The sequence below is a fragment of the Cryptosporangium arvum DSM 44712 genome, assembly GCF_000585375.1.
In the GTDB taxonomy this organism is placed as follows: domain Bacteria; phylum Actinomycetota; class Actinomycetes; order Mycobacteriales; family Cryptosporangiaceae; genus Cryptosporangium; species Cryptosporangium arvum.
In genome coordinates, this window is record NZ_KK073874.1 from 2,959,862 (window position 1) to 3,014,442 (window position 54,581).

Here is a 54,581-nt window from a genome sequence, read left to right on the forward strand (position 1 = left end):
GCCGATCGAGCCCGCCCCGCATTCACGCGAAGCTAGTGGCACAGCAGGGGGAACACACACACCAACACAGGAGGCTGGACGACATGAGCGGCTGCTACGACTACTCGTACAACGACTACAACGACTACAACGACTACAACGAGTGCAAGCCGCGCCGTCGTCGCCACCACAAGAAGCGCTACAACGACTGCTGGGACTACAACCCCTGCAGCTGACGCACCCCGCACCGCCGCCGGCCCGGAGCGCACCACGCGCCCCGGGCCGCTCTGGGTCGCGAGCGGGGAGCAACCCGCGAACTCGACGCGAGGAAATCAGTCGGCACGCGACGCACCGGCGGATGCGCCGGTGCGTCGCGCCCCGTGGTTCAGTCCAGCAGTTCGGTCACCGTGCCGGCCGCGACCGTGCGGTTGCCCTCACGGACGGCGAAGCCCAGGCCGACCTCGAGCGCGACCGGCTTGCTCAGGTCGACCACGACCGCGTCGAGCGTGTCGCCCGGCATCACGAGCTCCACGTCGCCCAGCTCCAACCCGCCCGACACGTCGGTCGTGTGGAAGTAGAACTGGGGCCGGTAGTTGGCCTCGAACGGGGTGTGCCGGCCTCCTTCAGCGGAGGTCAGCGCGTACATCGTCGCCCGGAAACGCTGGTGCGGCGTGACGCTGCCGGGCGCCGCGACCACCTGGCCGCGCTGCACCTGCTCGCGCTTGATGCCACGCAGCAGGACCGCGGCGTTGTCGCCGGCCTGAGCCGAGTCGAGAGACTTGCCGAACATCTCCAGACCGGTGGCGACGCTCGCCACCGTCGGTCCGAGGCCGACGACCTCGACCGGCTCGCCGACGCGCAGCGTGCCGCGCTCGACCTTGCCGGTGACGACGGTGCCCCGGCCGCTGATCGACAACACGTTCTCGATCGGCATCAGGAACGGCTGACCGAGCTCACGCGGCGGTACCGGCACGTAGTCGTCGACGGCGTCGAGCAGGTCGGCGATGGACCGCACCCAGCGCGGGTCGCCGTCCAGCGCCTTGAGCGCGCTGACCGGAACCACCGGCACCTCGTCCCCGGGGAACCCGTACTCCGACAGCAGCTCGCGGACCTCCAGCTCGACCAGATCGAGCAGCTCGGGGTCGTCGACGGCGTCGCTCTTGTTCAGCGCCACCACCAGGTACGGCACACCGACCCGCCGGGCGAGCAGCACGTGCTCGCGCGTCTGCGGCATCGAACCGTCCTGCGCCGACACCACGAGAATCGCGCCGTCCACCTGCGCCGCCCCCGTGATCATGTTCTTCACGTAGTCGGCGTGTCCGGGCATGTCCACGTGCGCGTAGTGGCGCGTGGGCGTCTCGTACTCGACGTGCGCGATCGTGATCGTGATACCGCGGGCGGCCTCCTCCGGCGCCTTGTCGATGCCCTCGAACGCGACGTACCGGTTGGCGGCCGGGTCGCGGTCGGCGAGCACCTTCGTGATGGCGGCGGTCAGGGTCGTCTTGCCGTGGTCGACGTGCCCCATCGTGCCGATGTTGACGTGTGGCTTGTTACGGACGAACTGGCTCTTGGCCATGATTCCTCACTGGTTGTAAGGCACCGTTGGTGCGTAAGCACCCTGGCAGTGAACCGCGGCGTCGGCCGCGTCAGAACCCGCGCAGGTCGCAGCGACCCTTCCCCGGGGTTCTGCTGCTGGTGGGGAAGGGTCAGCTTCGGGTATCGACGCCGTCGAGCGAGAACACGCGCACGGGAGCCACCGACGAGGGCAGCTGCAGACCGAACGCGAACATGGGCATCACGGTAGCTGGTAACACCGCGGACCCCGACTGAATTTCCGGGGGCCCCGGGGGCGGTGCCGCGCCGCTCAGGGGCGGCGGCCGACTCCGCCGATCAACCAGTGGGTGGGCTCGGGCGCCGGGTCCACCGGGTCCGGGCGCCACTTGTCGATCGTCACCAGACCGGGCTCGACCAGCTCGAACCCCGCAAAGACCGCCGCGATCTCGTCTTCGCGCCGGAAGTAGATCGGGGTGGGGGTGGCCCGGTAGGCGGCCTCGACGCCGTCCACCGCCTCGGGCGGGTGATTGTCGACGGTCACGTGGGTGGCGGCGAGATGGCTCCCCGGGGCGAGCGCGTCACGCAGCGCTCCGATGACCGGGTCGAACTCGTCGGTGCGCAGGAAATGGGTCATCGCGATGAGCATGACCCCCACGGGCCGGTCGAAGTCGATCAGCTCCCGGACGTCGGGATGTTCGATGACTTTCCGCGGTTCACGCAGGTCGGCGGTCACGACCGTGGTGCGGTCGTCGGTGGCCAGCAGCGCTCGGCCGTGCGCCAGCACGATCGGGTCCTTGTCGACGTAGACCACGTGGGCGTCGGGAGCGGCCCGCTGGGCGATCTCGTGGGTGTTGCCCACGGTGGGGAGGCCGGCGCCGATGTCGATGAACTGCCGGATGCCGGTCTGCGCCATGAACCGGACCGCGCGCCGCAGGAACGCACGGTTCTCCAACGCGAGCTGCCGCACCTCCGGCATCGCCACTTCCACCGCCGCGACGGCGTCCCGATCGACCTGGAAGTTGTCCTTGCCGCCGAGGTAGTAGTCGTACATGCGGGCCACATGTGGCCGACTGGTGTCGATGTGCCCGGTCTCTTCCACCCGATTCCCTCCGATCCGCCCGAGTCCACTGTGCACACTAGACCGCCCGGTCGACGTCGCGACCACCGGTGACCCGTGCGAGGATCCAGGCCGTGGACCCGGGGACGCTCTCGCGCGCGACGGCCGCCGTGACGGCGTTGGCGGGAGAACTACGGCTGCCGATCGACGACGTGGTCGTGGTCCGCAACTCGAACAAGGTGTCGGTTCGCGTGCTGCCTGCTGACGTTTTCGCTCGCGTGGCGCCGCTGGGGCAGGAGGTCGCGGCGCTGGAGGTCGAGCTCGCCCGGCGTCTGGCCGGGGGCCCGATCGCCGCGCTCGAGCCCCGGGTCGAGCCGAGGGTCCACGAACGGGACGGGTTCGCCGTGACCTGGTGGACCCACTACGAGGTCGTGCCGGCCGGCCCGGACCTCCCCGGCGTCTACGCGGGCGCACTCCGCCGCCTGCACGCCGGTCTGCGCACCGTCGAACTCGCGGCCCCGCACTTCCTGGACCGCGTCGCGGCGGCGGAACGGCTGGTCACGCACCGCGACGAGACCCCCGCGCTCGCCGACGCCGACCGCCGCCTGCTGCTCGATACGCTGCGCGACGCCGGTGATCGGATCCGCGCTCGCGGGGCGGCCGAGCAGCTCCTGCACGGCGAACCGCACCCCGGAAACGTGCTCAGCACCCACGACGGGCCGCGGTTCATCGACTTCGAGACCTGTTGCTCCGGCCCGGTCGAGTTCGACGTGGCGCATACGCCCGAGGAGGTCGGCGCGCGCTATCCGAACCTCGATCCGGTTCTGCTCGCGGAGTGCCGCCGGCTGGTGCTCGCCCTGGTCGCCACGTGGCGGTGGGACGTCCGCGACGAGTTCCCGGACGGGCACCACCACGGGCGCACCATCCTGTCGATGCTCCGCCAGGGCCCGCCGTGGCCCACCCCCGGCGCCCTCGTCACGTAGACCTGGGTCTACCCCGGCGCGGTGGCGGACTCGACCACACATGCGGCGGTCAGCCCCCGCGATCTTCCGCGGCCGACCTCCTAGCGTCCTTTTCGCGTAGGTCAGTTTCGGCGACAAAGGAACCTAGTGAGAACAGATCGACTGCGGGTCGTGTTTTTTCTGCTGGTGGCGGGCGCGGCATTGATCGCCGCGTTCGTCGTCGGCCCCGCCGCGTTGCTCAACGACAAGTACGGCGAATACGACGACATGGCGACGCTGCCGGGCCGGGTCGCGGCGAGCCTCGTCGAGTTCTGCCGGGGGCGGACCTCGACGATGCCTTCCTCGCTCGCCGAACTCGTCGACTACTGGTTCCGCTGGCACGCCATCAAGGTCGCGATCTGCGTCCCGATGGTCATGGTCTCCGTACTGCTCGTCGCCGCGCTGTGGAGCCGGTACCTGCGGGCGGGCCGCCGGAGCGCGGTCTGGTACCTGGCGGGGGCCACCGGGTCGATGGTGTGCGCCGCGCTGGCCCTCGGGGTGCTGATCCTGAACATCCAGGCCACGTCCGTGCCGGTGGTGGCGCTTCTTCCCCTCTTACCGGCCGACGCCGGGGGAGGGCCGGCGGAGCTGCTGAGGGCGGCGATGAACAACGGTTCGGGCGAACAGGCGAGTCCCGCCGCTCTTTCGGTCCTGCTCGACGAGGTCGCGCGCTACTACTGGATCCTGGCGTTCCTGTCCGGCGTGTCGGCCCTGGCCGGTTTCGCGGCCGGCATCGTTTCCTGGCGGCGGCGCGCCACGGCTCGTCGGGGCCGCGGAATGTATGCCGCGCTCACCGTCGTGACGGTTCTCGCCGCGGGGGTGATGCTGATGGTGTTCGTCGTCAGCACGTACTCCGCCCTCACCCCGTCCGACGCGTTGTCCGGACTGCTGGGATTCGAATCCGGCCGGTAGCGGTGGGCTCGTCCGCTCCGCCCGCGACGGGGTCAGGACAGGCGTTCGGTGAGGTGGACGCGGACCTCGTCGCCCTCGGCCTTTCCGATCGCCTTCCGCACGGCGGCGGTCACCGGCAGTTTGTGGGTGCCGTCGCCCAGAGCCATGAAGGCCCCCCGAAACGGCTCGCCGTCGATGTCGCCGCGCACCTTCACCAGGCCGCGCGTGCCGAACACCGTCGCGGAGTCCGGCATCTGCACACAGATCCAGGTGTCGCCCGGACGCACACGCCCGAGGACGGCGGTGAAGGTGAGATCGAGCGGTGTCATGGCTCCTCCTTGTTCACCTTCTACACGAACGACCAGCTCGAAATCGACGACACGGCGCCGCTCGCCGTGGTTTCCCGACGAAGCCGCCGAACATCGCTGCGCCGACGAGCGGCATGGCACCGTGGATCGAGTCGGCAGCCGGGTCGTGCGGAGGGCCAAGGATGATTCGTGAACTAGCGCAGATCTCTCTGAGCAGCGGCACCGTCGTGCTGCGTCGAGCCGAGAAGCCCGACCTGCCGACGCTTGTCGAGTTCCTGGCGGCCGACCAGCTCGGCGCTCACCACGAGAACGCGGAGGACCTGGCACCCTACGAGGCGGCCTTCGCGGCCATCGAGGCCGACCCGGCGCAGCTGCTCGTCGTGGCGATCGTCGATGGCCGGATCGTCGGCACGTTCCAGCTGAGCGTCATTCCCGGCCTCGCCCGCCGGGGATCTCTCCGCGCGCAGATCGAGGCCGTCCGGGTCTCCGACGGGTACCGCAATCGCGGGATCGGCGCCGCCATGATGCGGTGGGCGATCGAGGAAGCCGGACGCCGGGGATGCGCGCTCGTGCAGCTGACGTCGAACAAGGCGCGTCTGGACGCCCACCGCTTCTACGAGAACCTGGGATTCGCGCGCTCGCACGACGGATTCAAGCTCACGGTGTGATCGGAGTGCGGGCGCGGACGCCGCTGCCGGCGAGCCGGGTTCACCCGGCCGTTCGGGCCCAGGTGGCGCCGGTCGTCAGCGTGCGGATCCGGTAGAGGCTGGTGGACGCGGTGATGTACAGATCAGTGCCGTCGGGGCCGCCGAAACACAGGTTGGAGATCTTCTCCGGCACGGGGATCCGGGCCACGAGCTCACCGTCGGGGGAGAGCACCTGCACGGCGTCCAGGCTCGACGTCCAGATCCGGCCGGTCACGTCGACGCGGAAGCCGTCGGAGCAGCCCGGCAGCACGGTGGCGAAATCGCGTCCGTTGCTCACCGTCGCGTCGGTCACGTCGTAGACCCGGATCAGGCCGCGGGCGGTGTCAACCGTGTCGGAGACGTAGAGCAGGCTCTCGTCCGGCGAGAACGCCAGGCCGTTGGGGCGCTGCATGTCGGTGATCGCGGGCCGCAGGAGGCCGGGCTCGTAGCGGAAGACCCAGCAACCGCCGTACTCCATCGAGCCCGGGTGACCCTCGTCGGGCTGGGTGATCCCGTAGGGCGGGTCGGTGAACCAGATCGCCCCGTCGGAGGCGACGACGATGTCGTTCGGTGAGTTGAGCCGGTGTTCGCCCCAGTGGTCGACGAGCGTCGTCGGCTCACCGTCGACCTCGACCTCGACGCAGCGGCGCCCGTGCGAGCACTGGACGACCCGGCCGGCCAGGTCGAGCGTCCGCCCGTTGGTGAACTCGACGTCCTGCCGATGGACGTGGGTCTCCCCGGACCGGGAGTCGTACTCGTAGATCCTGTTGCCGTGGATCTCGCTCCACCGCAGGCTCTGGGTGCCGGGCAGCCAGACCGGGCCCTCCCCCCAACTCCCACCGGTCCAGACCCGCTCCAGCCGTGCGCCCGGCGCGACCACATCCATCACGTGATCGAAGCGCACATCCGTCCCGATGTCGACCTGACCGCAATGCGCGCGGGCCCGGCACGGCGTCGGATGTCGAGAGAAGCGGATCGGCTCCGTCTCGGAGAGAGAGCGGCCGTCGGGCCGTGCTGATGCCTGGGAGAGGGACCACGTGACCGTCCGCCGGATGGACAACGTCCTCATCGTCGTCGAGGACCTCGACGCCGTGACCGCGTTCTTCGTCGAGATCGGCTTGGAGCTGGAGGGCCGGATGCCCGTCGAGGGACGCTGGGTGGAGAGCGTGATCGGGATCAGTGACGTCCGGCAGGAGGTCGCCATGCTCACGGTCCCGGGCGGTCACGGCCGGATCGAGCTGGCGATGTTCCACACGCCGGAGGCGATCAGCGGCGTCCCGATCGACGCACCGGCGAACACCCTGGGTATTCGTCGCGTGATGTTCGCCGTGGACGACATCGACGACGTCGTGGCCCGGTTGTGTGCCCGGGGAGCCGAGTTGGTCGGGGAGGTCGCCCGCTACGAGGACGTCTACCGGCTCTGCTACGTGCGTGGACCGGAAGGCATCGTCGTCGGGCTCGCCGAACCACTCGGGTGAGGCCGCGAGGACAGTTACATCGTGGAGAGCGCGACCGCGAACACCACGCCGGAGGCGGCGAGCAGGCCGCTGAGCGTTCCGCCCATCACCAGCAGCGCCGGCCGGGTCCGCACCCAGAGACGGAGCAGCAGGTAGATGCCCGCCGCGCCGATGAACGCCAGCACGGCGAGGTAGGAGACGAGCAGGAAGCTGAGGCTGATCAGCGCGGCGGCTCCGACGGCGGTCAGGGCCGCGGGCCGCCGACCGATGTCGCGGACCAGCACGAAGTACGCGATGGCGCCGCTGAACAGGACGACCGCGGCCACCAGCGCGGCCACGGCGACGTGAGCGAGCAGGACCATCAGCACGAGGGCCGCCGCGACGCCCGCCGCAGCGCCGGCGCCGTTCGCCGCAGCGCGCTGCGGACCCTGCCTTCCGGCCGACACGACGAAGATCACGCCTCCGGCGTACAGCGCAGCCAAGCCGAAGACCACTGCGAGAAATGAGTCCATTGCCGCGACGTCACTCAAGTCGTCCAGCCTCCCGACGTTCGTTTCGCGGGGTACCTCCCCGGTCGGAACCAAGTTCTCGCGGACCGGCTCGACGCTCGGTCGGGCGCATGACGCCGCGAACGTTAGCTCCGGAACACTCGCTCAGCGAGCGGCACGGGCACCCGGCCCTCGGCGTGTGGGGTCCCCGCCAGGGGCGCCTTCTCCGGAGGGATCCGCATGAAGACCAGGCGAAGAACGATCGGCTCGGCCTTGGCGCTAGCGGCGGCACAGTGTGCGGCGCTCGTCGGCATTTCCGAACCGGCGAACGCCGATTCCGACCGGATCACCCAGGGCGAAGCCGCAGCCGTCTATCAAGCCGCCGGGGCAGGCGGTGGCGCGATTCTGAGCCGCGGGCACGGGCGATTCGTCGGCGCCCCGGCCAATCAGAACGTCGCCATCCGGCCCTATTTCGACAACAACCTGCACTACTGCGCCGACGACTGGCATGCGCTGTGGACGCGGCCGGCACCGGAACCTGCGTCTGAGCACCGGACGTCTGCGGCCCGGAGCGCGCGGTGCGCGTTCCGGGCCGGTCGTACCACCTCGGCTCAGGGGCGGACCAGGCCGCGGCCGGTGACCAGCGGCAGGTCGAGAGCGGTGAGCAGGCCGGGCGGTGCGGCCACCACCGCGGGTACCGAGTTGACCAGGCGCATCGCGGTGGCCTTCAGGCCGGCCGTGTTGTGGTCGCCGTCCGTGGCCAGCATCGTCATGTCGAGCGTGTAGTTCGGCTCGCCGGTCACCACCACCCGGTATCCGCCCTGGCCGGTCGGTTGCGGCCAGTCGGGGCCGAGGTCCGGGCGCAGACGGGTGATGTGCTCCAGGACGCACACCGCGCGGCCGCCTCGCATGCCGCGGACTTCGAAGCGCAGCGCGGCCGCGGTGCCCTCGCCGATCGAACCCGACGGGATGTCGAACGCCTCGGGTGCGGGCAGCCGCGAGAACGACTCCTCGACCGCGTCGAGTTCGACGTCGAGCCCGGCCGCCAGCTGACGCACCACCGAGCCCCAGGCGATACCCAGGACACCGGGCTGCAGCAGCATCGGGACGTCGTCGATCGGCTTGCCGAAACCCATGATGTCGAACAGCACCGTCGGGTTGTCGTAGGTCGAGTAGTCGAGGATCTCCAGGCAGCGGACCTCGTCGATGCGCTCTGACAAGCTGGTGAGCGTCAGCGCCATCCAGTCGTTGGCGAAGCCGGGGTCGATGCCGTTGACCCACAGCGAGGCGCCGCCCTCCGCCGCCGCGGCGCGGATCGGGTCGGTCAGGCCGGCCGGCACCACGCCGTCGGGGTACTGCAGGAACACCGGCCCGGACGACACGACGTTGACGCCCGCGCGCAGGAAGCGGGTGAGGTCGGCGATCGCGTCGGGCAGCCGGTCGTCGGCCATCGCGGTGTAGACGACGCAGTCGGGGTTCAGGGCGAGCAGGGCGTCGGCGTCGTCGGTGGCCTCGACGCCCAGGGTGCGGCCGAGCCCGGCCAGCTCACCGGCGTCGCGGCCGACCTTGGCCGGGTTGGAGACCCAGACGCCGGCCAGCTCCAGGTCGGGCCGGGCGTCGACGCCGGCGATCGTGTGCTTGCCGACGTTGCCGGTGCTCCATTGCACCACGCGCAGAGTCATGCGGTCCCCTTCAGAGATCGGGCAGGCCGAGGTCGAGGTTCGGGGTGCGGAGGCCGCCGTCGACCTGGAGGATCGCGCCGGTGACGTACGCGCCGGCGGGGGAGGAGAGGTACACGACCGCGGCCGCGATGTCCTCGGCGTCGCCGATCCGCTTCAGCGGCGTGTTCTGCTCCATCGTCGTGCGCAGCTCGTCGTTGTCGAGAACGAGTTCTAGTGCGGAGGTGGCGATCGAGCCGACCGCGATCGCGTTCACCCGGACGCGGGGAGCGAGGTCGGCGGCCGCGATGCGGGTGTAGTGGGCCAGCGCGGCCTTCGCGGTGCCGTAGGCGGCGTAGCCGCGGGCCGGGAGCCGGCCCATCACCGACGAGATGTTGACGATCGCGCCGTTGGTCTCCAGCAGCGCGGGTACCGCGGCGGTGGTGAGCGCGTGGGCGGTGGAGACGTTGAAGTGGAACGCCGACTCCAAGCGGCGCACGCTGGTCTTCAGCAGCGGGCGCGGCATCTCGCCGCCGACGTTGTTGACGACGATGTCGAGGTGCCCGAACGCGTCGACGGCCCGTTCGGCCAGGCTCGCGGCCGCGTCGGCGTCGCTCAGGTCGGCGGCCGCGATCACGGCTTTGCGGCCGGTGGTGGCGATGCGGTCGGCGACCGCGCGGAGGTCGTCCTCGGTGCGGGCGGAGATCAGCACGTCGGCGCCGGCCTCGGCCAGGGCGAGCGCGGTGGCCGCGCCGATGCCCCGCCCTGCCCCGGTGACCACCGCGACCTTCCCGTCCAGCCGGAACCGGTCCAGAATCATGCGCGAAACTGTAACAGGTTCTACCCCGTTACCGGGTGGCCGAGCTGCGGCGGACCGGCGCCGGATGGTTGAGTGGGGAGACCTACGGCGAAAGGGACACCGATGACCGGAACGCCGGCGTGGCTGACCGACGCGCTCGCGGCCGACGTCGAACTCGGCGTCGTCGAGGTCGACGGCGTGGCGATCCACTACCGCGCCTGGGGCAAACCGGGCAACGAGAACGGGATCGTGTTCGTTCACGGCGGTGCGGCGCACAGCCGCTGGTGGGACCACGTCGCACCGTTCTTCGCCGGTGACCGCCGGGTGGTCGCGCTCGACCTCTCCGGCCACGGCGACAGCGGCCGGCGCGAGGAGTACCTGATGGCGCGCTGGGCCGACGAGGTGCTCGCCGCCGCCGCGCACGGCGGTGCCGGCCCGAACCCGCTGGTCATCGGCCACAGCATGGGCGGCATGGTCGCGATCACCGCCGCCCGGCTGCGCGGCACCGAGCTGGCCGGCGCGGTCGCCGTCGACACCCCGTTCTGGGAGGACCAGCCCGAGGAGCAGGCGGCCGGCGCTCAGCAGGCGTTCGGGCCGCTGCGGCGGTACCCGAGCCGCGAGGCCGCGCTCAAACGCTTCAAGCTGATCCCGGAGCAGGACGGGAACGACCCGGCCATCCACGCCCACATCGCCGAGACGTCGCTGCGCGCGATCGACGGCGACTGGAACTGGAAGTTCGACCCCAACGTGTTCCGCGGGCGGGGACGGCCCGTTCCGCTGGAACTACCCCGGTGCCGGGTGGCCGTGTTCCGCGCCGAGCACGGCCTGGTGCCGCCGGACATGGGGGAGCGGATCGCGGAACGCCTCGGCCGGGTCGTGCCGGTCGTGGAGATCCCGCTCGCCGCTCACCACGTGATGATCGACCAGCCGCTCTCCCTGATCACCGCGCTCCGGACGCTGCTGGCCGACTGGACCCACTCGGAGCCGCACCGGCCGGAGGCCTGAGCACGGCTCCGAACGCCAGCCCCGTGAACACCACGAACAGGTACGTGTCGAACCCGGTCACGTCCCACACCAGCAGCGCGTCCCCGGGCGGCATGCCCCCGACGCCGAACCCGGTCAGCGAGACGAACAGCCAGGCCGGTGCGTACGCGAAGTCGAGCGGCACGGCGCTCAGCGCCATCATCACGACGGTCGCCACGTGCGCGGCCACCAGCGCCACGGCGGCCCCGGCCGCCGACCCGAACCGGGGCAGCCGACCGGCCAGCGTCAACGCGACGGCGAGACCGGCGAAGAACACCAGGAACGCCGGCGCGTGCACCTGGAGCGCGCTCGCGGGCGACGCCGTGCCCGCGTTGAACAGCACTCCCACCGCCCATCCGGGCACGGTCACCGCGAGGATCCGCCACCCCGTCCCGACGCGCACGGCCCACCGCCGGCCGAGCAGCCCGGCCGCGACGGCCAGCCCGGCCGCGAACACGGCCATCAGCGACGTCTGGGTGTCGGCGCCGAGCACCGCGGACGCCAGCCGGGTCGGTACCACGCCGAGGAAGAGCGCCACGGTCGCGACGACCGGCGCGATCACGATCAGCCGGAACCCGCGCCAGGTCAGCGTCGGGCCGCCCCGGGGCCGGGCCAGCGCGAGGCTCGCCGCGTACCGCAGCGCGGGGCCGCCGCGCCCTTCGGCCGCGAGCACGGCCAGCTCCGCCTCCCACTCCCGGCGGTCGTCCTCCCGGTCGGCTGCGGGGGAGCGGCGGACGGCGAGCGCCACCAGCGCCCGGGCCAGCCTCACCAGGCCGTCCGCAGGTCCGGCGGGGACGTCCGCGCGCGGAGTTCGGCGAGCGCCCGGCGGGCCTCGACCGCTCCCTCCGCGGTGAGCCGGTAGTACCGGCGGGCGGGCCGGCCGGCGGCGACCGGATCGATCGCCTCCCAGTCCGCGGTGAGCCAGCGCGCCTCGGTCAGGCGGCGCAGAATGGGGTAGAGCGTTCCGCTGGCCAGGCCGGCCGCCCGCATCAGCTCGAGCCCGTAGTGGTCGGCGTCGGGCTCGGCCAGCAGGGCCGCCAGCACTTGTGCCGTCGACACCGTGATTCGCATGAGTTGAACTATATCGCAACTCTACATAGGGTGCTGGCGGTTACCGTCGGACGTATGGGCACCGACCTGGTCGCGGCGTTGCAACGGGTGGTCGGCATCGAGTGGACGTACACCGACCCGCACGAGCTCCGTACCTACGAGTCCGACGGGCTGCTGCAGTACCGCGCGCTGCCGCGGGTGGCGGTCCACCCCGGCTCGGCCGAGGAGGTCCGGGCGGTCGTGCGGCTCTGCGCCGACGCCGAGGTGCCGTGGGTGGCCCGGGGCGCCGGTTCGGGCCTCTCCGGCGGCGCGCTCCCGGTCGCCGACGGCGTCCTCATCGTCTTGACCAGGCTCAACCGCATCCTCGACGTGGACCTGGACAACGCCAGGGTCTGTGTGGAACCCGGGGTCACCAACGCCGCGGTGTCGGCGGCGGTCGGGCCGGGCTTCTTCTACCCGCCGGACCCGTCCAGCCAGATCGTGTGCTCGATCGGCGGCAACGTGGCCGAGAACTCCGGCGGGGCGCACTGCTTCAAATACGGTTTCACGACGAACTACGTCACCGGCCTGGAGGTCGTCCTGACCGACGGCGAGCTGGTCCGCCTGGGGGGAGAAGGACTCGATACCCCGGGTTACGACCTGCTCGGGGCCTTCGTCGGATCCGAGGGCACGCTCGGCGTGGCGACCAAGATCTGGCTGCGGATCGTGCCGTCGCCGGAGGCCGTCCGGACGCTCGTCGCGTTCTTCGACTCCACGCACGCGGCCGGTGAGGCGGTGTCGGAGATCGTGCGGGGCGGCGTCGTGCCGGGCGCGATCGAGATGATGGACGCGGTGACGATCGACGCCGCCGAGCGGATGGCGCACGCGGGTTACCCGGTCGGCCGCGGGGCGGCGCTGCTGGTGGAGCTCGACGGCCCCGAGGACGAGTGCGAAACGCTCTTCGCCGACGTGGTGGCGATCTGCGAGCGGTGCGGCTCCGACGACGTGCGGGTCAGCCGGGACGACGCCGAGCGCGCGCTGTTCTGGAAGACACGCAAGGCCGCGTTCCCGGCGATGGGGCGCATCTCGCCGAACTATTTCGTGCAGGACGGGGTCATCCCGCGCACCACGCTGCCCGACGTGCTGGAACGCATCGAGGCGCTGGCCACCGAGGCCGGGCTGACCGTCGCGAACGTGTTCCACGCCGGGGACGGGAACCTCCATCCGCTCGTCTGTTACGACGGCCGGGTGCCCGGCGAGGCGGAGCGGGCCGAGGAGCTGGCCGGGGCGATCCTGCAGGTCTGCCTGGACGCCGGCGGCTCGATCACCGGCGAGCACGGCGTGGGTGTCGACAAGCGCAAACACATGACGAAGATGTTCTCGCCGTCCGATCTGGACGCGTTCCAGCGGCTGCGTTGCGCGTTCGACCCGGCGGGCCTGGCCAACCCCGGCAAGGTGATGCCGACGCCCCGGCTCTGCGGTGAGGTGCCGGGGCCCTACCGGCAGCACCCGATGGAGGCCGCCGGGCTGGCGGAGCGGTTCTGATGCCCGCGCTCCGGCCCGGCTCGATCGACGAGGCCGCCGAGTCGCTGCGTGCGCTCGGCGGCGCCGGCACGCCCGTCCGGCCGGTCGGGTCCGGGAGCCGCGCGGGCTGGGGCGGCGGTGCGACCGGCACCGAGCTGCACACCACCGGCCTGAACCGGATCCTGGAGCACAACCCCGGCGACTTCACCGCGGTCCTGGAGTGCGGCGTCCCGCTCGCGGACGCCCAGAAGGTGTTCGCCTCCGCCGGGCAGTGGCTCGCGCTGGACCCCTCGCCGGGCGGCACGATCGGCGGTCTCGTCGCGACCGCCGACTCCGGGCCCGCGCGCCACCGCTACGGCGGCGTCCGCGACCTGGTGATCGGCGTGACGCTCGTGCTCTCCGACGGCACCGTCGCCCGGTCCGGCGGCAAGGTCATCAAGAACGTCGCCGGTTACGACCTGGGGAAGCTGTTCACCGGCTCGTTCGGCACGCTGGGGCTGGTGGCGGAGGTCGCGGTGCGGCTGCACCCGCTGCCGTCCGGCACCGCCACGGCGGTGGCCACGTTCACCGACCCGTCCGCGCTGGCCGAGGCCGCGTCCGGCCTGTCCCGCCGTCCGCTCGAGGCCCTGTCGCTCGACGCGGCGTGGCGCGCCGGGACGGGGCGGCTGTTGGTGCGCTTCGGCGGCGTGACGGCGACGAGCCAGGCGTCGCGGGTGGCGTCCGGGCTGGCCGGCGGGCCGGAGGTGGCCGTGGTCGAGGACGACGAGCCCCTCTGGGAGGCCCAGCGCTCCGCGCAGCGCTCGCCGTCCGGCGCGGTGCTGAAGGTGTCCCACCGCCCCACCGAGCTGGCCGCCGTCGTCCGCGCCGCCGACGCCGTGGGCGCCACGGTCGTCTCCCGGGCCGCCCTGGGCCTGTCCTGGCTGGCCTTCCCGGACGCCGACCCGGACACCGTCGCGACCGTCCGGGAACAGCTGGCACCGGCGGCGGTGACCGTGCTGGACGGCGGTGACCGGGTGTCGGCACCGTGGCCGGACCTGGACGCGGGTGTCGTCGCGGTGCAGCAGCGGGTGAAGGCCCGGTTCGACCCGGCGCGGATCTTCCGCCCCGGCACGTTCGTAGGAGGCCTGTGATGACCGTGCTCCCCTCCGGCGGTGACCAGCCTTCGCTGCACGAGGGGGCGGGCGGCTGGGACGACCACCGCCCGCCCGACCCCGAGCTGATCAAGGACTGCGTCCACTGCGGCTTCTGCCTGACCACCTGCCCCAGCTACACGGTGTTCCAGGACGAGGCCGACTCGCCCCGCGGGCGCATCGTCCTGATGCGCGTCGGCCACGAGGACGCCGTCGGCCCGACCACGCAGAACCACTTCGACCGCTGCCTGGGCTGCATGGCCTGCGTGACGGCGTGCCCGTCCGGGGTGCAGTACGACCGGCTGATCGAGCAGGTCCGGCCGCAGCTCGAGCGCAACGTTCCCCGCACCCCCGCCGACCGGGCCTTCCGCGCCCTGGTCTTCGGGATCTTCACCCACCCCGGCCGGGTGCGCGCCCTGATCCCGGCCCTGGCCGTGCCCGGCAAGCTCGGCGCCCGCCTGGGTCGGCTGCTCCCGGCCGGGTCGCGGCTGCGTGCGCTGATGTCGCTGGCCCCGCCGGTCCGGCTCTCCGCGACCGTGCACCAGCTGCCGCGGGTCACGCCGGCCGCGCCGGGCGTCGAGCCGCGCGGAACGATCGCGTTCCTCCAGGGCTGCATTCAGCGGGCGCTCTTCGGCGACGTCAACGCCGCGACCGTCCGGGTCCTGGCGGCCGAGGGCTTCGAGGTGCACGCGCCGCGCACCCCGCGCTGCTGCGGCGCGCTCCAGCTGCACGGCGGCGTCGAGGAGTCGGCGCTGGTCGAGGCGCGCAAGGTGATCGCCGCCTACGAGGGCTACGACACGATCGCGGTGAACGTCGCCGGCTGCGGTTCGGCGATGAAGGACTACGGCCACCTCTTCTCCGACGACCCCGAGTGGGCGACGCGGGCGGCGGCGTTCTCGGCGAAGGTCCGTGACGTGCACGAGGTGCTCGGAGCGGTCGAGCCGCAGGCCCGCCGCCACCCGCTGCCGATGCGCGTGGCCTACCACGACGCCTGCCACCTCGCCCACGCCCAGGGCGTGCGCACCCAGCCCCGCGACCTGCTCCGCGCCATCCCGGAGCTGACGCTGGTGGAGCCGGCGGAGTGGGAGATCTGCTGCGGCTCGGCCGGCATCTACAACTTGACCCAGCCCGCCGCCGCGGCCGAACTCGGCGAGCGCAAAGCCGCGAACCTGGCCGCGACGAACGCCGACGTGATCGCCGCCGCCAACCCCGGCTGCGCGCTCCAGATCGCGGCCCACCTGGAGAACCCGATCCCGGTCTACCACCCGATGATCCTGCTGGACGCGTCCCTCCGCCGCCTGCGCCGTACCGTCTGACCCGGGGATCTCGGCGACGAGCTCCACGATCACGTGCGCTCGGTAGGTCACACCACGTGCGGTGACCGGACGTGCTCGAAGATCACGCTGGTGTTGACGTCGGCGACCTCGCGGCGTTCGGTGAGCCGGTCGATCACGAACGCGTAGAGACCGTCGTTGTCGGGCACCGCGACGTGGATCAGGAAGTCCCATCCGCCGGCGGTGACGAACAGCCCGATCGTCTCGGGCAGCGCCGCCGCCCACTCCCGGAACGCGGTGATCACCGTCCGCGACGGCGGCCGGATCCGCACCGAGATCAGCGCCTGGATCGGCCGGCCCACCGCGGCCAGGTCGATCTCCGCGCGGTACCCGGCGATCACCCCGGTCTCGCGCAGCGCCCGCACCCGCAGCAGCGACGTCGACGGCACCACCCCGACCGCGGCCGCGAGGTCCCGGTTCGTCGTCCGCGCATCGTTCTCCAGTTCCCGGAGAAGCGCCCGGTCGATCGCATCAATCACTGTGGTTTCCCCGATTCGTCGAACGGAATTCGACAACTGCGCCAGAGAGCGCAACAACAGCTTACTGTTTCCGCCGTGACCATCACTGATGAAGCATCGACCGGCGAGCTGCTCGCGCTGACGACGCGTCAGCAGCGGACGAAGTGGGTCGTCGTGGTCGACCGGGACCTCCCGATCGGGCTGATCGCGAACGCGGCCGCGTGCCTGTCGGCGACGATCGGCCAGCAGCGGCCCGACCTGCTCGGCCCGGCGACCGCCGACGGGTCCGGGCTCGAGCACCAGCCGCTGCCGTTCATCGGCTGCTCGATCCTCGGGGCCGACGCCGCGACCGTGCACCGGGTGCGCACCAGGGCCGCCTCCCGGCCGGCGCTGCTCGTCGTCGACATGCCGCAGGTGGCGCAGCAGGCCACCGCGTACGCCGAGTACCAGGCGACGATGGCCGCGACGCCGCACGAGGAGCTGGCCTACTACGCGGTCGGGCTGGTCGGGCCGCGCAACCAGATCGACAAGGTCGTCGGCGGCCTGCAGCTGCTGCGATGACCGGCCCCGACCTGGCCGGCGCCCTGCGTACCTGGATGTCCGGCCCCCGGTAGTGACGCGAGTCGCAGCCGGGGGAGGAGCTCAGTGCGGGGAGACGGCCAGTTTCAGGCCGAAGCCGATCAGGGCCGTCCCGGTGACGCGGTCGATCGCGCGGTGGACCGACGGGCGCCGCAGCCAGCCCCGCACGCCGTGCGCGGCGAGGATCAGCGCGCTGAACCAGAGCATCCCCTCGGCGTTGTGCACGAGCGCCAACGCGACCCCCATCAGCAGCGGAGGAGCCTGCTCGGGCAGGAACTGCGGGATCACCGCGAGGTAGAACGCCCCGACCTTCGGGTTGAGCAGGTTGGTCAGCGTCCCCCGCCACCACGCCCGCCGGCTGCTCACCGCGTCGCCCGGCCCGCCGGGTGCGTCGGGATCGCGCCGCCGCAGCGTCGACCGGATCATCTGGACGCCCAGCCACACCAGATACGCCGCACCCGCCACCCGGAGTGCGGTGTATGCCACGGTCGACGCGGTGAGCAGCGCCGACACTCCCACGGCGGCGGCCGCGCCCCAGACCAGCGAGCCCGTACCGATGCCCAGCGCGGCCGCGAACGCCGGGCGCCGCCCGCTCACCAGCGCGGTGCGCAGGACGTACGCGGTGTCCAGCCCCGGGACGATCGTCAGCAGGGCCGCGACCGCGGCGAAGGACAGCAGGGAGGAGGTCACGCTCATGCCTGGCATTCTGCCGGTGTGAGCCAAACCACCCCGCTTCACGTCCGCGGGGGTGCACTTCGTCTCGTGCTCGTCGGTTGATTCCCAGCGCGAGAGGCGGGCGACGATGATCACGATCATGGTGGTGGGGGCGGGGTACGCGGGCCTGGCGGCGGTGACGAGCCTCGCCGGGCGGTTGCGTGGGCGCGACGACGTGCACGTCGCGCTGGTCGACGCGAGCGACCGGTTCACCGAGCGGCTGCGGCTGCACCAGGTGGCGTCCGGGCAGCACCCGGCCGAGTTCCGGATCCCCGAGCTGCTGGCCGGAACCGGCGTCGAGTTCGTCCGGGCCCGGGTCACCGGGCTGGACGCCGCCGCACGCACCGTACGCCTCGACGACGAGCGCGAACTCCGCTACGACACGCTCGTGTACGCGCTGGGCGCGGTCGCCGACACCGACGCCGTCCCGGGTGCCGCCGACCACGCCGAGACCCTCGACACCCTCGACTCCGCCACCCGGGTCGCCACCCGCCTGGCCGCCCTCGGCACCGGTCGCGTGGTGGTCTGCGGGAGCGGGCTCACCGGGGTCGAGGCCGCGGCGGAGATCGCCGAGAGCCATCCCGCGCTCCGCGTCACGCTCCTGGGCCGGGACGCCCCCGGCTCCACGCTCGGGCCGAAAGCGCGCGCCCACCTCACCGCCGCGCTGGCCCGCCTCGGCGTCCGCGTCCGCACCGGCGTGATCCGCGCCGTGCACCCGCACGCCGTCCAGCTCGACGACGGCGAGCCCGAACCGGCCGACCTCGTGCTCTGGACCAGCGGCGTCCGCGTCGCGCCGCTCGCCGCGAAAGCCGGTCTCGACGTCGACGAGAGGAACCGCATCGTCACCGACGCGACGCTCCGCTCGGTCTCGCACCCGGAGATCTACGCGGTGGGCGACGCCGCCGCCGTCCGCCAGACGTTCGGCACCCTGCACGGCACCTGCCAGAGCGGCATGCCCACCGGCGTCGGGGCGGCCGTGGCGATCGTGCGTGCCCTGGACGGCCGGACACCGAAGCCGTTCCGGTTCGGCTACCTGCACGTGCCGATCAGCCTGGGCCGCCACGACGCGGTCGTCCAGTTCACCCGCCCGGACGACAGCCCGAAGCGCGCGGCCCTGACCGGACGGTCGGCCCGGTGGTACAAGGAGACCGTGAGCGCCGCACCGTGGCCGGCGTTCGGCCGTACCCTCAAGGCCCCGCGCACGGCCGTGCTGGGCTGGCGACGAGGAGGCCGGCACACCCGATGACCGCGTTCGACGAGTACCGCGACCTGCTGTTCTCGGTGGCCTACCGCATCCTCGGCACCGTCGCCGACGCCGAGGACGTCGTCCAGGACACCTGGGTGAAGTGGTCGGCGGCCGACCGCACCGGCGTCGCCGAGCCCAAGGCCTACCTGGCCCGGATCACGACCGGCCTCGCGATCGACCGGCTCCGTCAGCGCCAGGCCCGTCGCGAGAGCTACCTCGGCCCCTGGCTCCCCGAACCCGTGGTCACGACCGAGGACACCGCCGACGACGTCTCGATCGCGCTGCTGCTGGTGCTGGAGAACCTCACCCCGCTCGAACGGGCGGTGTTCGTCCTGCACGAGGCGTTCGGCTTCACCCACGCCGAGATCGCCGAGGCCGTCGACCGGTCGCCGGACACCGTCCGCCAGGCCGCCCACCGCGCCCGCGAATACGTGAGCGCCCGGCGTCCCACCCAACGCAAAGGGATCAGCCGCCCCACCCGGGCACGCCACCGCGAGGTCACCGAACGCTTCCTCGCCGCCGCGGTCGGCGGCGACCTGAACACGCTGCTCGACCTGCTCGCGCCCGGCGTCACGCTCTGGACCGACGGCGGCGGCAAGGTCCGCCAGGCGATGCGCCCGGTGGTCGGGGCCGAGCGCGTCGCGGCCTGGTTCGCCGGTGTCGGCACCCGCCCGTACGAGGGCGTCGACCCGGCCGACATGACCGCCGAGGTCCTCGACCTCAACGGCACCGCGGGCGTCGTGTTCCGCGGCGCCGGCCGCGTCGTCGCCACCCTCACGCTCGACCTCGACGAGAACGGCCGGATCGCCGGCCTCCACAACGTCGCCAACCCCGACAAACTCCGCGCCGTGGCGAACCGGCCGTCACCCGACTGATGCGTTTGCCTGCGTTAGCGGCAGGATGGAGGGCGCCAGCGTCCGGAGGAGAGAAGCGAATGGTCAAGCCGGTCGAGTCGCAACCGGTGCTCACGCCGCTCACCGAGGCGGCGATCTTCCTCGTCGTGGTGATCCGCGACGGTGGTGAGGACACGGTGCGCGACCTGATCCCCGACATCGCGGGCATCGCCCGCTCGGTCGGGTTCCGGGCCCCCGAGGGTGACCTGAGCGTCGTCACCGGCATCGGGTCGGACGCGTGGGACCGGCTCTTCGGTGGCCCGCGCCCGGCCGAGCTGCACCCGTTCCGGGAGCTGGCCGGGAAGCACACGGCCCCGTCCACGCCCGGCGACCTGCTGTTCCACCTCCGCGCCCGCCGGATGGACCTCTGCTTCGAGCTCGCCACGCACCTCACGCGCCGCCTCGGCGACGCCGCCGAGGTCGTCGACGAGACGGTCGGCTTCCGCTACTTCGACCAGCGTGACCTGATGGGCTTCGTCGACGGCACCGAGAACCCCACCGGCGCCGCCGCGCTCGAGGCCGCCGCGATCGGCGACGAGGACCCCGACTTCGCCGGCGGCAGCTACGTCGTCGTGCAGAAGTACCTCCACGACATCGGCGCCTGGAACGCGCAGAGCGTCGAGGCGCAGGAGAAGATCATCGGCCGCACCAAGCTCGACGACCTGGAACTGCCCGACGACGTCAAGCCGGCCGACTCGCACGTGGCGCTGAACACGATCGAGGACGAGGACGGCAACGAGCAGCAGATCGTCCGCGACAACATGCCGTTCGGCTCGGTGGCGCAGGGCGAATTCGGGACCTACTTCATCGGCTACGCGAAGACGCCGAGCGTCACCGAGCAGATGCTGCGCAACATGTTCCTCGGCCGTCCGGAAGGCGTCACCGACCGGATCCTGGACTTCTCGACCGCGGTCACCGGCAGCCTGTTCTTCGTCCCCAGCGCCGACTGGATGGACGACCCGCCCGGCCCGCCGGAGCCCGTCGTCGACGCCGAAACCGATGGATCGCTGCGCATCGGCAGCCTCAAGAGGAGCACCGCACCGTGAACAACCTGTACCGCGAGCTCGCACCGATCTCCGACGCCGCCTGGGCCGACATCGAGACCGAGGCCAAGCGCACGTTCACCCGCCACGTCGCCGCCCGCCGGGTCGTCGACGTGCTCGGTCCGTCCGGTGAGGAGCTGTCCGCCGTCGGCACCGGGCACCTGACCGAACTCACGGCACCGGCCGAGGGGGTGCTCGCCCGCAAGCGGGTCGTGCAGCCGATCGTGGAGTTCCGCGTGCCGTTCGTCGTCGACCGCCAGGCCGTGGACGACGTGGAGCGCGGCGCGAAGGACTCCGACTGGCAGCCGGTGAAGGACGCCGCGAAGGCGCTGGCGTTCGCCGAGGACCGCGCGATCCTCGACGGGTACGCGGCCGCGAACGTCACCGGTCTGCGGCCGGGCAGCTCGAACTCCGCGATCGCGCTGCCGGCCGACGTCCGCGAATACCCGAACGCGGTCGCCCAGGCGATCACGGCGCTGCGCCTGGCCGGTGTGGACGGCCCGTACAGCCTCCTGCTCTCGGCCGAGGCCTACACCGCCGTGGCCGAGACCGCCGACCACGGCTACCCGATCCACGAGCACATCGCCCGGGTGCTGCGCGACGGCGAGATCATCTGGGCGCCCGCCATCGACGGCGCGGTCGTGCTCTCCACCCGCGGCGGCGACTACGAGCTCCACCTCGGCCAGGACGTGTCGATCGGCTACCTCTCGCACGACGCGAACAGCATCGAGCTGTACTTCCAGGAATCCCTGACGTTCATCGTCCAGACCACCGAGGCCGCGGTGAACCTCACGGCCTGAGGTCCACCGCGCTGACGACCTAGGCGTACTCCTCCCGGAGCTTGCCCTTCACCAGTTTGCCGGTGGGGGTCCGGGGGAGTGCGTCGGTGAACTCGATGCGCCGCGGCACCTTGAACCCGGCGAGCTGCTCACGGGCGAACTCGGCGATCGAGGCCCGGGTGTCGTCGGACGCCGACGCCGACGCGACCAGCTGCACGACCGCGAGCACCGATTCGCCGAACTCCGGATCCGGCACCCCGATCACCGCCACGTCGAGCACGGCGGGGTGCTGGAGCAGCGCGTCCTCGATCTCCTGCGGGTAGATGTTCACGCCGCCGGAGATGATCGTGAACGCCTTGCGGTCGCTCAGGAACAGGTAGCCCTGGTCGTCGAGGTAACCGACGTCGCCGACCGTCGTCCACGTCGGATGCTCCGGGTGCTGCGCGCTGCGCGTCTTCTCCGGGGCGTTGTGGTAGACGAACGGCAGGTCGTCGCGCTCGAAGAAGATGAGGCCGGGGGTGCCGATCGGCACCTCCTGCCCCGCGTCGTCGCAGATGCGCGGGATGCCGATCATCGGCTTGCCCACCGAGCCCGGGTGCTTCAACCACTCCTCGGAGCCGATGAACGTGCCGCCGGCGCCCTCGGTGGAGGCGTAGTACTCCTCGAGGATCGGCCCCCACCACTCGATCATCTGCCGTTTCACCTCGACCGGACACGGCGCGGCGGCGTGGATCGCGGTCTTGTGCGAGCTGAGATCGAACCCTCCCCGCACCGACACCGGCAGGCGCAGCATCCGGACGAAGTGCGTCGGCACCCACTGGCTGTGCGTCACCCGGTGGTGCGCGATCGCCCGCACCGCCCGCTCGGCGTCGAACGAGGGCATGACCACCACCGTGCCGCCGAGCGACGTCACGACCATGCCGAAGCGCAGCGGCGCCGCGTGGTAGAGCGGCGCGGGGGAGAGGTAGACCGAGTCCTGGTTGAAGCCGTAGAGCGGCCCGAACACCCCGACGTACGGGTCGCCGGGTTCGTGTACCTGCCGCTCCGGCAGGTGGGGCTTGATGCCTTTCGGGCGCCCGGTGGTGCCCGAGGAGTAGAGCATGTCGCCGCCGCGCGGCTGGTCGGCCGGTACCTCGGGCGACGAGGAGGCCAGCAGCTCCTCGTAGTCCCGGTAGCCGTCCCGGGTCGAGCCGCCGATCTGGATGCGGGTGTGCAGGGCCGGGAACTCCCCCTCGACCAGCGGCAGCAGACCCTCGGAGGCCACCAGCGCCGACGCGCCGCAGTCCTCCAGGATGTACGCGACCTCGGGCTTCGCGAGGTGCCAGTTCACCGACGTCAGATACAGCCCGGACCGTAAACAGGCCCAGTACACCTCGAAGACCCGCGGGCTGTTCTCGGTCAGCAACGCCACGACGTCACCGGGGCGCAGACCGGCGTCCCGGAACGCGTTGGCCAGGCGGACGGAACGCTCTTCCAGCTGGGCGTAGGTCAGGATCTCGCTGTCGTCCTCCATGACGACGGCGGGCTTGTCGGGGGAGGAGGCGACATAGGCTCCTGGGTACACGGGCAACACCTCGCGCGCTCGGAGGAAGTGGCTCAGGCATCGTGACGCGGCCCACACCCCTCTGTCGAGAGTCGTCGTTAACTTTTCCGGGCCCGGAATTTGAACGAGCCCGGGACCGTCGTCACGAGCGGGTCGCTGAACCCCGCGGTCCGCAGCCGTTCCGGAAGGACATCCGGGTCGACGACGACCATCGTGTCGAATACGTGCAGGAACCGGAACCTGGCGCTGGTGCGGCTGTCCGACCCGGCGAAGACCCCGCCCGGCCGCAGCACCCGGTGCGCCGACGCGAACAGCCGGTCCTGCGCGGCCGGCGACGGCACGTGGTGCAGCATCGTGAAGCAGACGACCGCGTCGAACGAGTCGTCCGGGAAGTCCAGCGCGGTGGCGTCCGCGGTGACGACCCGGACGCCGGGAACGGCGGTACGCAGCCGCGCGGCCGAGGCCGGGTCGACCTCCACCGCGGTCAGCCGCGGCACCGACCGGGCCAGCACCCGGGTAGTCGCCCCGAACCCCGGGCCGATCTCCAGCACGTCCGCCCCGAGGTCGACACCTTTCAGCGCCCACGGGAGCAGCGTCTCCTCGACCTTGGCGAACCACGTGTCGGAGCTGCACAGCCTGCGATGGAACCAGTTCATCGGCATGATCGGGACGCTAGGCCGAGGCCGGGCGGGGCCGCGATGCGCTACCTTGCCAACTCATGTCGCGCTACGGCCACGGTGGCGCTGTCGTCGTGGGGGACGTCGAACTGGCCGGTGGTCAGTGGTTCCCGCCGCACCGGCACACCGTGCACCAGCTCGTCTGGTCGCGGAAGGGCGTCGGCAGCGTCCGGATCGACGAGTCGACCTGGTTCCTGCCGCGCACGCTCGCGCTCTGGATCCCGGCCGGGGTGGAGCACGCGACCGGCGCGATCGACCCGTCCTGGAACCGGAGCCCGTACTTCCTGCCCGAGCGGTGCCCGATCGGCTGGCCGGAGCCGACGGTCGTCGCGGTGACGCCGCTGCTGGCCGCGCTCATCGACCACCTCGCCGACTTCGGGCTGGGCCCCGGCGAGCGGGTCCGCGCCGAGGCGGTGGTCTTCGACCTGCTGCGCCCGCTGGAGGCGGTCACGATCCCGCTCCCGATGCCGTCCGACGTCCGGGCGGCCCGGGTCGCCGCGGCCCTCCTCGCGAACCCGGCCGACGGCCGGACGCTGGCCGAGTGGGGCCGCGAGGCCGGCGCCAGCGCACGCACGCTGCGCCGGGTGTTCCTGGCCGAGACCGGCCTGTCGTTCGGCCGCTGGCGCACCCACGCGCGCCTGCGTGCCGCGATGCCGGTGCTGGCCACCGGCCACCCGGTGGCGGCCGCCGCCCGCCGCGCCGGCTACGGGTCGGCGAGCGCGTTCGTCGCCGCATTTCACCGCACGGTCGGGGTGCCTCCCGGGACATACTTCGGCGGTGGAACCGACAATCCGGCTCGGCGGGGCTGAACTCGTCCCCGACGTCGAGCACCTCTGGAAGGCGCTGCACGCCCATCACCAGAAGGGTCTGCCGGACCTCGCGTACCACTCGCCGGACGCGTCGTGGGCGGTCCGGAGCGACGAGTACCGGGAGTGGCTCGCCCGGCCCGGCTCGTTCGTGCTGGTGGCCTACTCCGGCGTCGTCCCGGTCGGGTACGCGCTGGTCGAGATCGTCGAGGGACCGGAGGACACCTGGGTCAGCGGCGACCGGATCGCCCACCTGCAGTCGCTCTCGATCGCGCCCGGCTGGCGCGGCACCGGCCTCGGCACCGCGCTCGCCGACCGCGTCGACGCCGAACTCGAGGCCCGCGGCGTCCACGACCTGATGCTCGACGTCGTCGAGGGCAACGTCGGCGCGGAACGGTTCTACGAACGCCGGGGGCTGCGCAAGGTCATGACGATCTACGCCCGCTTCTCAGGCGAAGCGGGGTAGGACGTCCTTCTGCCAGGCGGCGAAGAACGCGTCCTGGTCCGGCCCGATCTGCTGGACGTAGACCTCGTCGAAGCCCGCGTCGACGTACTCCTGCACCGACTTCGCGTGGTCGTCGAGGTCCGGGCCGAGCGGCAGCGGCGCGGAGTCGATCAGCTCCTCGGTGATCAGCTCCGAGGCCTGCTCGAACAGCAGCGGCGTCGCCAGTTCCTGCGCGAGCTGGCCGGGCAGCTGCTCGTTGGGCCACAACCGGTGCACGGTCTTCACCGCCGAGGCGCGGTCGGGGGCGTAACAGACCTTCATCCCGCCCTGGGCCGGGCCCTTCCCGCCGGCGTCGCGGTACGTCTTCACCAGCGACGCGTCCGGCTGGGTCGTGCAGAACCCGTCACCCACCGCGGCAGCCAGCTCGGCCGCCTGCGGGCCGAACGCCGAGACGTAGATCGGTACCGGCTCCGACGGCAGCGTGTAGATCCGCGCGTTCTCCACGACGTAGTGCTCGCCGTGGTGGGTGACGATCGAGCCGGTGTGCAGCTCCCGGATGAGCGCGATCGCCTCCTCGAGCATGTCCTGGCGGACCCCGGCCGGCGGCCAGGCGTCGCCCAGGATGTGTTCGTTGAGGGCCTCGCCCGAACCGACGCCGAGCACGAACCGGCCCTCCAGCTGCACGGCGGCGGTCGCCGCGGCCTGGGCGATGATCGCCGGGTGGATCCGGACCGTGGGGCAGGTGACGGCCGTGGTCACCGGCAGCGAGACGGCCTCGGACAGTGCCCCGATCACCGACCAGACGAACGGGCTGTTGCCCTGCTCGCCGTTCCACGGATGGAAGTGGTCGGAGATCCAGAGCCGGGTGAAACCGGCCTGCTCGGCCTTGCGAGCCTGGTCGATCAGTTCGCGCGGCCCGAACTCCTCGCACGACAGGAAATATCCGATGCTCACCATGCCGCTCGGATGCCCACCGACCGGCGCTTGACACGTTCAAAATCTGGTCGTTTGAAGGGGATCGTTCCGGGCATCCGGCCGCGTCAGCCCACCCGTGACGCTGAGGAGAACCAACGGATGCCTGCCGAACGACACCCCGACCAGGGTGCACCGAAAACGGTCAGCCCCACCGGACGGACCGAACGCGAGGGGCTGCTCGGCGGGGACCCCCGCGCTCAGGCCGGCGACCATCTCACGACCGCACAGGGGTTGCGGCTCTCGGACACCGACCACTCGCTCAAGGCCGGCCGGCGGGGTCCGTCCCTGCTCGAGGACCACCACCTGCGCGAGAAGATCACGCACTTCGACCACGAGCGCATCCCCGAGCGGGTCGTGCACGCCCGGGGCGCCGCCGCGCACGGCACGTTCGTGTCGTACGGCAACGCCGCGTCGGCGACCAAGGCGGGTTTCCTCGCCGACAAGGGCAAAGAGACCGACGTCTTCGTGCGGTTCTCCACCGTGCTGGGCTCCCGCGGGTCCGCGGACACGGTGCGCGACACCCGGGGGTTCGCGGTGAAGTTCTACACCGACGAGGGGAACTTCGACCTCGTCGGCAACAACATCCCGGTGTTCTTCATCCAGGACGCGATCAAGTTCCCGGACGTCATCCACGCCGGCAAGCCGCACCCGGACCGCGAGATCCCGCAGGCCCAGTCGGCGCACGACACGTTCTGGGACTTCGTGTCGCTGCACACCGAGGCCACCCACCACGTCTTCTGGAACATGTCCGACCGCGGCATCCCGCGGTCGTACCGGACGATGGAGGGCTTCGGCGTCCACACGTTCCGCCTGGAGAACGCCGAGGGCGAGACGGTGCTCGCGAAGTTCCACTGGAAGCCGGTCGCGGGCGTGCACTCGCTGGTCTGGGAGGAGGCGCAGATCGCCGCCGGGGTCGACCCGGACTTCCACCGCCGGGACATGGCCGACTCGATCGAGAACGGCGCGTTCCTCGAGTACGAGCTGGGCCTGCAGCTGTTCCCCGACACCGAGGACGAGACCTTCGAGGGGATCGACCTGCTCGACCCGACGAAGATCGTGCCGGAGGAACTCGCCCCGGTGCAGCTCGTCGGCAAGCTGACGCTCGACCGCAACCCCACGAACTACTTCGCCGAGACCGAGCAGGTGGCGTTCCACCTCGGCAACCTCGTGCCGGGCATCCACGTCACGAACGACCCGCTGCTGCAGGGCCGGCTGTTCTCCTACGTGGACACCCAGCTCACCCGGCTGGGCGGCCCGAACTTCTCGCAGCTGCCGATCAACCGGCCGCACGTGCCGGTCAACGACAACCTGCGTGACGGGATGCACCAGACCGCGGTGCACCGGGGCCTGGCGCCGTACCTGCCGAACTCGATCGACGGCGGCGGGCCGTTCACCAGCGAGGAGGGGTACGTCGAGATCCCGCGGACGATCTCCGGCCAGGCCGTCCGCGAGAACCCGGCGTCGTTCGACGACCACTTCAGCCAGCCGGCGATGTTCTACCACTCGCTGACGCCGGTCGAGCAGGTGCACATCATCGAGGCGTTCACGTTCGAGCTGGGCAAGTGCTACGAGCAGGCGATCAAGGAACGTGAGCTCGAAGTGCTCGCGAAGATCGACACCGGGCTGTGCGAGGCGGTCGCGGCCGGGCTCGGGCTTCCCGCACCGGCCGGCGAGCCGGTGGCGCACGGGCCGCTGTCGCCGACCCTGTCGCAGATCCCGGCCGAGCCGGGCCCGATCACCGGCCGGATCGTCGGCGTGGTGGCCGGTCCGGGCGCCGACCTCGACGGCATCGGCACGCTGCGCAAGGCCATCGAGGGCGCCGGCGCGGTGGTGCGGGTGATCGCGCCGCACGGCGGCAACCTCGGTAAGGAGATCGTCGAGCGGACGTTCCTCACCGCCCGCTCGATCGAGTTCGACGCGGTCGTGGTGGCCTCCGGGGTGGCCGAGACGCCCGACGCGGGGGACATCAAGGCCCGGATCCTGCTGCTCGAGGCGTTCCGGCACGCCAAGGCGATCGGCGCCTGGGGCGACGGCGCGAAGGTGCTCGCCGGAGCGGGCATCGCGCCGGGACCCGGGGTGCTGCTCGGCGACGCCCCGGACAAGGAGTTCGTCGCGGGTCTGGTGACCGCGCTCGGCCTGCACCGCGCGTGGGACCGCGCCGACGCCGTGATGGCCTCCGAGGTGCCGCCCGCGTAGCACCCGCACCGGGGTCATTCCCGTGCGGAATGACCCCGGTCCGCGGCCTCGACCTCCCGCGCGATCTGGCGTTCCTCATCGGTCTCGACGACCAGCACCGGAACGCCCTCGCGGGAGATCACGCCGTCGCTCGTCACCGGCTCGGCCGGTACCGGCTGAATGCCCAGGATCGCCAGCCCGGCGCAGACCGCCGCGCGGACCTCGGGCTGGTCCCAGCCGATCTCGCCGGTGAACACGAGCGCGTCCAGCTGCGGCAGCGACACCGCCATCGCCCCGACCGCCCGGCGCACCGCGTGCGCGTAGGCGTCGAGCGCGGCGGCCGCGGCCGGATCGGGCGACGCCACCAGCTCCCGGGTGTCGGCGGAGAGCCCGTCCGACATCCCCAGCAACCCCGACTCCTGCTGCAGCCCGTCGGCGAGCTCGGTCCGCGTCAGCCGACCGTCGAGCAACCACAGCAGCAGCCCGGGGTCGACGGCCCCGGACCGCTTCGTCATCGGGATGCCGTCCAGCGGGGTCATCCCCATCGTCGTGTCGACGCTGCGCCCGCCGGCGACCGCGCACACCGACCCGCCGCCGCCCAGGTGCGCGATCACCAGGTTGGGGGCGGGCCGGTCGAGGATCTCGGCCGCGCGCCGGGACGCCCACGCGTACGAGAGCCCGTGGAACCCGTAGCGGTGCAGCCCCCACCGCTCCCGCCACTCCCGTGGGAGCGGCAGCAGCGCCGCGGCCGGCGGCAGGCCGGCGTGGAACCGGGTGTCGGGGCACACGTAGTGCGCCGCGCCGGGCAACTCGCGCCGCGCCGCGGCGAGCAGGGCCAGCGCGGGCGGGTCGTGCTGCGGCGCGAGGTCGGCCACCTCGCTCAACGCGTCGGCCAGCGCGTCGTCGACGAGCGTGGGCACCGCGACCAGCCCACCGCCGTGCACCAGCCGGTGGCCGACGACGTCCGGCGGCGCCGGGAGCGTGCCGAGGAACGCGCGCAGCGCGTCCCCGGCCGTGCCGGGATCCACGTCGAGGGTTTCCGCAGCGAGTTCCTCGTCGCCGTCGAACAGCGCGATGCCGACGCTGTGCGAGCCTGCGGTGATCGCGAGCACCCGTGTCATGTCCGGGGGGCTACCCCCGGCAGTACCTCGATCAACCTCGTCACCAGCGTGTTCGCCGGGGCGGCCCAGTGACGCGCGGCGGGTGACAGGCACCAGCGCCACCACTCGTCGCGGCGGCTCAGGTCGTCGGCGGGCAGGATCGCCGGCCAGCCCAGGGCCCGGGCCTGCGCGGTCACCTTCGCGCCCCCGGCGACCGGGTCCACGGCCAGCACCGGTACGCCCGCCTGCAGACCGAGTACGAGGCCGTGCAGGCGGGTCGTGACGATGACGTCGAGCCGGTCGAGCACCGCGCGCAGCTGGCCGGGGGTGGCCGCCAGGCGCCAGTCGCGGGTGTCGAGCCGGGTGTCGAGGGGAAGGCGGGCCACGTCGAGGCCGTGCAGCCAGCCGGTGAGCGCCGCGCTGACGCTCTCGTGCCGCCGCCGGACGCCGTACTCGTGCTGACCGTCGGTGAGGATCACACCGACCACGGGTACTGCGCCCGGCTCGGGGGCGGCCAACGCGAGGTCGGCCGCCGGCTCGTGCCCGGCCGCGTCCCGGGCGAGCACGACGTGGAAGCCGGTCACGGCCGGGTCGGACGGGTCCGGCACCGAGACCCCGACCGCGATCCGGCGGCAGTGGGCGAAGCGTTCGTGCAGGTCGAGAAGTGGGGCGGGCGGGTTGCTGTGCAACGGCCCGCAGGCGAACACGACCGTGTCGTAGCGGGCGGGGTCGACGTCCTCGACGTGGAGCGCGCCGGGCCGGAACCCCGGCGACCAGACCACGTCGTACTCCCGGCCGAGCGTGTCGAGCGCGGCGGTGACGGCCTCGCCGGCCAGCACGTCCCCGGCCGTCGCCTCCCCGTGCAGGAAGCTGTACCACCCGGCGACCAGCACCCTAGCCGACATAGGACCGGGCTCCCGACGCACGCTGCGGCGCTTCCAGCGCACGGAGCCCCCGCTCCACCCACTCCGGAGCCGGGCGCCGTTCACGCAGCACCCACGGCACCCCGGCCGCGGCCTCCGCGAACGCCAGCAGCGACGTCCGGTCGCGCGGCACGCTCGTCGCCAGGAACGCGGTGCGCCGTACGGCCGGGCCCAGCGGCCGACGCAGCCAGGTGAACCAGAGCGTGTTGCGGATCCCGTGCCGCCGGCGCAGCGTCGCGTCGCGCGCGGGCGAGGGCCGGTGGTGGATCGTCAGCTCCTCCGCGTACACCAGCCACCAGCCGTCCGCGGCCAGGTCCACGGCCAGCAGTTCCTCCTCGCCGCCGAGCCACAGCCGCGGCGAGAACCCACCGGCGGCCCGGAACGGTTCGAGCCGCACGACCGTCGCCCCGGCCAGGAACGACCCGAGCGCAGGGCCCGGGAGCCACTCCGGCCGCGGCACCGGCGAATCGCGCAGCTCGGCCACGATCGGATCCTCGAACGGCTCCCGCCCGGCCTCGTGGACGAGGATCCGGGCGGTGACCGCCGTGACCATCGGGCTCGCGTCGAGCAGGTCCGCGGCCCCGGCCAGCGACTTCGGCTCCCACCACGTGTCGTCGTCACAGAACGCCAGGTACGGCGTCGTGACCTCGCGTGCGGCCAGGTTCCGGCCGGTCGCACCGAGGTTGCGCCCGGGCTCCAGCAGCCGGACGTCGGGGTGGTGCCGACGCACCGCCGCGGCGGTGCCGTCGGTGGACGCGTTGTCGACCACGATCACCCGCGGCCGCTCCGGCAGCGCCTCGAGCTGATCGAGCGTGTGCAGCAGCTCGTCGCGTCGGTTGTGTGTGATCACCGCGACGGTGACCCGGTCGTCGAACATGGATCTCTCTCCTCAGAGCAGCGTCAGGTCGTGTTCGACGCGGCCCGGAAGGCGTCGGCGGTTTCCCATGGCGGTCAGCAGTTTCGGTGCCGCGGCGGCGAGCACCCGCCGCGCCCCCGGATCGGTGCGTGCGGCCAGGGCCAGCGCCGCGGTGTCCGCCGCGACCACCGGCCAGGGCCGCCGCAGCCACGTGGTGAGCAGCGTGTTGCGGCGCAGCCGGATCTCGCGTCCGAGCCGCCCGCCGCGGTCGGGGTGGTGGTGCGCGACGACGTCGGCGCAGTACGCGACACCCCAGCCGGCTGCCGCGAGGTCGATCGCGAGCAGCGTCTCCTCGGCGCCGAAGTGCAGCAGCTCCGAGTAGCCCCCGGCCGCCAGGAACGCGTTCCGCCGGACGACGCTGGCGCAGGCCAGGAACCCGAGCACGGACGGCCCCGGCAGGTCGGCCGCGGTGCCGAGCGGTGAGGTGGCGAGCACCTCGTTGAGCGGGTCCTCGGTCTGCTCCGGCCCCACCAGCGTGCGGGCCGCGATCAGCCCCAGCCGGGGGCTCCGCGCGAAGTGTTCCTCCGCGCGGGTGAGCGCGTCCGGCGCCCACCAGGAGTCGTCGTCGCTGAACGCGACGTAGGGCGTGGCGAGCATGCGGGCGCCGAGCGTGCGTGCGGGCGCGCCGTGGTTCTTGTGGGCGCGGACCACGCGCACGTGCGGGTGGTGGTGCCGCACGGCGTCCGCGGTGCCGTCGGCCGACGCGTTGTCGACGACGACGATCGGGGGTCGCTGCGGCAGCGCGGTCAGCACGCCGAGCGTGCGCAGCGTGCGTTCCCGCCGGTCGCGGGTGATCAGGACGATGCCGGTCGCGGTCACCGCGCGGCCCCGCTCAGCGCGGCGTCCACCGGGATGCCGAGTGCCCCGAGCCCGGTGAGCACGTCCGGTACGCCGACGCGGAGCAGGCGGGCGTCGGGGGTGGTGCCGTGGGCGTCGCCGGGGCGCAGTGCCGCCGGGTCGTCCGCGCGCCAGAGCACGCGGTGCCGCGGGTGGGCCGGTGGTCCCCAGAGCGCGGGGCTGACCGGCCCGAACAGCACGACCGACGGGGTGGCGACCGCGCTGGCCAGATGCGCGATCCCGGTGTCGCCCACCACCACCGCGCGGGCTCCGGCGACCCGGCCGGCGAGCGCGCCGAACGGCACGTCCCCGTCCCCTCCGACCACGGCCCCGGGCGGCAGCCCGGCCCGCTCGGCGACGGCCCCGGCGAGGGCGCCTTCGCCCCGGCCGGCCGTGATCGTCACCGGCAGACCGGCCGCGGCCACCGCGCGGGCCACCGCGGCGAACCGGTCGGCCGGCCAGCGGCGGGCGGCGGCGTCGGCACCGGGGTGGATCAGCACCGCGCCCGGTCCGGGCGTCCCCACCACGTCGAGGCGGACGTCGTCGGGGTCGGACGCGATCCCGTACCACCGCAGCAGCCGGCACCAGCGGACCCGCTCGTGCTCGTCGTCGCGCCAGGCCGGCCCGTCGACCCAGCTGAGGATCCGGCCCGGGCGCAGCGCGGCCAGCAGCTCGCGGCTCAGCCTGCCGTTGCCGTGCAGGTCCACCGCCACGTCCGGCGGGGTACCGTCCCAGTCGAGCCGGGACGGTACCTCCCGCCCCCGCGCCACCGTCGGCAGCAGCCGGTCGACGACGCCGGTCGCCGCGACGACGTCGGCGAACCGCGCGGGCGCCGCGAGCACGATCTCGTGCCCCGGGTAGGCCCGGCGCAGTCCGCGCAGCGCCGGGACGGCCGTCAGCAGATCCCCGAGCCCCAGCGCGCGTAGCACCAGGACGGTGCTCATCGGACGGCCCCCACGGAGGCGCGGTGCACCAGGTCGGTCGTGGAGTGGCCGTCGAGGTAGGGTAGCACGACGGCCTCGCCGCCCCAGGAGCGCACGACCGCGGCCTCGGGCAGCGCGTCGACCGTGTAGTCGCCGCCCTTGACCCAGCGGTCCGGGCGCAGCCGTCCGAGCACCCGCTCGGGAGTGTCCTCGTCGAACACCACCACCGCGTCGACGCTGACCAGGCCGGTCAGCACCCGGGTGCGGTCGGCGGCGGTGTTGAGCGGGCGGCCCGGTCCTTTGAGGCGGGTCACCGAGGCGTCGGAGTTGAGGCACACGATCAGGCAGTCGCCGGTGCGCCGGGCCGCTTCGAGCAGCCCGACGTGCCCGGCGTGCAGCAGGTCGAAGCACCCGCCGGTGGCCACGACCGTGCCACCCCGGGCCCGCACCCGCTCGGCGAGCGCCAGCGCGCCGTCCAGCCCCTCGGTGCGGCGGACCGCGGTGGTGGACGGTCCCGGCCACGCCGCGGCGCCGCCGGACTCCACGAACGCCGAGGCGGCGGCGACGGCCCTGCTGACGGCCTCCTCGGGCAGCGCCCCGTCGGCCAGCGCGACCGCGACGGTCGCCGAGAAGCAGTCGCCGGCACCGCACGGATCGCCGGACGCGACGAACGGCGCCGGCACCAGCATCGGCGACGCCGAGCCGCGGCTGAGCACCGCGCCCCGCGACCCCATGGTCACGGCCACGTCGGACGCACCCCAGCGGGCCGCCAGGCCGGCCGCGTCGGTGCCGGCGGCCTCGGCGAGGTTCGGCGTGACCAGCCGGGCCCCGGGCACCGGGTCCCCGCCGCGGGGATGCGGATCCCACACGACCGGCACCACCCGCTCCGAGCCCGGCCGGGTGACCGTCCGCAGGTTCGGGCGGAGGACGTCGGCGACGCCGCGGCCGTAGTCGGCGACCAGGATCGCGGCGGCACCGCGCAGCACCGCGTCGAGGTCGGCGCCGGACGGCGGCAGCGGGACACCGTCGCCCCGGTCCACCCGCAGCAGCGGGCGACCGCCCGCGCGCACGCGGGTCTTGACCGGCAGGTCGCCGCGCAGCGGGAGCTCCACGAGCCGGACCCGCCCGGCCAGCAGCCCGCGCAGCGTGTCGGCGTCCGGGCCGGAACCGATCGCGGTCACCAGCACGACCTCGCGCGCGGTCCGCTCGGCCGCGAGGCACGCGGCCAGCGCGGCCCCACCGGGCCGGGCCCGCTCGTCGGTCAGGTCCACCACCGGCACGGGCGCGTCCGGGGCGAGCCGGGTCGCGTCCCCGTCGAGGTCGCGGTCGAGCAGCGCGTCCCCGACCACGACCAGCGGAGCGCTCATGCCGGCATCCGGTGGTCGGCCAGCGCCGCGTCGAACGCCGCGCAGAGCAGGTGCAGCGCGACCAGGTGCGCCTCCTGGACGGTCGCGGTGCGGTCGGCCTCCACGCACAGTGCGGCGTCGGCCGCGGCCGCGAGCGGGTTGGGGCGCGGCCCGGTCATCGCCCACACCGTGACCCCGCATTCACGTGCGACCTCGGTGGCCCGGAGCAGGTTGCGGCTGCTCCCCGACGTCGACATCGTCACCAGGACGTCCCCGGGGCGGCCGTGCGCCGCGACCTGGCGCGCGAACAGCTCCTCGAAGCCGTAGTCGTTGCCGATCGCGGTGAGGCTGGACGTCTCGGCGTGCAGCGCGATCGCCGAGTAGGCCGGGCGCTCGTCCTGGTAGCGGCCGACCAGCTCCGCGGTGAGGTGCTGCGCCTGGGCCGCGCTCCCGCCGTTCCCGGCGGCGAGCAGCCGCGCCCCGGTCGACAGCCGGTCGGCCAGCGTCGCGCCCCACGCGTTCAGCAGCGGCAGTTGGGTGGTGCGCAGCCGGACGAGCGTCTCCTCGAGTGCGACGCAGTGCGCGGCCGCGCGGTCGAGACCGGTGAAGAGGGGCCGGTCGAGTTGAGAGGTCATCGTGCTGCTCCTGTGGGAGTGGCGGCCGGGCGCAGGCGCCGGACCGTCGACGGGGGAAGGGGGCGCCGGAGAACCTCGCGGTAGACGACTTCGGTGGCCGCCGCGACGCGGTCCCACCCGTAGCGGGACTCGGCCCGGCGCCGCCCGGCCGCCCCGAACTCGGCCCGGGCCGACGGCGACTCCAGCAACGAGGTCACGGCCCGGGCCAGCGCCGCCGGGTCCTCCGGCGCGACCAGGTACCCGGTGCGGCCGTCGGCGACCGTGTCGAGGTGTCCCCCGACCGCGCCGGCCACGACCGGTCTCGCGCAGGCCATCGCTTCCAGCGGCACGATGCCGAACGGCTCGTAGCGCGGTGGGCAGACGATCACGTCGGCGCTGCGGAACAGCGCAGGCATCTGCGCGCGCTCGACGCCACCGAGCAGCACCAGGCGGTCGGCCACGCCCAGCGACCGGGCGAGCGACAGCAACCGCTGGGCCTCGGGCTCGGCGGCCAGCCGCTCGAACGGCGGCCCACCGGCCAGCACCAGCTCCGCGTCCGGGATCGACCGGAGCGCGCGGAGGGCGACGTCCGCGCCCTTGCGGGGCACCAACCGGCCCACCTGGAGCAGCCGCGGGCGGCCGACCCGCGCCTCCACCGGCCCGTCCGGGGTGAACAGCGCGACGTCGACCCCGCAGGGCACCACCCGGACCCGGTCGGTCGGCACCCCCATCGCGCGTAGCTCGCGCACCTCGTCGGTGCAGGTCGCGACGATGCGCTGGACGCTGCGCCCGATCCTCCGCTCGGCGGCGACGCGCCCCGGCGGGCTGGTGTCCCCGACGCCCTGGTGGCGCTGCTTGACCGAGCCCAGCGCGTGGAACGTCTGCAGCACCGGCACCGCCGGACCGTCGAGGTGCCGCGCTCCACCGAGCGCGGCCAGCCCCGACATCCAGAAGTGCGCGTGCACGACGTCCGGGCGTTCGGCCCGCCAGTAGGCCGCCAGTTCGTCACCGAACGTCGTCATGAACGGCAGCAACTCGTCCTTCGGCACCGACGCCGGCGGCCCGGCGTCGACGTGGTGGACGGTCACCCCGGCGGCGAACGGGACGGTCGCCGGGAGCGCGGGGTCGTCGCGCCGGGTGTGGACGGTGACCTCGTGCCCTCGCGCGGCGAGCGCGGCCGCCAGGCTGGCCACGTGGACGTTCTGCCCGCCCGCGTCCACCTCGCCGAGCACCGCGAGCGGGCTGGCGTGCTCGGAGACCAGCGAGATCCTCATGCGGCCACCTCTCCGAGAAGCGCGTCCCAGTCGTCCAGGAACCGGGTGAGCCCGTACCGCTCGAGCGCGGCCCGCCGGGCGGCGGCACCGTGCGCGGCGGCCAGGTCCGGATCGTCGAGGTAGCGGCGCGCGGCCGCGGCCAGGTCGGCCGGGTCGGTGGAGATCACCCCGGCCCCCGGCGGGACGGCCCGGACGACCTCGGTCGTGGCCAGCGCGACCACCGGCATTCCGAGGTGCATGGCCTCGAGCAGCGAGAGCCCCAGCGACGTCCACCGGATCGGGTGCAGGTAGCAGCGGCGCGCGGCCATCGCGTCGTGCAGTGCGGACTGCGGCAGGTCGAAGGTGCGGACACCCGGCACGTCGAGCCGGTCGGCGCGCATGCCGAACACGTCCAGCGGCACCGGGCCGGCCAGCGCGGGCAGGAGGTCGGTGCCGGTCCACCGTCCGCGCCGGACCGGGTCGTTCACCACGACCGCGGCGCGCTCGACGGTCCCGGTCCAGCGGTGGCCCGGGTCCGGGACGCCGTGTTCGATCACCGCGGTCCGGCTCGCCCCGGAGTCCCAGAACAACCGGTTGAAATGCGTCACGTGGACGATCGGCGGGCCGGCGTCGGCCATCGGGTGACGGGTCCCGGGAACACCGCCGGTGCCGGCGCCGTCCGTTCCGGGTGTGTTGTGCTCGAGGTAGACGGCGGGGACGTCCCGCCCCAGCCACTCGCGGGCCAGGGCCGCCTCGTGCGGGCGCTGCAGGATCACCACGTCGACGTCGGCCTCGCGCAGTTCCGCCGGCGTCACCTCGACGGCGGACGCGGGCCAGTCCCAGGTGCGCGCCCGGCCGAGGCCGTCGGGCCCCCGGTCGGGCGTGACCGGTAGCAGGTATCGATGGGGGCCGTGGACGAACGCGGTGGTCCACGAGCCGTGCACGTGCCAGAGCAGGATGTTCACGCGATCACCTCCCGGTTGGTCAGAGGGACGGTGGGCCGCTGCTTGACCCGGCGGAGGAGCGAGTCGACGGCGGCGCGGACGTCCGCACCGCGAATCGACGAGAGACAGGGGTGACCCGGCACCGGGCAGGTCCGGGCGCGGGTGTCCGCGCACGGCGCGTGCTGGTCGCCGAGCAGCACCGACGGGACCCCGTACGGGGCCCAGCGCTCGGCCGGGACGACCGGCGCGAACAGCGAGACGACCGGCGTGCCGACCGCGGCGGCCAGGTGGGCCGGGCCGGTGTTGCCGACCACGGCCACGCCGGCGCCGGCCAGGATGCCGGCGAGGCCGTGCAGCCCGGTGCGGCCGCCGAGGTCCTCGGCGCCGGTGCGGCGGGCGATCGCGGCGGTCAGCGCGGTCTCGTCGGGGCCGCCGGTGAGCAGCACGCGGTGGCGTTCGCGCAGCGCGGCGGTGATCTCGATCGCGGTGTCGGGGCTCGGGGCCCTGGCCGGGACCGCGGCGCCCGGGTGCACCACGACGTACGGCTCGTCGCCGACCAGCGCGCGCACGTCCGGCGGCGGCAGCACGGCCAGGCCGCCGGGGTCGTCGGCGCGTAGCGCGTACCCCGCGTCCACGGCGAGGTCGAGCGCGGCGTCGGCCTCGTGCCGGTGCGGCGCGCGCCGGTGACGCAGGTCGAGCAGCGAACCGGGGTAGTCGACGCTGTCGGCGCCGATCCAGCCGATCCCGGCCAGCCGCAGCACGAGCGCGGTCGGGAGCGGGCTCTGGTGGAAGCTGGTGAGGATCAGCGCGCGGTCGAGGTACTCGACGGCGAGCGTCTCGACGATCGTCTCGATCCCGGCCGGGCGGACCGGCGGCGGCTCGAGCCCGACCCAGGGCGCGTCCCAGACGATCACCTGGTCCACGCCGGGGAGCAGGCGGGCGGCCGCCGCCCCGTGCGGTCCGCAGAGGAGCGTGACGTGGCTCGAGGACGCGGCGGCGGCGCGCACCGCCGGTCCGGCCAGGAGCACGTCGCCGGCGCTGTCCAGCCGCACCACGAGCGTCCTCATGCGGGGCCCCGGCCGAGGAGCGAGTGCACGGCCGCGAGCAGATCGGGCGCCACGCGCGGGGCGGCCGCGATCTCCTCCGGGCGGGTCACCGCGGTGGGCACCAGGACGCCGGTCGCTCCGGCGGCGGCGGCCGCCCCGACGTCCGCGCCGATGTCGCCGATCACCGCGGTGTCTCCCGGGGCGACGCCGAGCGCGTCGGCGGCCGCGAGCACCAGGCCCGGTGCCGGTTTCCGGCAGGCGCAGCCGGCGGCCGGGGCGTGCGGGCAGAACACCCAGGCGTCGAAGCGCCCGAGGAGCTGCTCGATGCGGTCGGCGACCGACTCGACCTGGGCGCGGGTCAGCAGCCCCCGGCCGACGCCGGACTGGTTGCTGACGACGCCGACGGGGACGTGCTCCGCGCGCAGGACGTCGAGGGCCTCCCGGGCGGAGGGCCGCAGCCGCACCGAGGCCGGGTCGCCGTTGTACGGGGGATCGTCGACGGTCAGCGTGCCGTCACGGTCGAAGAGCACGAGCCGCGGCGCGTCGCCGTCCGGGCGGGGCCGGGTGCGCTCGGGGTGCACGTACAGCCAGGCCCCGGGCGCGAACGCCGGTGCTTCCGCGGCCGCGATCACCGCGCCACCTCCACCCGGTCTCCGGGCGGTGGGCTCACCGGCGCCGGAGCCGACCAGGGCCCGGCTCGGCGGTGCCGCCACCGGCCACGCAGGTGGTGGGCCACGGCTGCGGGCGGGATGAGGACGCTCGTCACGATCATCGTCGTGATCTCGCGGCCGGTGCGGGGGCCGGGCGCGATCCGGGCGGCCGCGAACTCCGCGGTTCCCGCCGCCCACACCGCCGCCGCGACCGCCGCGACCCGCCGACAGCCGTCGGCCCGCCCGGCGCGCCCCCTCGACGCGCCGGGCGCGCACGTTCGGCGCAGCACGCCGTAAGCGCCCGTGCGGCGCAGCGCGCCGGCGGACGGGCCCGGGCGGCGCCGGGCGGCGGCGGTGGCGAGCGTGACGGCGGTGGCGGCGGCCGCGGTGATCACGAGGTGGCGGGTGAAGCGGCCGCGCGGGGCCTCGGCGCGGTCCCACCAGGTCGGGCCGTGCAGCCGGGTCATCAGCACGTCGTCGGCGTTGCCGGCCTGGGCGCGCACCGAGGCGAGCGGCCCGTCCGGGCGCACCGGGTGCGTGGTGACCCGCTGCCCGGCCCCGAGCGACCACCCGGCGTCGAGTACCCGCAGCGCCAGGTCGGCGTCCTCCCGGAACGCGCGCCGGAACCGCTCGTCGAACCCCCCGGTGGCCGCCAGCGCCGCCACCCGGTACGCGATGTCGGCGGTGATCCACTTCGACTCCGCCAGCCCCGCCGTGGTGCGCTCGGCGTCGGTCGGCCGCCGCCCACCCGGCAACGGCACCACGATCCGCCCCGGCACCGCCCCGACCGTGGCGTCGGCGGAGGCCAGGTCGGTCTCGAGGGACGAGGCCCAGGCCGGCCCGGGAACCACGTCGTCGTCGAGGAACACGACCCAGGGTGTGGTCACCGAGCGCCACCCGACGTTCCGCGCGGCCGCGGGCCCGTTCCCGCAGCCGTACTCCACCCGCACGTCGAGTCCCGGCGGCACCTCGACCGGCAGCGGCCCGCACTCGTTCAGCGGCCGATCGTCGACGAGCACGACCTCGACCGGCGACCGGACGCTCCCGGCCAGCCCGTCGAGACAGGCGGCCAGGCTCGGCCGCCCGATGGTGGGGATGACGACGGACCAGTTCATCGGCCGTCCCCGCGGCCGAACAGCGACCCCCGGCGCACGACGAACGGACCGAGCGCGAGCAGGTCGACCGGCGCGGACCCGAAGCACTCCAGCGCGTCGCGGGGGTCGTCGACCATCGGCCGGCCCGCGGTGTTCAGGCTCGTGTTGACGACGACCGGTAAGCCGGTGCGCCGCTCGAACCCCCGCAGCATCGCCGCGACGACGGGCTCGGCCGCGGAGTCCACGGTCTGGATCCGCGCGGTGCCGTCGACGTGCACGACCGCCGGGATCCGGTCACGCCACTCGGGCTTCGTGTCGTGCACGAACAGCATGTACGGGCTCGGGAACGGGCCGCCGGTGAAGATCTCGGGCGCGCGCTCGGCCAGCACCATCGGCGCCACCGGGCGGAACTGCTCCCGGCCCTTGACGTCGTTGAGGCGCTCGAGGTTGCCGGAGTGGCCCGGGTGGGCCAGCAGCGAGCGGTGCCCGAGCGCGCGGGGGCCGAACTCCGCGCGGCCCTGGAACCACGCGACGATCTGGTTCTGGGCCAGCGCGGACGCCACCGCGTCGGCGACGTCGTCGGGCCGCTCGTAGGGAACACCTGCGGTCTTGAGCCAGGCCTCGAGCTCGGCCTCGGACCAGCCACGGCCCAGGTCGGCGCCGGCCATCGGCGACGGCTCCGCGCCGTGCATCGCGGAGAGGTACACGGCCGCGCCCAGCGCGGTGCCGGCGTCCCCGGCGGCCGGCTGCACCCACACGCGCGAGAATGGTCCTTCTCGGACGATCCGGGTGTTCGCTACACAATTCAGCGCGGTGCCGCCGGCCATCGTGAGCAGCTCGTCGCCGGTCTGGCCGTGCAGCCAGCGGGCCAGGTCGAGCAGCACGTCCTCGAGCACGAGCTGGGCCGAGGCGGCCACGTCGGCGTGGTCGGAGCTCCAGGCCTCGTCGGCGCCGCGCGGCGGGCAGAACTCGGTCCAGTCGACGCCGGTGGTGCGGAACCCGCCGTCCTCGGTGGAGTACACCCGGCGGCGCAGCTCGGCGGCCATCCGGGGCGAGCCGTAGGAGGCCAGCGCCATCACCTTGTACTCGTCGGACGAGCGGAGAAAACCCAGGTGGGCGGTCAGGTCCTCGTAGAAGAGCCCGAGGGAGTGGGGGAGCCGCTGCGACGCGAGGGTCTGCAACTCCGCGCCGACGCGCCGGCCCGCCAGGTGCGACGTGGCCTCGCCGCGGCCGTCGAGCACCAGCACCGAGCCGGTCGCGGAGTTCGGCGCGGCGTACGCGGCCGAGGCGGCGTGCGCGACGTGATGCTGGACGAACCGGACTTTCGCCGGGTCGAGGCCGGGCAGAGCCTCGGCCAGGAAGCCGGGGGCCTCGCGCGCGTACATCTGACGCAGGTGGTCCCAGGGGTCGTGCAGGCCGAGGGACTCGGCGGGCTCGGCGAGCGCGGGGTCGTAGGCGTACCCGACGACGTCGATGTCGCCCGGGCGCAGGCCGGCCTGGGCCAGACACCACCGGGCGGCCTGTTCGGGCAGCTCCCAGGCCGAGAACGGCACGGGGCGCTTGCCGTGCTTGCGGCGGGAGAAGCGCTCCTCCTCGGCGGCGGCCACCACCGTGCCGTCGACGACGAGGCAGGCCGACGGGTCGTGGAACAACGCGTTGATTCCGAGCACACGCATGCGACGTCCCTTTCGGCGGCAGTCCTGATGAGCGCGGGAGGAGCGATGTCGCCGGAACGGTTTGACCGTGTGTAGTCACTACCGCCTCACACGGGACCTGACGGCTCCTTGCGCTCCGAGGCTCTACCCCAGGGGCGGGAGATAAACGTCGGGTTCCGCGCGAGTGCGGTAGTTCAACTGTCAGGCCTGCGGAAGAGCGCGATAGCTCGCGGCTGCGTTCGGTAACTGTTACCGGGTGTTCGCGTGCAGGCCGAGCGCGGACAGCAGCGTGTCGAAGACCGCGGGCATGTCGACGGCGTCCGGTTCGAGCAGCCACTGGGTCTGCAGACCGTCCATCACCGCGATCAGCGCGGTGGCGATCATCACCGGGTCGCGGTCGGACGGAAGCTCGCCGGCGTCCTGGGCCTCGGCGACGGCCCTGGTCATCAGCGCGCGCAGATCGCGGTAGCGCGCGACGAACGGCTCGCGCGCGGGGTGACCGTCGGCGACGGCCTCGCCGGAGAGCGCGGCGTACAGCCGCACCAGGCCGGGCACGGTCGTGTTGCGGCGCACCTGCCCGGCCATGCGTTCCAGTGCCTCGCGGCCGGTCAGCGGCTCGCCGGCCGGGAACATCCGGGCGCCGTCCTCGGCGTCGCGCTCCGCGAGCACCTCGGCGAGCAACTGCTCCTTCGACGTGAAGTGGTGCAGCAGTCCGGCCTGGCTCAGGCCGACCCGGTCGGCGATCTCCTTGAGCGACCCGCCCCGGTAGCCGGACTCGGCGAACACCCGCACGGCCTCGGACAGGATCTCGGCGCGCTTCGCGCGGCCCTTGGAGTAGCTGCCGCGCGGCCGCCGCGCGATCGGCCCGGGCGCGGGAGCGTCTTCCATCGTCACCACCGCACGGTAGCCCCTGGGGTGTGAGGCGCCGGTCGGCCGCGACCGGGCGGAGGGGCGGCTCAGGACCGCGCGCGGCCGTCGCGTCCCCGGATGCCGCTCGCCGTCGCGCCGGACACCGATGAACGCGATCTCGGTCTCGTGCTCGCGAGTTGAGTCGGGCCGACTCAACTTCGGGGAATGAAACCGGCGCCGGTGGCGTCTTCTCCGCTGGACGTAGCGACGAGCGACGAGGAGCGGAAGGTGGCCACCACGACGAGCGACTACTACGAGGTGCTGGGCGTCGAGCGGTCGGCGAGCGCGGAGGACATCCAGCGCGCCTACCGCAAGCTCGCCCGTACCTACCACCCGGACGTCAACTCCGACCCGGGCGCCGAGGACCTGTTCAAGCGCGTGAACGAGGCGAACGAGGTGCTGTCGGACGCCGGGCTGCGGGCGCGCTACGACAAGTTCTCGCCGCAGTTCGGGGACGACTGGCGCAAGGTGCCGGAGGACTTCGAGCCGGGCGCGTCCGGTGCCCCGTTCGGGAGCGGCGCGGGGCCCGGGGTGTACTTCTCCGGCGGCGGTGCCGACTTCGAGGACCTGCTCGGTGGGTTGTTCGGTGGCGGTTCGGGGTTCTTCGGCGGGCGCCCGACCGGCCCGGTGCCGGGGCCGGACGTCGAGGCCGAGATCGAGCTCCCGGTGGAGGACGCCTACGCCGGTGGGCGACGCAGCCTGACGATGCGCACCGCGACCGGCGTGCGGACGATCGAGGTGAACATCCCGGCCGGCGTCGTGGACGGGCAGCGCATCCGGCTGGCCGGCCAGGGCGGAGACGGCTACGGCGACGACGCGCCGCGCGGCGACCTGTACCTGTTCGTGCGCCTCGCGCCGCACCCGCGCTACCGGGTGCACGGTCGCGACGTGACCGTCGAGCTGCCGGTGATGCCCTGGGAGGCGACGCTCGGCGCGACCGCGACCGTGGAGACGCCCGGCGGCCGGGTGGACGTGAAGGTGCCTGCCGGTTCGTCGTCGGGCCGCCGCCTGCGCCTGCGTGGACGCGGCCTGCCGAACCCGCGCGGCTCCGCCGGTGACCTGTACGCCGAGGTGAAGATCGTCGCGCCCCAGCGCCTCACCGCCGACCAGCGCGCGGCCTGGGAAGCCCTGGCCGCGACCTACGCCACCCCCGGCGAGTCGGCCGCCTGACGTGACCGCCTGACGTGACCGCCTGTCCACCGGTCGGTGGACAGGCGGGTTCAGTCCGGTGGTCGTCCCGGGGGAGCCGGCCGGGCGGGACGCTCGATGCATGGCTGTCATCGAGGTATCCGAGCTCCGCAAGACCTACGGCGGGCACCCCGCCGTCGACGGCATCGACCTGCGGGTCGAGTGCGGCGAAGTGTTCGGGCTGCTCGGCCCGAACGGCGCCGGAAAGACCACGACCGTCGAGATCCTGGAAGGTCACCGCCGCCGCGACGGCGGGGCCGTCCGGGTACTCGGCGAGGACCCCGGCACGGCCGGGCGCCGCTGGCGCGCCCGGCTCGGCATCGTGCTGCAGAGCGCGACCGACGCCCCCGAGCTCACGGTCCGCGAGATCGTGCGTCACGTCGCCGGGTACTACCCGGCTCCCCACGACCCCGACGACGTGATCGCCCGGTGCGGTCTCGACGCCAAGGCCGGCGCGAAGCTGCGTACGCTCTCCGGCGGCCAGCGCCGGCGCGTCGACGTCGCGCTCGGCATCGTCGGCGCCCCGGAGTTGCTGTTCCTGGACGAGCCGACGACGGGCTTCGACCCGGAGGCCCGCCGGAGCTTCTGGGAGCTCATCCGCGCCCTGGCCGGCGACGGAACGACGATCGTGCTCACCAGCCACTACCTCGACGAGGTCGAGGCGCTAGCCGATCGCATCGCGGTGCTGGCCGGCGGCCGGATCGTCGCCGCCGGTACCCCCGCCGACCTCGGCGGCCGGGACGGGCGGGCCACGGTCACCTGGCGCGACGCCGACGGCCGCCACTCGGTCGCCACCGACGACCCGGCCGGCCTGCTGGCGACGCTCGACGACCCCACCGACCTGCGGGTCGAACGACGCAGCCTCGAAGACGTCTACCTCGACCTGATCGGAGCGGACCGATGACCGCAACGCTCGCCGCCCCCCTGCCCTCGACGCTGCGCCTCGGCCTCTCCCGGGGCCGGCTGGAGATCCGCCAGTTCTTCCGGGAGAAGGACGCGGTGATCTTCACGTTCACGCTGCCGGCGTTCCTGCTGCTGATGCTCGGCTTCATCTTCGACGAGCCGCTGAACGGTTTCCCGGGCACCACCGTCTCCCAGATCTTCGCGGCCAGCATGATCGCGTACGGCATCCTGTCGACGGCGTTCCTGAGCATCGGCACCGGCATCGCGTCCGACCGGGAGGACGGCACGCTCAAGCGCCTGCACGGCACGCCGGTGACCGCGACCGCGTACCTCATCGGCAAGGTCATGCTGGTCATGGTCACCACGGCGGCCGAGATCGCGCTGGTACTCGGCGTCGGGGTGGTCGTGTTCGACCTGGAGCTGCCCACCGAGGCCGGCCGCTGGGTGACGTTCGGCTGGCTGTTCGCGCTCTCGGTGATCGCGTGCACGCTGTTCGGGATCGCGGTGAGTGCGCTCGTGCGTTCGGCGAAGAGCGCCGCGGCGGTGCTGAACCTGCCGGTGCTCGCGCTGCAGTTCGTTTCGGGCATTTTCGTCGACATCGCGTCGCTTCCGGAGACCATGGTGAAGATCGCCTCGGTCTTCCCGGTGAAGTGGATGGGGCAGGGTTTCCGGTCGGTGTTCCTGCCGGACGAGCTGGCGGCGCAGGAGGTGGCGGGGCAGTGGGAGCACGGCCGGATCGCGCTGGTACTGGGCGCCTGGTGCGTCGCCGGGCTGGTGCTCGCGCTGGCGACGTTCCGCTGGAACGACCGGCGGACCGCGTGACGCTCGGAACAGCAGCCATCGCCGCGACCGACGGGTCGCGGCGGTGGCTGTGGCCGTGGGACGCGTACGTGGCGGTCAGCGTCGCCGCCCTGATCGCGTTGGTCGCCTCGGGCAGCGAGACCACGTCCACCCGCCAGGGCCTCTCGATCGCCTGCCTCGCGCTGATCGGCCTGAGCTGGGCGGTGATCGGCCGCCGGTTCGCCCGCGCCGACGACGACGCCGACTCGCCCGACCGCCCCGCCGCCCTGGCCTACGTCGCCGGGGTCGTCGTCGTCTTCGGCGTCTGCGTTGCCTCCGACGGCATCTCGTCGTTCGCGCTGTTCGCGGTCTGCCCGATCGCGTTTCTCTGCCTGCGCCTGCGGTCGGCGTTCGTCGCGATCGCGGTCCTCAACCTCGCGCCGATCCCGATCAACGGCCTGCGCGAAGCCAGCCTCGACGCCGCCCGCGACACGATCGGCATCGCGGTGCTCGGCCTCACGTTCACGGCGCTGATCGGGGCCTCGATCGTCAACGTCGGCCGGCAGAGCGCCGAACGCGCCCGGCTGATCGCCGAACTCGAAGCCAGCCGGGCCGAGGTGGCGGCACTGTCGCATCAGGCCGGAGTGGCCGCCGAGCGCACCCGGCTGGCCGCGGACATCCACGACACCCTCGCCCAGGGCTTCACCAGCATCGTCACGCTGGTGCAGGCCGCGGAGACCGAGCTCGACACCGACCGGGGCAGCGCCGACCGGCGGCTCGCGCTCGCGGTGCGTACCGCGCGGGAGAACCTCGCCGAGGCGCGGGCGATGGTCACCGTGCTCGCACCGGCCGAGCTGGGCACCGGCACACTCGTCGAGGTGATCGAGAAGCAGGTCGCCCGGCTGGGCGAGGAGACGGGCGTCGACGCCACCTGCGCCGTGGACGTCCCGCCGGTGCTGCCCACCCGGGTCGAGGTGGTCCTGGTGCGGACCGTGCAGGAAGCGTTGACGAACGTCCGCAAGCACGCCGGCGCCGCCACCGTGACCGTCGACCTGATCACGCACGACGGTGCCGTGACGCTCACGGTCGACGACGACGGCGCCGGCTTCGACGCCGGAGCCGCCCGGTCCGGCTACGGCCTGTCGGGCATGCGCAGCCGGGTCGAGCAGCTCGGCGGCACCCTGACGATCCGCTCGGCGCCCGGCGCCGGCACGACGGTGACCTGCGAGGTGCCCCGATGATCACGGTGCTGCTGGTGGACGATCACCCGGTGGTCAGGGACGGGCTGCGGGGCATGCTCGACGCCGAGCCGGACCTCGAGGTGGTGGGGGAGGCCGGGTCCGGTCCGGAGGCGGTGGTCCTGGCCCGGACGCTGCGCCCGGACGTCGTCCTGATGGATCTGCGCATGCCGGGCGGGGACGGCGCGACCGCCACCGGCCGCATCCGGGCCGAGGTGAGGACGGCGCACGTCGTGGTGCTGACGACCTACGACACGGACGCCGACATCCTGCGCGCGGTCGACGCCGGGGCCGCGGGCTACCTGCTCAAGGACGCGTCGCGGGCGGAGCTGACCGCCGCGGTGCGCGCGGCGAGCCGGGGCGAGACCGTGCTGGCGCCGTCGGTGGCCGGGCGGCTGGTGCAGCAGGTGCGCCGCCCTGCCGGGCCGCAGCTCTCGGCGCGCGAACTCGAGGTGCTCACGCTGGTCGGGCAGGGGCTCACGAACGCCGAGATCGGCGCGCGGCTGCACATCAGCGAGGCGACCGTGAAGACGCACCTGCTGCGGACGTTCACCAAGCTCGACGTCTCCGACCGCACCGCCGCGGTCACCACGGCGATGGCGCGCGGCCTGCTCTAGACCTACGGTCGAGGGCATGTGCCGCAACATCACTGAGCTCCGTGGCCTCCAGCCGCCCGCCACCGAGGACGAGATCACCGCGGCGGCGGCCCAGTTCATCCGGAAGGTCACCGGGATCGGCAAGCCGAACCCGGGGGTCGCCCCGGCGATGGACGAGGCGGTGCAGCAGATCGCCGAGATCACCCGCGGGCTGCTGGCCCAGCTGCCCGCCCGCCGCGGCGAGCCGGCCACCGTGCCGCCGCTGCGCCGCCCGGCCGTGCGGGCCCGCCTCGGGCTAGGCCCCTTCGACGGCCAATGACCGGCTGATCACCAGGCGCTGGATTTGGTTCGTGCCCTCGAAGATCTGCATGATCTTGGCCTCGCGCATGTACCGCTCGACCGGGAAGTCCCTGGTGTAGCCGTACCCGCCGAGCACCTGCACGGCGTCGGTGGTCACTTTCATCGCCGCGTCGGTGGCGACGAGCTTCGCGACGCTGGCCTGTCGCCCGTACGGGCGGCCGGCGTCGCGTCGCCGGGCGGCGTCCAGGTACGTGGCGCGGGCCGAGTCGACGGCCGCGGCCATGTCCGCGAGCAGGAACCCCAGGCCCTGGTGGTCGATGATCTTTCGGCCGAACGTCGTGCGCTCGTTGGCGTAGGCGGTGGCGGTGTCCAACGCGGCCTGCGCGAGGCCGGTGGCGCAGGCGGCGATGCCGAGCCGGCCGGAGTCCAGCGCGCTGAACGCGATCTGCAGGCCCTGACCCTCGGTGCCGACCCGCCGGTCCGCGGAGAGGAACGCGCCGTCCCAGAACGCGGCCGTGGTCGGGATCGCGTGCAACCCCATCTTCTCCTCGGGCGCGCCGAACGTGAGGCCCTCCACGGCCCCGGGCGCGTGGAAACACGTGATGCCGGCCGGGGCCCGCACGAACAGCGCGTAAAAGTCGGCCTTGCCGCCGTGGGTGATCCACGCCTTCTGCCCGGTCACGGCGTACCCGCCGTCGGCCGCGTCGGCCCGGCAGGTCAGCGCGGCCGCATCGGACCCGGCGTGCGGCTCGGAGAGGCTGTAGCCGCCGACGAGCGAGCCGCCGAGCGCCTCGGGGAGCCAGCGCTCCTGCTGTTCCCGGGAGCCGAACGTGGCCAGCGGGTAGCACGAGAGCCCGTGCACGCTGGTGGCCACCGCGACCGCCGCCCACCGCGCGGCCAGCTCCTCGAGGACCTGAAGGTAGACCTCGTAGGGCTGACCGCCCCCGCCGAACTCCTCCGGGTAGGGCAGGCCCAGGAGCCCGGCCGCGCCGAGCGTCGCGAACAGGCCGTCGGGGTAGGTCTCGGCGCGTTCGTGCGCGTCGACCCGGGGCGCGAGCTCCTTGTCGGCGATGTCCCGGGTGAGCTCGATCAGGTCGGCGGCTTCGGTGCTGGGGAGCAAACGATCGACGGGCATAGTTAACGGTACCATTAACGGTACTGTGGAACCGTCCCCAATAGCCGTGGTTAGATCTCGCGACGTGACCGTTCGCCGCGGTGCCGCCCGCCGCACCGAGCTGCTCGACGCGCTCGTCGAGCTGCTCCTGGCCGAGGGCTTCGCGTCGTTCACGCTCGACGACCTCGCCGCCCGGCTGCACTGCTCGAAGCGCACGCTGTACGCGCTGGCCGGCAGCAAGGAGCAGCTGGTCCGCTCGGCGGTGGTGCACTTCTTCCGGAACGCCACGGCGGCCGTGGAGCAGGCCACCGGGGACGTCCCCGACCCGGCCGGGCGCATCGCCGTCTACCTGTCGTCGGTGGCCGACGCGCTGCGCCCGGCGTCGGCCGCGTTCATCGACGACGTCGCCGCGTTCGCACCGGCCGCGGAGATCTACGAGCGCAACACCCGGGCCGCCGCCGCGCGGATCCGGGCCTTCGTCGACGAAGGCGTGGCCGCCGGGGCGTTCCGTGACGTGCACACCGGTTTCGTGGCCGACGTCGTCGCGTCGACGATGGTGCGCATCCAGCGCCGCGAGGTCGCCGCGGCCACGGGTCTCACCGACGCCGAGGCCTACACCGAGCTCGCGGCGCTCGTCACCACCGGCCTGCGCGTCAGCGAGCCAGCAGGTCGCGGATCGCCTTGATCACCTCGGCCGGTGCCTCCTCGGCCATGAAGTGCCCGGCGGTGACCAGCCGGTGGTCGAGGTCGGCGGCCCAGGCGCGCCAGATCGCGGCGGCGTCGAAGCCGAGCGCGGCGCCCCAGTCCTGCTGGAGCACGGTGACCGGCATCGACAGCCGGTGGCCGGCCTCCTTGTCGGCGGCGTCGTGCTCGAGGTCGATCGTCGCCGAGGCGCGGTAGTCGGCCACGATCGAGGTGACCGCGTTCCGCGAGGCCCGCAGGTACTCGGCCCGGACGTCGGCCGGGATCGCGTCCGGGTTCTGCGCCCAGGCGTCGAGGAACGAGCCGAAGAACTCGTCCGGAACCGCGCCGATCATCTTCTCCGGCAGGCCGGGCGGCTGGGCCATCAGGAACAGGTGGTACCCGACCGACGCGCGCACGCCGCGCAGCACGTCCCAGCTCTCCAGCGTCGGGAGGACGTCGAGCGAGGCGAGGTGCGTGATCGTGTCCGGGTGGTCCAGGCCGGCGCGGATCGCCACCAGCGCCCCGCGGTCGTGCCCGGCGAGCGCGAACCGGTCGTGCCCCAGCGCCTTCGCGACCGCGACGACGTCCGCGGCCATCGTGCGCTTCGCGTAGCCCTCGGCGGGTTTGTCGCTGTCGCCGTAGCCGCGCAGGTCGGGAACGATCACCGTGTGGTCGGCGGCCAGGTCGGCGGCCACGTGCCGCCACATCAGGTGGGTCTGCGGGAAGCCGTGCAGCAGGACGATCGGGGTGCCGGTGCCGGCCGTGGCGACGTTCAGCGCCACCCCGTCGGCCGTCGGAACCCGCTGGTAGTCGAATCCGTGGATGTACATGCCGACCACCGTGCCCCGGGCTGGTCAGCAGCCGATCAGCGTCGACTGAGTAGGGTTCCGGTGTGCTGCGGTTCGGTGTGCTGGGTCCGCTCCTGGCGCTGGGTCCCGCCGGTCCGCTGGACGTGAAAGGCCCACGTCACCGGGCGGTACTGGCCCGGCTGCTGGTGGCCCGCGGCCGGATGGTCACGGTGGACCGGTTGATCGACGACCTGTGGGGCACCGCCGCGCCGGACGGAGCGGTCGGGGCGGTCCAGACGTTCGTGGCGGCGCTGCGCCGGGCACTGGAGCCCGAGCGCGCGCCCCGGGCACCCGCGCGTGTCCTGGTGACGTCCGGCCCCGGCTACGCGCTCCGAGTCGACCCCGACGCCGTGGACGCGCTGCGGTTCGAGCGCGCGGTGACCGGGAGCCGGGATCTCCTCCCGGCGGCGGCGCTGGCGTCGCTGGAGTCGGCGCTCGGGGAATGGCGTGGACCGGCCTACGCGGACTTCGCCGACGCCCCCTGGGCGCGCGCGGAAGCCACCCGCCTCGACGAGCTGCGGTTGCTCGCGGTCGAGCGCAGGGCCGACGCGCTGCTCGGGCTCGATCGCCCGGCGGAGGCGGTGCCGGACCTGGAGGCGCAGGTGGGCGCCCACCCGGGCCGCGAAGGAGCCTGGCGCCTGTACGCGCTCGCGCTCTACCGCGCGGGGCGCCAGAGCGACGCGCTCGCCGCCCTCCGCCGCGCCCGCCGGATCCTGGCCGACAGCGCCGGCCTCGACCCCGGCCCCGGTCTCCGGCGCCTGGAGGCCGACATCCTGGCCCAGTCCGAGTCACTGCACCTCCCGGCCCCGGCGGGTTCCGCCGAGCGCCGCCCGGCCGAACCCGTCGAGCGTCGCCCGGCGGAACCCGTCGAGCGTCGCCCGGCGGAACCCGCCGAGCGCCGCCGGGCGGGTTCGCCACCCGCCGAGCGCGGGCCGGGACCGGCTTCCGCCGAGCGCGGGCCGGGACCGGCGTTCGCCGAGCGCGGGCCGGAAGCGGCGCCGTCGGGCGGGCGCGGCCCGGTCCGGATTCCCGTTCCGCCCGGCTCGGCGACCGGGCTGGTCGGACGGGCGGAGGAGAGCGCCCAGCTGGCCGCGGTCGCGGCCGACGTCCGCGCCCGGCGCCTGCTCCGGCTGGCGCTCGTCTCCGGCGAGGCCGGGGCCGGCAAATCCGCGCTGGTCAGCACGTTCGCGGCCGGGCTGGCGGCCGCCGGGTGGACGACGGCCTGGGGCACCAACCCCGACGACCGCGCGCGCCCCGACCTCGAGGCCTGGACCCAGCTCCTCGAGACCGTGCCCGGCTCGGCCGCCGACCCGGGGCTCTCCCGGTTCGAGCGGCACCGCGCGGTGGCGGCCCGGCTGGAGAACGCCGCGCGCGCGGCTCCGCTGCTGGTCGTCGTCGACGACCTGCAGTGGGCCGGAACCGAGACGCTGGCGCTGCTCGCCGCCGTCGTGACCGAACCACCGGCCGGACCGGTGCTGGTGCTGGCCACGCACCGCTCGACGGACGTGCCCCCGGCGCTGACCGAGACCCTGGGCCGGGTCGCGCGCACCGAACCGGCCCGGCTCTACCTCCGCGGCCTGCCCGCGGCCGAGATCCCCGCGGTGGTGCGCGCCACGATCGGGCGGGACGTCGACGCCGGCACCGCGGCGACGATCCACCGCCGCAGCGGCGGCAACCCGTTCTTCGTCCGCGAGCTGGCCCGGCTGGTGGCGGACGACGGCGACCTGGCCGCGGTCCCGCCGGGCGTCCGCGACGTGGTGCGTTACCGGGTCGCGGCGCTGCCGGAGCCGGCGCAGGCCGTGCTGCGCCGCGCCGCGGTGCTCGGCCCGGACCTCGACCCCGCCCTGCACACCGTGCTCGCCGGCGACGCGGACACCGTCCTGGACGCCGTGGACGCGGCCACCGCCGCCGGTTTCCTGGTGGAGCGCGGTCCGCGCCGGTTCACGTTCGCCCACGCGCTGGTCCGCGACGCGCTGGCCGGTGACGTCTCCGCGGCCCGCCGTGCGAGCTGGCACGCCGCCGCCGCGGCCGCGCTGGAGACGCTCCGCCCCGACGACGTGGAGGCGCTCGCCACCCACTACGTCCTCGCCGACGACCCGGCCACGGCCGGCCGCGCCGTCCATTACGCGCGCGGCGCCGCCGAACGCGCCGAGCGCCGCGCCGCCCCCGCCGACGCCCTCCGCTACTGGAACGCCGCACTCGAAGCCTTCGACAAGCAGCCCGCCGCGCTCCCGACGCAGCCCGGAGCGACCGTCCCGACGCAGCCCGCCGCGACCGTCCCGACAGAGCCCGCCGCGACCGTCCCGACGCTTCCCGCCGCGGCGGGCCCGGCGCGGGCCGCCGCGGCCGTGCGGACCCGGCTGGACCTGATCATGGGCACCGTGCGGGCGCTCGCGCTCACCGGGCGGCTCGCGGCGGCGCGCACCCGGCGCGCCGAGGCGGTCGAGCTCGCCGGCACGATCGGCGACCCGGTGCTCACCGCGCACGTGATCGGGGCCTTCGACGCCCCGGCGCTCTGGCCCGACGCCGACGACCCGGTGCTGGCGCGGCACCTCGCCCAGGTCACCGAGCGGACGCTCACCGCGCTGCCCGCCGGCCGGAGCGCCGACCGCAGCCGACTGCTCGCCACGCTCGCGCTGGAACTACGCAGCGCCGGGGGAGCACGGGCCGCCGCGGCCGCCCGTGAGGCCGAACAGCTCGCCCGGGAGCTCGGCGACCCCGGTGTGCTGGCCTTCGCGCTCAACGCCCGGTTCATGCACTCGTTCGGACGCGCCGGGCTGGCCCCCGAGCGGGCACGCATCGGGGCCGAGCTGGTCGCGCTCTCCGAACGCGCCGAACTCCGGGCGTTCGAGATCCTCGGCCACCTCGTCCTGCTGCAGGCCCGGTCCGCGCTGGCCGACCTCACCGCCGCCGACGCGCACGCGGACACCGTCGACCGCCTCGGCGAGCGCTACCAGTCCCCGCTGGTCAGCGTCTTCACCGACTGGTACCGCGCGATGCGGGCGTCGCTCGGAGGGCGCACGGCCGAGTCGGCGAGCCGCTACCGCGCCGCCGCGGCCCACCTCGGCGGCCCCGAGATGCCCGGCCTGGACCGCGGCATCGCCCCGCTCGCGCGCTTCTGCGAGGCCGTGCGCCGCGGCGAGCCGCTCGCGGAGTTCGCGTCCGGCGATTTCGGGGCGTTCGAGCCCTGGGTCCGCCCGCTGCTCCCCGGCCGGGGCGGGACGCCGGAGGTCCCGGAGTCGCCCCGGGACCTCCTGTACGAGGCCCGCACCGTCCTGCACGCGCTGCTCGCCGTGCGCACCGGCGACCGCGCGCTGATGCTCCGGCTCCACGACGCGCTGCTGCCCGCGCGGGACGAGCTGGCCGGTGCGGGCAGCGGCATGCTCACGCTGGCTCCGGTCGCGCACTACCTGGGTGACCTGGCCGCGGCGCTCGACCGGCCGGACGAGGCCGCCGCCCACCACCGGCACGCCGCCCGCGTGTTCGCGCGCGCGAGCGGGTCTCAGCGGTAGCGGAAGCCGTCGAAGAAGCGGCGGAACACACCCCCGGAGCGGGGGAGAGGCGGTGCCTGCGGCGGAGCGGTGGCCAGGCGGCGGGCGATCGGCTGGTCGTAGTCGGTGCGCACGATCGCGTCGATCGTCTGCTCCTCGTCGAAGAACTCCGAGCCCTCGATCGTCGGGACGAACCCGACCAGCACACCGTTACGCATCACCTGGGCCTCGAGACCCGCCGTCCCGTCGGAGTCCCAGATCGCCTGGCGTTTCTCCGAGAGGTTCACGCCCACCCCGAACTGGTAGACGCTCACTTTGGCCGGGTACGCGTCGACGCCCCGGTCGCGGAGGGCGTCGACGACCCGGCGTGCTCGATTCTCGTCCAACGTGCTCCCCATGAAACCCGGTGCAAGATCCCTACGATCATGCCCGGCCTTAACCAAGATTCCGCTGTGAGCTAGCCCAAAAAGCGGGCATAGCCGGTCAATCTTCGCGGTCGAGGAAACCGGTGCGGAAGGCCCAGACCACCGCCTGGGTACGGTCGCGGACGCCGAGCTTGGTCAGTACCCGCTTCACGTGCGTGCGCACGGTCTCGATCGAGACGCTCAGCGCGGCCGCGATCTCCGCGTTCGACCAGCCCTCGGCGAGCGCGCGGAGCACGTCGACCTCGCGCTCGGTGAGCGGGTCTGGCAGCGCGAGCCGGTGCCGCTCGGGTGCCCGACGCCCGGCCAGCGTCGTCAGGAGCCGGCGCGTGACCTCGGGAGCGACGAGCGCGTCGCCGGCGTGCACGACCCGGATCCCGGCGATCAGCTGCTCGGGGCTCGACCGTTTGAGCAGGAAACCGTCGGCTCCGGCGGCCAGCGCGTCCTCGACGATCTGATCGAGGTCGAAGGTCGTCAGGACGAGCACGCGCGGCCGGGGGGACGGCCCGGCGACGATCCGGCGGGTCGCCCAGACCCCGTCCCGGCCGGGCATCCG

Annotated in this window: 57 protein-coding genes (1 of these 57 cut by a window edge); 25 read left to right on the forward strand and 32 right to left on the reverse strand. The window is 73.7% G+C overall.

Translation table 11 applies throughout. From position 1 onward, the window contains the following. Positions 1–83: 83 nt before the first annotated feature. A complete protein-coding gene (locus CRYAR_RS50145; protein ID WP_281174578.1) occupies positions 84–215 on the forward strand; it encodes a hypothetical protein in 132 nt (43 codons plus the stop codon). Positions 216–364: 149 nt separating this feature from the next. Here CRYAR_RS50145 and tuf read toward each other — a convergent pair whose 3' ends face one another. Both tuf and CRYAR_RS13775 read right to left on the reverse strand, forming a co-directional pair. Continuing rightward, the gene (gene tuf, locus CRYAR_RS13770) at positions 365–1,555 is read right to left on the reverse strand and encodes an elongation factor Tu (RefSeq protein ID WP_035851101.1); all 1,191 of its coding nucleotides are present in this window, start codon (positions 1,553–1,555) and stop codon (positions 365–367) included. Between the two features lie 288 nt (positions 1,556–1,843). Further along, entirely contained in the window at positions 1,844–2,668 is an 825-nt protein-coding gene (locus CRYAR_RS13775; RefSeq protein WP_342673829.1) for an SAM-dependent methyltransferase, read from the reverse strand. Positions 2,669–2,724: 56 nt separating this feature from the next. Here CRYAR_RS13775 and CRYAR_RS13780 point away from each other — a divergent pair, with 56 nt between their 5' ends. Together CRYAR_RS13780 and CRYAR_RS13785 are read left to right on the forward strand one after the other, a co-directional pair. Then, positions 2,725–3,573 carry a phosphotransferase family protein gene (locus CRYAR_RS13780; protein ID WP_035862224.1) on the forward strand — a complete coding sequence of 283 codons (849 nt, stop codon included), beginning with the start codon at positions 2,725–2,727 and terminating at the stop codon, positions 3,571–3,573. Positions 3,574–3,699: 126 nt separating this feature from the next. Further along, the gene (locus CRYAR_RS13785) at positions 3,700–4,503 is read left to right on the forward strand and encodes a hypothetical protein (RefSeq protein ID WP_169745026.1); all 804 of its coding nucleotides are present in this window, start codon (positions 3,700–3,702) and stop codon (positions 4,501–4,503) included. Between the two features lie 32 nt (positions 4,504–4,535). Here the strand turns inward: CRYAR_RS13785 and CRYAR_RS13790 are convergent, their stop codons facing one another. Continuing rightward, positions 4,536–4,811, reverse strand: coding sequence for a DUF1905 domain-containing protein (locus CRYAR_RS13790; protein ID WP_035851105.1), 276 nt, complete (start codon positions 4,809–4,811; stop codon positions 4,536–4,538). 161 nt (positions 4,812–4,972) lie between these two features. Between CRYAR_RS13790 and CRYAR_RS13795 the strand changes: the two genes are divergently transcribed. Further along, the gene (locus tag CRYAR_RS13795; protein WP_051570151.1) at positions 4,973–5,458 is read left to right on the forward strand and encodes a GNAT family N-acetyltransferase; all 486 of its coding nucleotides are present in this window, start codon (positions 4,973–4,975) and stop codon (positions 5,456–5,458) included. Between the two features lie 40 nt (positions 5,459–5,498). On the opposite strand, the gene CRYAR_RS13800 is transcribed toward CRYAR_RS13795, so the two are convergent. Further along, positions 5,499–6,362 (reverse strand): SMP-30/gluconolactonase/LRE family protein, encoded by an 864-nt coding sequence (locus CRYAR_RS13800; RefSeq protein ID WP_035862228.1) that lies wholly within the window; start codon positions 6,360–6,362, stop codon positions 5,499–5,501. Between the two features lie 151 nt (positions 6,363–6,513). Between CRYAR_RS13800 and CRYAR_RS13805 the strand changes: the two genes are divergently transcribed. Next, on the forward strand, positions 6,514–6,954 hold the full coding sequence (locus tag CRYAR_RS13805; protein WP_035851107.1) for a VOC family protein: 441 nt from the start codon (positions 6,514–6,516) through the stop codon (positions 6,952–6,954). 14 nt (positions 6,955–6,968) lie between these two features. Here CRYAR_RS13805 and CRYAR_RS13810 read toward each other — a convergent pair whose 3' ends face one another. From CRYAR_RS13810 to CRYAR_RS13825, 3 genes are all read right to left on the reverse strand, one after another. After that, positions 6,969–7,445, reverse strand: coding sequence for a hypothetical protein (locus CRYAR_RS13810; RefSeq protein ID WP_157017642.1), 477 nt, complete (start codon positions 7,443–7,445; stop codon positions 6,969–6,971). Between the two features lie 587 nt (positions 7,446–8,032). Next, positions 8,033–9,103, reverse strand: a complete 1,071-nt coding sequence (locus CRYAR_RS13820; protein WP_035851110.1) for an NAD(P)H-dependent amine dehydrogenase family protein — start codon at positions 9,101–9,103, stop codon at positions 8,033–8,035. Between the two features lie 10 nt (positions 9,104–9,113). Continuing rightward, on the reverse strand, positions 9,114–9,899 hold the full coding sequence (locus CRYAR_RS13825; RefSeq protein ID WP_035851112.1) for an SDR family oxidoreductase: 786 nt from the start codon (positions 9,897–9,899) through the stop codon (positions 9,114–9,116). 102 nt (positions 9,900–10,001) lie between these two features. On the opposite strand from CRYAR_RS13825, the gene CRYAR_RS13830 reads away from it, so the two are divergent. Then, on the forward strand, positions 10,002–10,883 hold the full coding sequence (locus CRYAR_RS13830) for an alpha/beta fold hydrolase (RefSeq protein WP_035851113.1): 882 nt from the start codon (positions 10,002–10,004) through the stop codon (positions 10,881–10,883). On the opposite strand, the gene CRYAR_RS13835 is transcribed toward CRYAR_RS13830, so the two are convergent. Both CRYAR_RS13835 and CRYAR_RS13840 read right to left on the reverse strand, forming a co-directional pair. Continuing rightward, a complete protein-coding gene (locus CRYAR_RS13835) occupies positions 10,819–11,670 on the reverse strand; it encodes a hypothetical protein (protein ID WP_035851116.1) in 852 nt (283 codons plus the stop codon). The genes CRYAR_RS13830 and CRYAR_RS13835 overlap by 65 nt on opposite strands. Then, entirely contained in the window at positions 11,667–11,972 is a 306-nt protein-coding gene (locus tag CRYAR_RS13840; protein ID WP_035851119.1) for a PadR family transcriptional regulator, read from the reverse strand. Before CRYAR_RS13840 ends, CRYAR_RS13835 begins: the two co-directional genes overlap by 4 nt. Positions 11,973–12,026: 54 nt before the next feature. Between CRYAR_RS13840 and CRYAR_RS13845 the strand changes: the two genes are divergently transcribed. From CRYAR_RS13845 to CRYAR_RS13855, 3 genes are read left to right on the forward strand one after another with little or no spacing between them, the layout of a single operon-like run. Next, positions 12,027–13,475, forward strand: coding sequence for an FAD-linked oxidase C-terminal domain-containing protein (locus CRYAR_RS13845; protein ID WP_035851122.1), 1,449 nt, complete (start codon positions 12,027–12,029; stop codon positions 13,473–13,475). Further along, complete coding sequence (locus CRYAR_RS13850; protein WP_051570153.1) at positions 13,475–14,584, forward strand: FAD-binding oxidoreductase; 1,110 nt, start codon at positions 13,475–13,477, stop codon at positions 14,582–14,584. Before CRYAR_RS13845 ends, CRYAR_RS13850 begins: the two co-directional genes overlap by 1 nt. Beyond that, positions 14,584–15,900, forward strand: a complete 1,317-nt coding sequence (locus tag CRYAR_RS13855; RefSeq protein ID WP_051570155.1) for a (Fe-S)-binding protein — start codon at positions 14,584–14,586, stop codon at positions 15,898–15,900. The genes CRYAR_RS13850 and CRYAR_RS13855 overlap by 1 nt, the downstream gene beginning before the upstream one ends. A 47-nt stretch (positions 15,901–15,947) precedes the next feature. On the opposite strand, the gene CRYAR_RS13860 is transcribed toward CRYAR_RS13855, so the two are convergent. Next, the gene (locus CRYAR_RS13860; RefSeq protein ID WP_035862236.1) at positions 15,948–16,394 is read right to left on the reverse strand and encodes an Lrp/AsnC ligand binding domain-containing protein; all 447 of its coding nucleotides are present in this window, start codon (positions 16,392–16,394) and stop codon (positions 15,948–15,950) included. A gap of 78 nt (positions 16,395–16,472) precedes the next feature. On the opposite strand from CRYAR_RS13860, the gene CRYAR_RS13865 reads away from it, so the two are divergent. Further along, entirely contained in the window at positions 16,473–16,937 is a 465-nt protein-coding gene (locus tag CRYAR_RS13865) for a DUF2000 domain-containing protein (RefSeq protein WP_211247437.1), read from the forward strand. Between the two features lie 81 nt (positions 16,938–17,018). Here CRYAR_RS13865 and CRYAR_RS13870 read toward each other — a convergent pair whose 3' ends face one another. Then, a complete protein-coding gene (locus CRYAR_RS13870; protein WP_035851125.1) occupies positions 17,019–17,651 on the reverse strand; it encodes a LysE family translocator in 633 nt (210 codons plus the stop codon). A 106-nt stretch (positions 17,652–17,757) separates the two neighbouring features. Here CRYAR_RS13870 and CRYAR_RS13875 point away from each other — a divergent pair, with 106 nt between their 5' ends. Genes CRYAR_RS13875 through CRYAR_RS13890 form a run of 4 tightly spaced genes read left to right on the forward strand, consistent with a single transcriptional unit; the run spans position 17,758 to position 21,651 of the window. Next, complete coding sequence (locus CRYAR_RS13875; protein ID WP_035851128.1) at positions 17,758–18,915, forward strand: NAD(P)/FAD-dependent oxidoreductase; 1,158 nt, start codon at positions 17,758–17,760, stop codon at positions 18,913–18,915. Next, positions 18,912–19,790 carry an RNA polymerase sigma factor SigJ gene (gene sigJ / locus CRYAR_RS13880; RefSeq protein WP_035851130.1) on the forward strand — a complete coding sequence of 293 codons (879 nt, stop codon included), beginning with the start codon at positions 18,912–18,914 and terminating at the stop codon, positions 19,788–19,790. Before CRYAR_RS13875 ends, sigJ begins: the two co-directional genes overlap by 4 nt. 59 nt (positions 19,791–19,849) lie before the next feature. After that, entirely contained in the window at positions 19,850–20,854 is a 1,005-nt protein-coding gene (locus CRYAR_RS13885; RefSeq protein ID WP_035851132.1) for a Dyp-type peroxidase, read from the forward strand. Continuing rightward, entirely contained in the window at positions 20,851–21,651 is an 801-nt protein-coding gene (locus tag CRYAR_RS13890) for a family 1 encapsulin nanocompartment shell protein (RefSeq protein ID WP_035851135.1), read from the forward strand. Before CRYAR_RS13885 ends, CRYAR_RS13890 begins: the two co-directional genes overlap by 4 nt. A gap of 19 nt (positions 21,652–21,670) precedes the next feature. Here the strand turns inward: CRYAR_RS13890 and CRYAR_RS13895 are convergent, their stop codons facing one another. Then, positions 21,671–23,194: an acyl-CoA synthetase gene (locus CRYAR_RS13895; RefSeq protein WP_035851136.1), complete on the reverse strand. Its 1,524-nt coding sequence runs from the start codon at positions 23,192–23,194 to the stop codon at positions 21,671–21,673. Between the two features lie 77 nt (positions 23,195–23,271). Further along, complete coding sequence (locus CRYAR_RS13900) at positions 23,272–23,835, reverse strand: class I SAM-dependent methyltransferase (protein ID WP_035851137.1); 564 nt, start codon at positions 23,833–23,835, stop codon at positions 23,272–23,274. Between the two features lie 56 nt (positions 23,836–23,891). Here CRYAR_RS13900 and CRYAR_RS13905 point away from each other — a divergent pair, with 56 nt between their 5' ends. Both CRYAR_RS13905 and CRYAR_RS13910 read left to right on the forward strand, forming a co-directional pair. Continuing rightward, on the forward strand, positions 23,892–24,659 hold the full coding sequence (locus CRYAR_RS13905; protein WP_035851138.1) for an AraC family transcriptional regulator: 768 nt from the start codon (positions 23,892–23,894) through the stop codon (positions 24,657–24,659). Next, positions 24,628–25,122 carry a GNAT family N-acetyltransferase gene (locus tag CRYAR_RS13910; RefSeq protein WP_051570157.1) on the forward strand — a complete coding sequence of 165 codons (495 nt, stop codon included), beginning with the start codon at positions 24,628–24,630 and terminating at the stop codon, positions 25,120–25,122. Before CRYAR_RS13905 ends, CRYAR_RS13910 begins: the two co-directional genes overlap by 32 nt. Here CRYAR_RS13910 and CRYAR_RS13915 read toward each other — a convergent pair. Beyond that, a complete protein-coding gene (locus CRYAR_RS13915; RefSeq protein ID WP_035851139.1) occupies positions 25,105–26,058 on the reverse strand; it encodes a TIGR03557 family F420-dependent LLM class oxidoreductase in 954 nt (317 codons plus the stop codon). The two genes, CRYAR_RS13910 and CRYAR_RS13915, sit on opposite strands and share 18 nt — an antisense overlap. Before the next feature lie 117 nt (positions 26,059–26,175). Between CRYAR_RS13915 and CRYAR_RS13920 the strand changes: the two genes are divergently transcribed. After that, positions 26,176–28,272, forward strand: a complete 2,097-nt coding sequence (locus CRYAR_RS13920; RefSeq protein ID WP_035862241.1) for a catalase — start codon at positions 26,176–26,178, stop codon at positions 28,270–28,272. 14 nt (positions 28,273–28,286) lie between these two features. Here CRYAR_RS13920 and CRYAR_RS13925 read toward each other — a convergent pair whose 3' ends face one another. The 14 genes from CRYAR_RS13925 to CRYAR_RS13990 all read right to left on the reverse strand — a co-directional run bounded on the left by CRYAR_RS13925 (position 28,287) and on the right by CRYAR_RS13990 (position 42,440). Beyond that, positions 28,287–29,372 carry an acetate/propionate family kinase gene (locus CRYAR_RS13925; protein WP_035851140.1) on the reverse strand — a complete coding sequence of 362 codons (1,086 nt, stop codon included), beginning with the start codon at positions 29,370–29,372 and terminating at the stop codon, positions 28,287–28,289. Beyond that, a complete protein-coding gene (locus CRYAR_RS13930; protein ID WP_084700455.1) occupies positions 29,369–30,256 on the reverse strand; it encodes a polysaccharide pyruvyl transferase family protein in 888 nt (295 codons plus the stop codon). The genes CRYAR_RS13925 and CRYAR_RS13930 overlap by 4 nt, the downstream gene beginning before the upstream one ends. Further along, positions 30,246–31,151 carry a glycosyltransferase family 2 protein gene (locus tag CRYAR_RS13935; RefSeq protein WP_035851141.1) on the reverse strand — a complete coding sequence of 302 codons (906 nt, stop codon included), beginning with the start codon at positions 31,149–31,151 and terminating at the stop codon, positions 30,246–30,248. The genes CRYAR_RS13930 and CRYAR_RS13935 overlap by 11 nt, the downstream gene beginning before the upstream one ends. Positions 31,152–31,163: 12 nt before the next feature. Further along, positions 31,164–32,009, reverse strand: a complete 846-nt coding sequence (locus tag CRYAR_RS13940; protein WP_035851143.1) for a glycosyltransferase family 2 protein — start codon at positions 32,007–32,009, stop codon at positions 31,164–31,166. Beyond that, positions 32,006–32,971, reverse strand: coding sequence for a glycosyltransferase family 9 protein (locus tag CRYAR_RS13945; protein ID WP_051570162.1), 966 nt, complete (start codon positions 32,969–32,971; stop codon positions 32,006–32,008). Before CRYAR_RS13945 ends, CRYAR_RS13940 begins: the two co-directional genes overlap by 4 nt. Next, a complete protein-coding gene (gene rfaE2 / locus CRYAR_RS13950; RefSeq protein WP_035851144.1) occupies positions 32,968–34,317 on the reverse strand; it encodes a D-glycero-beta-D-manno-heptose 1-phosphate adenylyltransferase in 1,350 nt (449 codons plus the stop codon). Before rfaE2 ends, CRYAR_RS13945 begins: the two co-directional genes overlap by 4 nt. Then, the gene (locus CRYAR_RS13955; protein WP_051570164.1) at positions 34,314–34,931 is read right to left on the reverse strand and encodes a D-sedoheptulose-7-phosphate isomerase; all 618 of its coding nucleotides are present in this window, start codon (positions 34,929–34,931) and stop codon (positions 34,314–34,316) included. The genes rfaE2 and CRYAR_RS13955 overlap by 4 nt, the downstream gene beginning before the upstream one ends. Then, positions 34,928–36,184 (reverse strand): glycosyltransferase, encoded by a 1,257-nt coding sequence (locus tag CRYAR_RS13960; RefSeq protein ID WP_051570165.1) that lies wholly within the window; start codon positions 36,182–36,184, stop codon positions 34,928–34,930. The genes CRYAR_RS13955 and CRYAR_RS13960 overlap by 4 nt, the downstream gene beginning before the upstream one ends. After that, positions 36,181–37,128 carry a glycosyltransferase gene (locus CRYAR_RS13965; protein WP_035851145.1) on the reverse strand — a complete coding sequence of 316 codons (948 nt, stop codon included), beginning with the start codon at positions 37,126–37,128 and terminating at the stop codon, positions 36,181–36,183. Before CRYAR_RS13965 ends, CRYAR_RS13960 begins: the two co-directional genes overlap by 4 nt. Then, entirely contained in the window at positions 37,125–38,174 is a 1,050-nt protein-coding gene (locus CRYAR_RS13970; RefSeq protein WP_051570167.1) for a glycosyltransferase family 9 protein, read from the reverse strand. Before CRYAR_RS13970 ends, CRYAR_RS13965 begins: the two co-directional genes overlap by 4 nt. Continuing rightward, complete coding sequence (locus tag CRYAR_RS13975; RefSeq protein ID WP_211247439.1) at positions 38,171–38,785, reverse strand: D-glycero-alpha-D-manno-heptose-1,7-bisphosphate 7-phosphatase; 615 nt, start codon at positions 38,783–38,785, stop codon at positions 38,171–38,173. The genes CRYAR_RS13970 and CRYAR_RS13975 overlap by 4 nt, the downstream gene beginning before the upstream one ends. After that, positions 38,782–39,918: a glycosyltransferase family 2 protein gene (locus CRYAR_RS13980; RefSeq protein ID WP_051570169.1), complete on the reverse strand. Its 1,137-nt coding sequence runs from the start codon at positions 39,916–39,918 to the stop codon at positions 38,782–38,784. Before CRYAR_RS13980 ends, CRYAR_RS13975 begins: the two co-directional genes overlap by 4 nt. Beyond that, the gene (locus CRYAR_RS13985; protein ID WP_035851147.1) at positions 39,915–41,573 is read right to left on the reverse strand and encodes a carbamoyltransferase family protein; all 1,659 of its coding nucleotides are present in this window, start codon (positions 41,571–41,573) and stop codon (positions 39,915–39,917) included. Before CRYAR_RS13985 ends, CRYAR_RS13980 begins: the two co-directional genes overlap by 4 nt. A gap of 228 nt (positions 41,574–41,801) precedes the next feature. Further along, positions 41,802–42,440: a TetR/AcrR family transcriptional regulator gene (locus tag CRYAR_RS13990; RefSeq protein ID WP_051572049.1), complete on the reverse strand. Its 639-nt coding sequence runs from the start codon at positions 42,438–42,440 to the stop codon at positions 41,802–41,804. A 249-nt stretch (positions 42,441–42,689) separates the two neighbouring features. On the opposite strand from CRYAR_RS13990, the gene CRYAR_RS13995 reads away from it, so the two are divergent. The 6 genes from CRYAR_RS13995 (at position 42,690) to CRYAR_RS14020 (ending at position 47,485) form a co-directional block, all read left to right on the forward strand. Then, positions 42,690–43,631, forward strand: a complete 942-nt coding sequence (locus CRYAR_RS13995; RefSeq protein ID WP_035862270.1) for a DnaJ C-terminal domain-containing protein — start codon at positions 42,690–42,692, stop codon at positions 43,629–43,631. Positions 43,632–43,731: 100 nt separating this feature from the next. Further along, on the forward strand, positions 43,732–44,553 hold the full coding sequence (locus tag CRYAR_RS14000; RefSeq protein WP_157017644.1) for an ABC transporter ATP-binding protein: 822 nt from the start codon (positions 43,732–43,734) through the stop codon (positions 44,551–44,553). Continuing rightward, entirely contained in the window at positions 44,550–45,374 is an 825-nt protein-coding gene (locus CRYAR_RS14005; RefSeq protein ID WP_035851148.1) for an ABC transporter permease, read from the forward strand. Before CRYAR_RS14000 ends, CRYAR_RS14005 begins: the two co-directional genes overlap by 4 nt. After that, entirely contained in the window at positions 45,371–46,573 is a 1,203-nt protein-coding gene (locus tag CRYAR_RS14010; protein WP_051570171.1) for a sensor histidine kinase, read from the forward strand. The genes CRYAR_RS14005 and CRYAR_RS14010 overlap by 4 nt, the downstream gene beginning before the upstream one ends. Next, positions 46,570–47,187 (forward strand): response regulator, encoded by a 618-nt coding sequence (locus CRYAR_RS14015; protein ID WP_035851149.1) that lies wholly within the window; start codon positions 46,570–46,572, stop codon positions 47,185–47,187. Before CRYAR_RS14010 ends, CRYAR_RS14015 begins: the two co-directional genes overlap by 4 nt. Before the next feature lie 16 nt (positions 47,188–47,203). Next, entirely contained in the window at positions 47,204–47,485 is a 282-nt protein-coding gene (locus CRYAR_RS14020; RefSeq protein WP_035851150.1) for a DUF2277 domain-containing protein, read from the forward strand. Here the strand turns inward: CRYAR_RS14020 and CRYAR_RS14025 are convergent. Continuing rightward, on the reverse strand, positions 47,462–48,601 hold the full coding sequence (locus CRYAR_RS14025; RefSeq protein WP_035851151.1) for an acyl-CoA dehydrogenase family protein: 1,140 nt from the start codon (positions 48,599–48,601) through the stop codon (positions 47,462–47,464). The two genes, CRYAR_RS14020 and CRYAR_RS14025, sit on opposite strands and share 24 nt — an antisense overlap. 64 nt (positions 48,602–48,665) lie before the next feature. Here CRYAR_RS14025 and CRYAR_RS14030 point away from each other — a divergent pair, with 64 nt between their 5' ends. Continuing rightward, positions 48,666–49,265, forward strand: a complete 600-nt coding sequence (locus CRYAR_RS14030) for a TetR/AcrR family transcriptional regulator (RefSeq protein WP_035851152.1) — start codon at positions 48,666–48,668, stop codon at positions 49,263–49,265. Here the strand turns inward: CRYAR_RS14030 and CRYAR_RS14035 are convergent. Continuing rightward, positions 49,234–50,094 carry an alpha/beta fold hydrolase gene (locus CRYAR_RS14035; protein ID WP_035862282.1) on the reverse strand — a complete coding sequence of 287 codons (861 nt, stop codon included), beginning with the start codon at positions 50,092–50,094 and terminating at the stop codon, positions 49,234–49,236. The two genes, CRYAR_RS14030 and CRYAR_RS14035, sit on opposite strands and share 32 nt — an antisense overlap. 65 nt (positions 50,095–50,159) lie before the next feature. On the opposite strand from CRYAR_RS14035, the gene CRYAR_RS14040 reads away from it, so the two are divergent. After that, entirely contained in the window at positions 50,160–53,624 is a 3,465-nt protein-coding gene (locus CRYAR_RS14040) for a BTAD domain-containing putative transcriptional regulator (RefSeq protein ID WP_035862284.1), read from the forward strand. On the opposite strand, the gene CRYAR_RS14045 is transcribed toward CRYAR_RS14040, so the two are convergent. Both CRYAR_RS14045 and CRYAR_RS14050 read right to left on the reverse strand, forming a co-directional pair. Then, the gene (locus CRYAR_RS14045) at positions 53,615–54,001 is read right to left on the reverse strand and encodes a hypothetical protein (RefSeq protein WP_211247442.1); all 387 of its coding nucleotides are present in this window, start codon (positions 53,999–54,001) and stop codon (positions 53,615–53,617) included. The two genes, CRYAR_RS14040 and CRYAR_RS14045, sit on opposite strands and share 10 nt — an antisense overlap. Positions 54,002–54,086: 85 nt before the next feature. Next, a protein-coding gene (locus CRYAR_RS14050) for a response regulator (protein ID WP_035851155.1) crosses the window boundary here: on the reverse strand, positions 54,087–54,581 show its 3' portion. The gene runs 165 nt beyond the window's last position; 495 of the gene's 660 nt are visible here — the last part of the coding sequence; its start codon lies off the right edge, out of view; its stop codon occupies positions 54,087–54,089.

Excerpts from the sequence above, each read along its gene's own strand:
- CRYAR_RS50145 (WP_281174578.1), top strand. The coding sequence starts at position 84 with ATGAGCGGCTGCTACGACTACTCGTACAACGACTACAACGACTACAAC.
- tuf (WP_035851101.1), bottom strand. The coding sequence starts at position 1,555 with ATGGCCAAGAGCCAGTTCGTCCGTAACAAGCCACACGTCAACATCGGC.
- CRYAR_RS13790 (WP_035851105.1), bottom strand. The coding sequence starts at position 4,811 with ATGACACCGCTCGATCTCACCTTCACCGCCGTCCTCGGGCGTGTGCGT.
- CRYAR_RS13795 (WP_051570151.1), top strand. The coding sequence starts at position 4,973 with ATGATTCGTGAACTAGCGCAGATCTCTCTGAGCAGCGGCACCGTCGTG.
- CRYAR_RS13800 (WP_035862228.1), bottom strand. The coding sequence starts at position 6,362 with ATGGATGTGGTCGCGCCGGGCGCACGGCTGGAGCGGGTCTGGACCGGT.
- CRYAR_RS13810 (WP_157017642.1), bottom strand. The coding sequence starts at position 7,445 with ATGGACTCATTTCTCGCAGTGGTCTTCGGCTTGGCTGCGCTGTACGCC.
- CRYAR_RS13820 (WP_035851110.1), bottom strand. The coding sequence starts at position 9,103 with ATGACTCTGCGCGTGGTGCAATGGAGCACCGGCAACGTCGGCAAGCAC.
- CRYAR_RS13825 (WP_035851112.1), bottom strand. The coding sequence starts at position 9,899 with ATGATTCTGGACCGGTTCCGGCTGGACGGGAAGGTCGCGGTGGTCACC.
- CRYAR_RS13830 (WP_035851113.1), top strand. The coding sequence starts at position 10,002 with ATGACCGGAACGCCGGCGTGGCTGACCGACGCGCTCGCGGCCGACGTC.
- CRYAR_RS13840 (WP_035851119.1), bottom strand. The coding sequence starts at position 11,972 with ATGCGAATCACGGTGTCGACGGCACAAGTGCTGGCGGCCCTGCTGGCC.
- CRYAR_RS13845 (WP_035851122.1), top strand. The coding sequence starts at position 12,027 with ATGGGCACCGACCTGGTCGCGGCGTTGCAACGGGTGGTCGGCATCGAG.
- CRYAR_RS13850 (WP_051570153.1), top strand. The coding sequence starts at position 13,475 with ATGCCCGCGCTCCGGCCCGGCTCGATCGACGAGGCCGCCGAGTCGCTG.
- CRYAR_RS13855 (WP_051570155.1), top strand. The coding sequence starts at position 14,584 with ATGACCGTGCTCCCCTCCGGCGGTGACCAGCCTTCGCTGCACGAGGGG.
- CRYAR_RS13870 (WP_035851125.1), bottom strand. The coding sequence starts at position 17,651 with ATGAGCGTGACCTCCTCCCTGCTGTCCTTCGCCGCGGTCGCGGCCCTG.
- CRYAR_RS13875 (WP_035851128.1), top strand. The coding sequence starts at position 17,758 with ATGATCACGATCATGGTGGTGGGGGCGGGGTACGCGGGCCTGGCGGCG.
- sigJ (WP_035851130.1), top strand. The coding sequence starts at position 18,912 with ATGACCGCGTTCGACGAGTACCGCGACCTGCTGTTCTCGGTGGCCTAC.
- CRYAR_RS13885 (WP_035851132.1), top strand. The coding sequence starts at position 19,850 with ATGGTCAAGCCGGTCGAGTCGCAACCGGTGCTCACGCCGCTCACCGAG.
- CRYAR_RS13900 (WP_035851137.1), bottom strand. The coding sequence starts at position 23,835 with ATGCCGATGAACTGGTTCCATCGCAGGCTGTGCAGCTCCGACACGTGG.
- CRYAR_RS13905 (WP_035851138.1), top strand. The coding sequence starts at position 23,892 with ATGTCGCGCTACGGCCACGGTGGCGCTGTCGTCGTGGGGGACGTCGAA.
- CRYAR_RS13915 (WP_035851139.1), bottom strand. The coding sequence starts at position 26,058 with ATGGTGAGCATCGGATATTTCCTGTCGTGCGAGGAGTTCGGGCCGCGC.
- CRYAR_RS13920 (WP_035862241.1), top strand. The coding sequence starts at position 26,176 with ATGCCTGCCGAACGACACCCCGACCAGGGTGCACCGAAAACGGTCAGC.
- CRYAR_RS13925 (WP_035851140.1), bottom strand. The coding sequence starts at position 29,372 with ATGACACGGGTGCTCGCGATCACCGCAGGCTCGCACAGCGTCGGCATC.
- CRYAR_RS13930 (WP_084700455.1), bottom strand. The coding sequence starts at position 30,256 with ATGTCGGCTAGGGTGCTGGTCGCCGGGTGGTACAGCTTCCTGCACGGG.
- CRYAR_RS13935 (WP_035851141.1), bottom strand. The coding sequence starts at position 31,151 with ATGTTCGACGACCGGGTCACCGTCGCGGTGATCACACACAACCGACGC.
- CRYAR_RS13945 (WP_051570162.1), bottom strand. The coding sequence starts at position 32,971 with ATGAGCACCGTCCTGGTGCTACGCGCGCTGGGGCTCGGGGATCTGCTG.
- rfaE2 (WP_035851144.1), bottom strand. The coding sequence starts at position 34,317 with ATGAGCGCTCCGCTGGTCGTGGTCGGGGACGCGCTGCTCGACCGCGAC.
- CRYAR_RS13955 (WP_051570164.1), bottom strand. The coding sequence starts at position 34,931 with ATGACCTCTCAACTCGACCGGCCCCTCTTCACCGGTCTCGACCGCGCG.
- CRYAR_RS13960 (WP_051570165.1), bottom strand. The coding sequence starts at position 36,184 with ATGAGGATCTCGCTGGTCTCCGAGCACGCCAGCCCGCTCGCGGTGCTC.
- CRYAR_RS13970 (WP_051570167.1), bottom strand. The coding sequence starts at position 38,174 with ATGAGGACGCTCGTGGTGCGGCTGGACAGCGCCGGCGACGTGCTCCTG.
- CRYAR_RS13980 (WP_051570169.1), bottom strand. The coding sequence starts at position 39,918 with ATGAACTGGTCCGTCGTCATCCCCACCATCGGGCGGCCGAGCCTGGCC.
- CRYAR_RS13985 (WP_035851147.1), bottom strand. The coding sequence starts at position 41,573 with ATGCGTGTGCTCGGAATCAACGCGTTGTTCCACGACCCGTCGGCCTGC.
- CRYAR_RS13990 (WP_051572049.1), bottom strand. The coding sequence starts at position 42,440 with ATGGAAGACGCTCCCGCGCCCGGGCCGATCGCGCGGCGGCCGCGCGGC.
- CRYAR_RS14000 (WP_157017644.1), top strand. The coding sequence starts at position 43,732 with ATGGCTGTCATCGAGGTATCCGAGCTCCGCAAGACCTACGGCGGGCAC.
- CRYAR_RS14005 (WP_035851148.1), top strand. The coding sequence starts at position 44,550 with ATGACCGCAACGCTCGCCGCCCCCCTGCCCTCGACGCTGCGCCTCGGC.
- CRYAR_RS14015 (WP_035851149.1), top strand. The coding sequence starts at position 46,570 with ATGATCACGGTGCTGCTGGTGGACGATCACCCGGTGGTCAGGGACGGG.
- CRYAR_RS14020 (WP_035851150.1), top strand. The coding sequence starts at position 47,204 with ATGTGCCGCAACATCACTGAGCTCCGTGGCCTCCAGCCGCCCGCCACC.
- CRYAR_RS14025 (WP_035851151.1), bottom strand. The coding sequence starts at position 48,601 with ATGCCCGTCGATCGTTTGCTCCCCAGCACCGAAGCCGCCGACCTGATC.
- CRYAR_RS14035 (WP_035862282.1), bottom strand. The coding sequence starts at position 50,094 with ATGTACATCCACGGATTCGACTACCAGCGGGTTCCGACGGCCGACGGG.
- CRYAR_RS14045 (WP_211247442.1), bottom strand. The coding sequence starts at position 54,001 with ATGGGGAGCACGTTGGACGAGAATCGAGCACGCCGGGTCGTCGACGCC.